The organism is Corynebacterium otitidis ATCC 51513, from assembly GCF_000296405.1.
Lineage (GTDB): Bacteria > Actinomycetota > Actinomycetes > Mycobacteriales > Mycobacteriaceae > Corynebacterium > Corynebacterium otitidis.
On record NZ_JH815192.1, the window covers coordinates 111,700 to 159,122 of the forward strand.

Annotated in this window: 44 protein-coding genes and 1 pseudogene; 16 read left to right on the plus strand and 29 right to left on the minus strand. The window is 71.7% G+C overall.

Annotation, left to right across the window (positions count from 1 at the left end):
- From HMPREF9719_RS00530 to rimP, 4 genes are all read right to left on the minus strand, one after another.
- On the minus strand, window positions 1-580 hold a 580-nt coding region (locus HMPREF9719_RS00530; protein ID WP_004599994.1), incomplete at its 3' end, for a translation initiation factor IF-2 N-terminal domain-containing protein.
- Between the two features lie 192 nt (window positions 581-772).
- Window positions 773-1,066, minus strand: a complete 294-nt coding sequence (locus tag HMPREF9719_RS00535) for a YlxR family protein (protein WP_004599995.1) — start codon at window positions 1,064-1,066, stop codon at window positions 773-775.
- Between the two features lie 222 nt (window positions 1,067-1,288).
- Window positions 1,289-2,314 (minus strand): transcription termination factor NusA, encoded by a 1,026-nt coding sequence (nusA, locus tag HMPREF9719_RS00540; RefSeq protein ID WP_004599996.1) that lies wholly within the window; start codon window positions 2,312-2,314, stop codon window positions 1,289-1,291.
- A complete protein-coding gene (rimP, locus tag HMPREF9719_RS00545) occupies window positions 2,315-2,947 on the minus strand; it encodes a ribosome maturation factor RimP (protein WP_004599997.1) in 633 nt (210 codons plus the stop codon).
- Window positions 2,948-2,987: 40 nt separating this feature from the next.
- Between rimP and HMPREF9719_RS00550 the strand changes: the two genes are divergently transcribed.
- On the plus strand, window positions 2,988-3,911 hold the full coding sequence (locus HMPREF9719_RS00550; RefSeq protein ID WP_004599998.1) for a hypothetical protein: 924 nt from the start codon (window positions 2,988-2,990) through the stop codon (window positions 3,909-3,911).
- A 91-nt stretch (window positions 3,912-4,002) separates the two neighbouring features.
- Here HMPREF9719_RS00550 and HMPREF9719_RS00555 read toward each other — a convergent pair whose 3' ends face one another.
- Window positions 4,003-5,796, minus strand: coding sequence for a proline--tRNA ligase (locus HMPREF9719_RS00555; RefSeq protein ID WP_004599999.1), 1,794 nt, complete (start codon window positions 5,794-5,796; stop codon window positions 4,003-4,005).
- Window positions 5,797-5,830: 34 nt separating this feature from the next.
- On the opposite strand from HMPREF9719_RS00555, the gene HMPREF9719_RS00560 reads away from it, so the two are divergent.
- The gene (locus HMPREF9719_RS00560) at window positions 5,831-6,574 is read left to right on the plus strand and encodes a YaaA family protein (RefSeq protein WP_004600000.1); all 744 of its coding nucleotides are present in this window, start codon (window positions 5,831-5,833) and stop codon (window positions 6,572-6,574) included.
- Here the strand turns inward: HMPREF9719_RS00560 and cobA are convergent.
- Both cobA and mqo read right to left on the minus strand, forming a co-directional pair.
- Complete coding sequence (cobA, locus tag HMPREF9719_RS00565) at window positions 6,571-7,347, minus strand: uroporphyrinogen-III C-methyltransferase (protein ID WP_004600001.1); 777 nt, start codon at window positions 7,345-7,347, stop codon at window positions 6,571-6,573. The two genes, HMPREF9719_RS00560 and cobA, sit on opposite strands and share 4 nt — an antisense overlap.
- A 29-nt stretch (window positions 7,348-7,376) precedes the next feature.
- Window positions 7,377-8,867 (minus strand): malate dehydrogenase (quinone), encoded by a 1,491-nt coding sequence (gene mqo / locus HMPREF9719_RS00570; RefSeq protein WP_004600002.1) that lies wholly within the window; start codon window positions 8,865-8,867, stop codon window positions 7,377-7,379.
- A 195-nt stretch (window positions 8,868-9,062) separates the two neighbouring features.
- Between mqo and HMPREF9719_RS00575 the strand changes: the two genes are divergently transcribed.
- Window positions 9,063-10,130, plus strand: a complete 1,068-nt coding sequence (locus HMPREF9719_RS00575) for an alpha/beta hydrolase (protein ID WP_004600003.1) — start codon at window positions 9,063-9,065, stop codon at window positions 10,128-10,130.
- Window positions 10,131-10,354: 224 nt separating this feature from the next.
- A complete protein-coding gene (gene mtr / locus HMPREF9719_RS00580) occupies window positions 10,355-11,773 on the plus strand; it encodes a mycothione reductase (RefSeq protein WP_004600004.1) in 1,419 nt (472 codons plus the stop codon).
- A 154-nt stretch (window positions 11,774-11,927) separates the two neighbouring features.
- On the opposite strand, the gene map is transcribed toward mtr, so the two are convergent.
- From map to dxr, 4 genes and pseudogenes are all read right to left on the minus strand, one after another.
- Complete coding sequence (map, locus tag HMPREF9719_RS00585; RefSeq protein WP_004600005.1) at window positions 11,928-12,812, minus strand: type I methionyl aminopeptidase; 885 nt, start codon at window positions 12,810-12,812, stop codon at window positions 11,928-11,930.
- 87 nt (window positions 12,813-12,899) lie between these two features.
- On the minus strand, window positions 12,900-14,072 hold the full coding sequence (gene ispG, locus HMPREF9719_RS00590) for a flavodoxin-dependent (E)-4-hydroxy-3-methylbut-2-enyl-diphosphate synthase (protein ID WP_174269516.1): 1,173 nt from the start codon (window positions 14,070-14,072) through the stop codon (window positions 12,900-12,902).
- Window positions 14,073-14,188: 116 nt separating this feature from the next.
- A pseudogene (locus tag HMPREF9719_RS00595) lies at window positions 14,189-15,354 on the minus strand (M50 family metallopeptidase).
- Between the two features lie 47 nt (window positions 15,355-15,401).
- A complete protein-coding gene (dxr, locus tag HMPREF9719_RS00600; RefSeq protein ID WP_004600008.1) occupies window positions 15,402-16,589 on the minus strand; it encodes a 1-deoxy-D-xylulose-5-phosphate reductoisomerase in 1,188 nt (395 codons plus the stop codon).
- 179 nt (window positions 16,590-16,768) lie between these two features.
- Between dxr and HMPREF9719_RS00605 the strand changes: the two genes are divergently transcribed.
- Window positions 16,769-17,191, plus strand: a complete 423-nt coding sequence (locus tag HMPREF9719_RS00605; RefSeq protein ID WP_004600009.1) for a DUF2631 domain-containing protein — start codon at window positions 16,769-16,771, stop codon at window positions 17,189-17,191.
- Between the two features lie 400 nt (window positions 17,192-17,591).
- Here HMPREF9719_RS00605 and HMPREF9719_RS00610 read toward each other — a convergent pair whose 3' ends face one another.
- The 8 genes from HMPREF9719_RS00610 to rpsB form a co-directional block, all read right to left on the minus strand.
- Entirely contained in the window at window positions 17,592-19,223 is a 1,632-nt protein-coding gene (locus HMPREF9719_RS00610; protein WP_004600010.1) for a hypothetical protein, read from the minus strand.
- Complete coding sequence (locus tag HMPREF9719_RS00615) at window positions 19,216-19,995, minus strand: ABC transporter ATP-binding protein (protein WP_004600011.1); 780 nt, start codon at window positions 19,993-19,995, stop codon at window positions 19,216-19,218. The genes HMPREF9719_RS00610 and HMPREF9719_RS00615 overlap by 8 nt, the downstream gene beginning before the upstream one ends.
- Before the next feature lie 105 nt (window positions 19,996-20,100).
- Window positions 20,101-21,207 (minus strand): 23S rRNA (adenine(2503)-C(2))-methyltransferase RlmN, encoded by a 1,107-nt coding sequence (rlmN, locus tag HMPREF9719_RS00620; protein WP_004600012.1) that lies wholly within the window; start codon window positions 21,205-21,207, stop codon window positions 20,101-20,103.
- A gap of 73 nt (window positions 21,208-21,280) precedes the next feature.
- Window positions 21,281-22,141, minus strand: coding sequence for a phosphatidate cytidylyltransferase (locus tag HMPREF9719_RS00625; protein WP_004600013.1), 861 nt, complete (start codon window positions 22,139-22,141; stop codon window positions 21,281-21,283).
- Between the two features lie 146 nt (window positions 22,142-22,287).
- Window positions 22,288-22,845, minus strand: a complete 558-nt coding sequence (gene frr / locus HMPREF9719_RS00630; protein ID WP_004601811.1) for a ribosome recycling factor — start codon at window positions 22,843-22,845, stop codon at window positions 22,288-22,290.
- 139 nt (window positions 22,846-22,984) lie between these two features.
- Window positions 22,985-23,743, minus strand: coding sequence for a UMP kinase (gene pyrH / locus HMPREF9719_RS00635; protein WP_004601810.1), 759 nt, complete (start codon window positions 23,741-23,743; stop codon window positions 22,985-22,987).
- Between the two features lie 259 nt (window positions 23,744-24,002).
- Window positions 24,003-24,827: a translation elongation factor Ts gene (gene tsf, locus HMPREF9719_RS00640; protein WP_004600016.1), complete on the minus strand. Its 825-nt coding sequence runs from the start codon at window positions 24,825-24,827 to the stop codon at window positions 24,003-24,005.
- 130 nt (window positions 24,828-24,957) lie between these two features.
- Complete coding sequence (gene rpsB / locus HMPREF9719_RS00645) at window positions 24,958-25,797, minus strand: 30S ribosomal protein S2 (protein WP_004600017.1); 840 nt, start codon at window positions 25,795-25,797, stop codon at window positions 24,958-24,960.
- A gap of 472 nt (window positions 25,798-26,269) precedes the next feature.
- Here rpsB and HMPREF9719_RS00650 point away from each other — a divergent pair, with 472 nt between their 5' ends.
- Window positions 26,270-26,854 carry a murein hydrolase activator EnvC family protein gene (locus HMPREF9719_RS00650; RefSeq protein ID WP_244848167.1) on the plus strand — a complete coding sequence of 195 codons (585 nt, stop codon included), beginning with the start codon at window positions 26,270-26,272 and terminating at the stop codon, window positions 26,852-26,854.
- On the opposite strand, the gene HMPREF9719_RS00655 is transcribed toward HMPREF9719_RS00650, so the two are convergent.
- From HMPREF9719_RS00655 to rplS, 7 genes are all read right to left on the minus strand, one after another.
- The gene (locus tag HMPREF9719_RS00655) at window positions 26,851-27,852 is read right to left on the minus strand and encodes a tyrosine recombinase XerC (protein ID WP_004600019.1); all 1,002 of its coding nucleotides are present in this window, start codon (window positions 27,850-27,852) and stop codon (window positions 26,851-26,853) included. The genes HMPREF9719_RS00650 and HMPREF9719_RS00655 overlap by 4 nt on opposite strands.
- Window positions 27,853-27,863: 11 nt before the next feature.
- Complete coding sequence (locus tag HMPREF9719_RS00660; protein ID WP_004600020.1) at window positions 27,864-29,036, minus strand: DNA-processing protein DprA; 1,173 nt, start codon at window positions 29,034-29,036, stop codon at window positions 27,864-27,866.
- Complete coding sequence (locus HMPREF9719_RS00665) at window positions 29,029-29,475, minus strand: hypothetical protein (protein WP_004600021.1); 447 nt, start codon at window positions 29,473-29,475, stop codon at window positions 29,029-29,031. The genes HMPREF9719_RS00660 and HMPREF9719_RS00665 overlap by 8 nt, the downstream gene beginning before the upstream one ends.
- 215 nt (window positions 29,476-29,690) lie before the next feature.
- Entirely contained in the window at window positions 29,691-29,996 is a 306-nt protein-coding gene (locus HMPREF9719_RS00670; protein WP_004600022.1) for a DUF2469 domain-containing protein, read from the minus strand.
- Window positions 29,997-30,005: 9 nt separating this feature from the next.
- The gene (locus HMPREF9719_RS00675) at window positions 30,006-30,701 is read right to left on the minus strand and encodes a ribonuclease HII (protein ID WP_004600023.1); all 696 of its coding nucleotides are present in this window, start codon (window positions 30,699-30,701) and stop codon (window positions 30,006-30,008) included.
- A 4-nt stretch (window positions 30,702-30,705) separates the two neighbouring features.
- Window positions 30,706-31,458, minus strand: coding sequence for a signal peptidase I (gene lepB / locus HMPREF9719_RS00680; RefSeq protein ID WP_004600024.1), 753 nt, complete (start codon window positions 31,456-31,458; stop codon window positions 30,706-30,708).
- Window positions 31,459-31,653: 195 nt separating this feature from the next.
- The gene (gene rplS, locus HMPREF9719_RS00685) at window positions 31,654-31,998 is read right to left on the minus strand and encodes a 50S ribosomal protein L19 (RefSeq protein ID WP_004600025.1); all 345 of its coding nucleotides are present in this window, start codon (window positions 31,996-31,998) and stop codon (window positions 31,654-31,656) included.
- A gap of 481 nt (window positions 31,999-32,479) precedes the next feature.
- Here rplS and thiC point away from each other — a divergent pair, with 481 nt between their 5' ends.
- The 5 genes from thiC (at window position 32,480) to HMPREF9719_RS00710 (ending at window position 37,282) form a co-directional block, all read left to right on the plus strand.
- Window positions 32,480-34,279, plus strand: a complete 1,800-nt coding sequence (gene thiC / locus HMPREF9719_RS00690) for a phosphomethylpyrimidine synthase ThiC (protein WP_004600026.1) — start codon at window positions 32,480-32,482, stop codon at window positions 34,277-34,279.
- Window positions 34,266-34,931 (plus strand): thiamine phosphate synthase, encoded by a 666-nt coding sequence (locus tag HMPREF9719_RS00695; RefSeq protein WP_004600027.1) that lies wholly within the window; start codon window positions 34,266-34,268, stop codon window positions 34,929-34,931. The genes thiC and HMPREF9719_RS00695 overlap by 14 nt, the downstream gene beginning before the upstream one ends.
- Window positions 34,932-36,065: a glycine oxidase ThiO gene (thiO, locus tag HMPREF9719_RS00700; RefSeq protein ID WP_004600028.1), complete on the plus strand. Its 1,134-nt coding sequence runs from the start codon at window positions 34,932-34,934 to the stop codon at window positions 36,063-36,065.
- Between the two features lie 151 nt (window positions 36,066-36,216).
- The gene (thiS, locus tag HMPREF9719_RS00705) at window positions 36,217-36,432 is read left to right on the plus strand and encodes a sulfur carrier protein ThiS (protein WP_004600029.1); all 216 of its coding nucleotides are present in this window, start codon (window positions 36,217-36,219) and stop codon (window positions 36,430-36,432) included.
- A gap of 64 nt (window positions 36,433-36,496) precedes the next feature.
- Window positions 36,497-37,282 carry a thiazole synthase gene (locus HMPREF9719_RS00710; RefSeq protein WP_004600030.1) on the plus strand — a complete coding sequence of 262 codons (786 nt, stop codon included), beginning with the start codon at window positions 36,497-36,499 and terminating at the stop codon, window positions 37,280-37,282.
- Window positions 37,283-37,385: 103 nt separating this feature from the next.
- Here the strand turns inward: HMPREF9719_RS00710 and HMPREF9719_RS00715 are convergent, their stop codons facing one another.
- Both HMPREF9719_RS00715 and HMPREF9719_RS00720 read right to left on the minus strand, forming a co-directional pair.
- Window positions 37,386-38,066, minus strand: coding sequence for an ABC transporter ATP-binding protein (locus HMPREF9719_RS00715; protein WP_004600031.1), 681 nt, complete (start codon window positions 38,064-38,066; stop codon window positions 37,386-37,388).
- Complete coding sequence (locus HMPREF9719_RS00720; protein WP_004600032.1) at window positions 38,063-39,136, minus strand: ABC transporter permease; 1,074 nt, start codon at window positions 39,134-39,136, stop codon at window positions 38,063-38,065. The genes HMPREF9719_RS00715 and HMPREF9719_RS00720 overlap by 4 nt, the downstream gene beginning before the upstream one ends.
- 204 nt (window positions 39,137-39,340) lie before the next feature.
- Between HMPREF9719_RS00720 and HMPREF9719_RS00725 the strand changes: the two genes are divergently transcribed.
- The 5 genes from HMPREF9719_RS00725 (at window position 39,341) to HMPREF9719_RS00745 (ending at window position 44,175) form a co-directional block, all read left to right on the plus strand.
- Window positions 39,341-40,534, plus strand: a complete 1,194-nt coding sequence (locus tag HMPREF9719_RS00725; protein ID WP_004600033.1) for a sensor histidine kinase — start codon at window positions 39,341-39,343, stop codon at window positions 40,532-40,534.
- Between the two features lie 126 nt (window positions 40,535-40,660).
- Window positions 40,661-41,284: a response regulator transcription factor gene (locus HMPREF9719_RS00730; protein ID WP_004600034.1), complete on the plus strand. Its 624-nt coding sequence runs from the start codon at window positions 40,661-40,663 to the stop codon at window positions 41,282-41,284.
- Window positions 41,285-41,499: 215 nt separating this feature from the next.
- Window positions 41,500-41,691, plus strand: a complete 192-nt coding sequence (locus tag HMPREF9719_RS00735) for a hypothetical protein (RefSeq protein ID WP_004600035.1) — start codon at window positions 41,500-41,502, stop codon at window positions 41,689-41,691.
- Window positions 41,692-41,992: 301 nt separating this feature from the next.
- Window positions 41,993-42,874 carry a 3-hydroxyacyl-CoA dehydrogenase gene (locus tag HMPREF9719_RS00740; RefSeq protein ID WP_004600036.1) on the plus strand — a complete coding sequence of 294 codons (882 nt, stop codon included), beginning with the start codon at window positions 41,993-41,995 and terminating at the stop codon, window positions 42,872-42,874.
- 182 nt (window positions 42,875-43,056) lie between these two features.
- A complete protein-coding gene (locus HMPREF9719_RS00745) occupies window positions 43,057-44,175 on the plus strand; it encodes a ThiF family adenylyltransferase (RefSeq protein ID WP_004600037.1) in 1,119 nt (372 codons plus the stop codon).
- Between the two features lie 1,232 nt (window positions 44,176-45,407).
- Here HMPREF9719_RS00745 and putP read toward each other — a convergent pair.
- The gene (gene putP, locus HMPREF9719_RS00750) at window positions 45,408-47,054 is read right to left on the minus strand and encodes a sodium/proline symporter PutP (RefSeq protein ID WP_004600038.1); all 1,647 of its coding nucleotides are present in this window, start codon (window positions 47,052-47,054) and stop codon (window positions 45,408-45,410) included.
- Window positions 47,055-47,423: the final 369 nt, after the last annotated feature.

A 47,423-nucleotide genomic window follows, 5' to 3' on the forward strand; every position in this document is an offset into this window, starting at 1 on the left:
GCTGCGCGCCGCGGGTGCCGCCCGGTCGCGGCGCCGGCCGCTCGCTCGTGCCCGAGGAGAACGGGTTGTTCGCCACGCGCGGCGCCTTGCCGCCCGGCCGCGGGCCCGGCTTGGGCATGGCGGCGGGGCTCGGGCGCTTCTCGCCCGGCTTCGGGGTGGGCTTCTTCGTCGCCGCCTGCTCCTGGCGCTGGCGCTGCGCCTCCGCGCGGGCGGCCGCCTGCCGGCGGTAGCGCGGCGGGCGCTGCACCGGTTTCTTCGGGTTCTTCGCCTCGGCGGCGTGCTCCGCCTGCTTCTGGGCGGTCATCGGGGTGGGCCGCTTGCCGCCCGGCTTCGGGGCGGCGGGGCCCGGCTTCGGGGCAGCCTTCTTCGCCCCCGGCTTCGGGGCGGAGTCGTTGCCGCCCTCGGCGGGGGTGCCGTTCTTCTCGGCGTAGTAGGCGCGCATCTTCTTCACCACCGGGGGCTCGATGGTCGAGGATGCGGTCTTAACGAACTCGCCCTGCTCCTTGAGCGTGGCGAGGAGTTCCTTGCTCGTCACGTCCAGCTGCTTGGCGAGCTGGTGGACGCGTAGCTTGCCGGCCACTTCTCTCCTTTTCCGTCGTCGTCGGAGGACCAACGGAGGCGGCCGGCTTCCCTGACCCCTGCGGAGGCCCGCCCCTTAGCGGGGCGCCCGGGCTTCCTTGCCTTTACAGGGGCCGCGCTAGCGGTGCGGCCGCGTTCGCTGGCTCCGACTCGTGTCGTTGCCGTTCATCGCTGATGCTTCATCGTGTGCTCATCAGTCTTCGGTCGTCCTTATCCTTCTTTCGGGTGCATGCTCGCGGTCGCGCGCGGCGATCGCGGATTCGACATGACTCGTGTCCAGAGGACCGGACACCCTGAGCGCGCGCGGGAACGCGCGCCGCTTCTCCGCCTGTCTCAGGGCCTCGAGGCTCGGGGTGAGCCACGCGCCCCGGCCGGGCAGCGCCCGGTTCGGGTCGGCGAGCACGCGGCCCGGATCCTTCGGGTCGAGGGCGACGCGCATCAGCTCGCCGGCGGGCCGCGTGCGGCGCGTGGCGATGCACGTGCGCATCGGCTCGGCTCGACCCATCTGGCTCCCCTCGTGCTCGGACGGTGCCCTCAAATATCGGCGGACAGCTTCAGAACGCGGCCTTTCGGATAGTCGCTATCAAAAGGCCACAGAAAATTTTAGCACCGCCGCGCGGGCGCCGGGAATCGCCGCGGTGAGCACTTTGGGGCAGCCCGGGGCGCGCCGCCCGGCGCGGGGCTCAGCGGCCGGGGCCTGAGGGGTCGCCTACTGCTCGGCGTCGGAGTGGATGTCGATCTTCCAGCCGGTGAGCCGGGCCGCGAGCCTCGCGTTCTGGCCCTCCCGGCCGATGGCGAGGGAGAGCTGGTAGTCGGGGACGATGGCGCGGGCCTCGCGGTTCTCCGCGTCGACGACCTCGGCGCGCACGACCTTCGCGGGTGCGAGCGCGTTCGCGACGAAGGTGGCGGGGTCGTCCGAATAGTCGATGATGTCGAGCTTCTCCCCGCCGAGCTCGTCCATGATGCTGCGCACGCGCTGCCCGCGCGGGCCGATGCACGCGCCCTTCGCGTTGAGGCCCTTCGCCCGCGCCGCGACGGCGACCTTCGAGCGGTGGCCCGCCTCGCGGGCGATGCCGAGGATCTCGACGGTGCCCTCGGCGATCTCCGGGACCTCGAGCTCGAAGAGCCCGCGGATGAGCTCGGGGTGGGTGCGCGAGACGTTGATCTGCACGCGCCGATCCCCGCGCCCCACGGAGACGACGTAGGCTTTGATGCGGTCGCCGTGGGAGAGCTTCTCGCCGGGGATCTGCTCGGCGGGCAGGAGGATCGCGTCCTGCGAGTCGTGCTCGGTGCCGAGCTCGACGACCTGGATGCCGCGCTGGTTGGCCTTCGAGTCGCGCTGCACCACCCCGGAGACGACGGTGCGCTCGAGGTCGCGGTACTCCTCGAAGACGACGCCGGTCTCCTGCTCGCGCAGCTTGCGCAGGATCGCCTCGCGCACGACCCGCGAGCCGAGCCTCGAGAAGTTCACCGGCGTGTCGTCGAACTCGTGCGGCTCGCCGCCGTCCTCGCCGCCGGCCCGCACCTTGACCGAGACCTCCCCGGTCTCGGTGTCGATCTCGACGCGGGCCCGCTCGCCCTCCTCGCGGCGGCGCCCCGCGCCCACCGAGGCCTCCTCCTCGCGCATGTCGCGATAGGCGTGCAGCAGGGCCCCGGCGATGGTCTCGACCATGTCCTCGACCGGGATGCCGCGCTCGGCCTCGATCGTCTCGAGGCCGCCAAGGTCGATATTCACTTATTCCTCCGAGTCGTTGACTGTGTCTGCAAAGCTCCGCTCCGTCGCGGCGAGCTCGCCCTTCGGCGGGGCGGAGAACTCAATTTGTACCACCGCGCGCGGAGCGCCCAGCAACCGCAGCGCCCGCGCCTCGACGCCGGCCTTCGTGCCGCGCACGAGCGCGACCTTCTCGCCCGCCTCGTCGAGCGCCCCGATGCGCCACCGGTAGCCCTTGGCTCCGGGCTTCTTCTTGCCGCCCTTCTTCTTGCCCTTCGCCTCCGCCTGCTGGGCCTCGGCGTCGGCGCCCTCGGGGGCGAAGGGATCGGCGTCGAAGGCGACGAGCCGGCCGCGGTTGCGCCTCCAGTGGCGCGGCTTGGTGAGCGGCTCGTCGACGCCGGGGGTGGTGACCTCAAGCGTGTAGCCCGCGCCCAGCGACACGACGCCGCCCTCCTCGGCCTCGTCGAGCGCCTCGGAGGCGGCCTGGGAGACCGGCTCGAGCTCGTCGAGGCCGAGGTCGTTGTCGCTGTCGACGACGAGCACGACCGTGGACTTCGCGCCCGCCGGGCGGGTCTCGACCCGCTCGGCGACCACGCCGAGCCGGTCCGCGACGGGCTTGAGGATCTCTAAGAGCTTCTCGTTGGAGGGGAAAGCCATGGCATCCCACCCTAGCGGGGCGGGCCTATAATCCCCTCTCGTGACTCTTCGCCGACCCATCCTTGCCCTCACCGCCGGGCTCGCGGCGCTCCCCGTCGCGGGCTGCAGCTATCTCGCCGGCCCCACCCCCGACGAGGGGCTCGTCGCGCTCGGCCAGTCGCTGCGCGACGCCGCCGGCCAGGCCGCCGACTCCGGCGAGGCCGAGCTGCTCTCCTCGCACGCCGACGAGGTCTTCGACGAGGTCATCCGGCTCTGCGGCACGACCGAGCAGGGCGCGCTGCCGCGCGGCTGCGACGTCGACCTCGAGACCCTAGAGGTCGACGTCGACTCCCCCGGCGAGAACGGCACCTCGCCGGTCGAGGAGACCATCGAGAGCCTCGGGGGCCTAGGCGCCCCGCCGGAGCTCCTCGAGGCGGTGCGCGACACGCTCGCCGCCGCGGTGAGCGCTCCCGAGGAGTCCCGCGACCTGCTCGGCCGCCAGCTCGTCGACCTGCTCGCCGCGATCAACCCCGGCGTCGAGCAGGCCGCCGCAGCGATCTCCGCGACGTCGCTCACCGACCTGCCCGCCGGCGACGCCGCCCCCGACCAGGCCTTAGAGGAGGCGCCCGACACGATCGCCGCGCGGGACCTCGCCGGCTGGGAGGACGCGATCGTCTTCGGGCTGAGCTCCGCGCAGGCCTGGGACTCCGGCGACGGCCTCGAGGAGGACCTCGACACCCACCGGCTGTTGCACTCGGCGCTGACCACCGCGCTCGACGACGCCGGCGGCGCGCCCGCGCCCGCCGCGTCCTACGACTACGACGACTCCACCGCCCCGAGCGACCAGGCCAGCGCCGAGGAGTTCCGCGAGCAGGCCGCCGAGGCCGCCCGCGGGCGCTGGCTCCAGGCCGCCGGCGACGCCGAGGAGCCCGACTGGCAGCTCGCCGCCGCGCTCACCGCCGCGGCGCTCGGCGCCGGGGCCTAAAGCGACCGCGCCCGCAGGGCCCGCCGCGGACGCGCGACAGCCCGGCGGCCCCTCGGTGGGGGCCGCCGGGCTGTCGGTGTCTCTCGCCGGGCTAGTCGCGGCGGGCCTGCTCGACGAGCTCGAGGAGCCGGTCGACGGCCTCCTCCGCGGGCACCTCGCCGGCCTCGCCGCCGCGGACCCGAAGCTCGAGCTTCCCGTCGGCAAAACCCCGGCCCACGACCAGCGAGAAGGGCATGCCCAGAAGCTCCGCGTCCTTGAAGCGCACCCCCGGGCTTACCTTCGGCCGATCGTCGAGCAGCACGTCGAGCCCCTCGTCGGAAAGCTCCCCGGCGAGCCGCTCGGCCTCGGCGAGCGCCTCCTCGCCCTTCGCGGCGGCGATGACGTGCACGTGGTACGGCGCGACCGCCACCGGCCACGAGAGCCCCTGCTCGTCGTGGGACTGCTCGGCGATGACGGCGAGCACGCGGGAGACGCCGATGCCGTAGGAGCCCATCGTCGGGGTGACGGGCTTGCCGTCCTCGCCCTGCACCGCGACCTCGAAGGCCTCGGTGTACTTGCGGCCCAGCTGGAAGATGTGGCCGATCTCGATGCCGCGCGCGAGCTCGAGCACGCCCTGCCCGTCCGGGGCGGGGTCGCCCTCGCGCACCTCGGCCGCCTCGATCGAGCGGGTCGGGTGAAAGTCGCGGCCCGCCACCGCGCTGAGCACGTGGCGGTCGGGCTCGTCGCCCCCGACGAGCCAGGAGCTGCCCTCCGCGACCCGGGGGTCGGCCCACACCTCGAGGCCGTGGTCCTCGAGCGCGCGCGGGCCGACGAAGCCCTTGACGAGGAACGGGTGGGCGGCGAAGTCCGCCTCCTCGGCGAGCTCCACGGCGGCGGGCTCGACCGCCGCCTCGAGGCGCTTCAAATCCACCTCGCGGTCGCCGGGCACCGCCACGCCCACGAGCCGGACGTCCTCGCCCGCGCCCTCGCCGTCCTCCGCGGCGACCGGCGTGGTGACCTTGACGACGACGGTCTTGAGCACGTCCTCCGCGTCGACCGGGTGGCCGTCGATCGTCGCATCGTTGTCGTGCGCCCAGGAAAGCAGCGACTCGATGGTCGTCGCGCCGGGGGTCTCCACGACAGCGGCCTCGGGCTGGCCCTCAATCGGGCGGGGCTCGCCCGGCTTCGTGACGACCGCCTCGACATTGGCGGCGTAGTCGCCCTCCGTGGCGCGCACGAAGGTGTCCTCGCCGCTCGGGCTCACCGCGAGGAACTCCTCGGAGGCGGAGCCGCCCATCGCGCCCGACGTCGCGCGGCAGATGACGTAGTCGATGCCCAGCCGGTCGAAGATCCGCCGGTAGGCCGCCCGGTGGCGGGCGTAGGCCTCGGCGAGCCCCTCGTCGTCGAGGTCGAAGGAGTAGGAGTCCTTCATGACGAACTCGCGGCCGCGCAGCACGCCCGCGCGGGGGCGCTCCTCGTCGCGGTACTTGTTCTGGATCTGGTAGAGCGTCGTCGGGAAGTCCTTGTACGAGGAGAACATGTCCTTCACCGTCTGGGTGAAGAGCTCCTCGTGGGTCGGCCCGAGCAGCAGGTCCGCGCCCTTGCGGTCCTTGAGACGCAGAAGGGCGTCGCCATACTCGGTCCACCGGCCGGTCACCTCGTAGAGGTCGCGCGGCACGAGCACGGGGAACTGCAGCTCCTGGGCGCCGATGGCGTCCATCTCCTCGCGCACGACGGCCTCCACCTTGCGCAGGGCCCTCAAGCCCAGCGGAAGCCAGGAGTACACCCCCGGCGCGACGCGGCGGATGTACCCCGCCCGAACCATGAGTTTGTGGCTCGGGACCTCGGCGTCGGCCGGGTCCTCGCGCAGGGTGCGCACGAAGAGCTTGGAGAGGCGTTCGATCATGGGCACTTAGCCTACCCGGTAGGCTTGTGGGCCGATGCTAGTAGTCTTACCGCCCTCCGAGACCAAGGCGCCCGGCGGTGCGGGCGCGCCGCTCGACCTCGGGAAGCTGGGCTTTCCGGGGCTCAACCCGGCCCGCGAGGAGATCGCCCGCGACCTCGTCTCGCTGTGCGCGAAAACCCCCGACGAGGCGCTGGAGGTCCTGGGGATCAGCGGGCGCAAGGCCGACGAGGTGGCACTTACCGCCGAGCTTTTCGACTCCCCGACCGCGCCCGCCCTGGAGCGCTACACCGGGGTGCTCTTCGACGCCCTCGACCAGGAGAGCCTCCCGGAGTCGGCGAAGGGGCGGCTCGCGGTGGGCTCGGCGCTCTTCGGGCTCGAGCGGGGGCTCGACCCCATCCCCTTCTTCCGGCTCTCCGGGCAGACGAAGCTGCCCAAGCCCGACGGCTCGCGCCCGACGATGCGGGCCCGCTTCGGGACGCTGATCAGCGAGGAGCTCGCCCGCGCCGCCGAGGAGGGGCTCGTCGTCGACCTGCGCTCGGGGACCTACCGGCAGCTGGGCCGAGCTCGTGAGGCGGTGACCGTGCGCGTCGAGACCGAGCGCGACGGGGCGCGCAAGGTCGTCAGCCACGACAACAAGCGCCACAAGGGGCTACTCGCCCGGGCGCTGGCGCTCGCCCCGGAGGAGCCGGCCGACGCCGCCGGCGTTGCTGACATCGCCCGCCAGGCGGGCTTTAGCGTCGAGGGGCCCGACGGCTCGGAGGTCACCCTCGTCGTCTAGCCCTCGGGGCCCGCCTCCCCCGGCTCGAGGCCGGCGACCGCGCCGACGACGTAGACCGCAGGCGAGCGGAAGCCCTGCCCCTCGATGGTGTCGGCGAGCGTTCCGAGCTCGCAGCGCGCAACCCGTTCGCGGGCTGTGGAGCCCTCCTGGATGATCGCGGCGGGCGTGGCCGGGTCGAGGCCGCCGGCGGCGAGTTCGTCGGCGATGGCGCGGGCGTTGCGCATGCCCATGATCACCGCGATCGTCGCGCCGCTCTTCGCGAGCGCGCGCCAGTCGACGAGGCTCGACTCGTGTCCCGGCGGCACGTGGCCCGAGACCACCGTCGCGGCGTGGACGACGCCGCGTTGCGTGATCGGGATGCCCGCGAGCCCCGGCACGGCGATGGGGCTGCTGATCCCGGGGATGACCTCGCAGGGGATCCCTGCCTTGGCGCACACGGCGAGCTCCTCGAAGCCGCGGCCGAAGACGAACGGGTCCCCGCCCTTCAGGCGGGCGACCTCCTTGCCCGCGCGGGCGTTCTCGACGAGCAGCTCGTTGATGCGCTCCTGGGCGACGCGGCGCCCGTAGGGCAGCTTCGCGACGTCGATGACCTCCTTGGCGGTGACGTCGACCAGCCGGTCAAGCTCCTCGGCGGGGCCTAAGTGGTCGGTGAGGATGACGTCGGCGCGCTCTAAGGCGCGGGCGCCGCGCAGGGTGATGAGGTCGACGGCGCCGGGCCCGCCCCCGATGAGCGTGACCCGGCCCGGCTTGTGGGCGGTGCTCGAGCTAGACATGGCTGTCTAGGCTACTCGCACCACCCGGTCTAGTCGCGCTCGAGGTTGAGCGCCTTCTGGCTGCGCTCCCACTGCTCCTCGAAGAGGTCGTGGTTGTCGGCGAGCTTGAGCCCGTAGGAGGGGATCATCTCCTTGATCTTGTCGCCCCAGGCGATCATCCGGTCACCGAAGCAGCGCTCGAGGAGCTCGAGGAGCGCGGCCGGCGCGATGGACGCGCCCGGCGACGCGCCGAGCAGGCCGGCGATGGTGCCCTCGGCGTTGTTGACCAGAGCGGTGCCGAACTCGAGGCTCCCGAAGCGCGGCGCGCGGGTCGGCTTGATGACCTGGACGCGCTGGCCAGCGACGACGGTCTCCCAGTCCTTGCCCTCGGCGCTGGGAACGTACCCGCGCAGCGCCTCGATGCGCTGGTCGAAGTTCTTGAGCAGCTCGGTGACGAGGTACTTGGTGAGCCCGAACTCCTGGGCGGCGACGCCGAGGTAGGAGGGGATATTGTCCGGCCTAATCGAGCGGAACAGGTCGAGGTAGGAGCCGAACTTCAAGAACTTCGGGGTCCAGCCGGCAAAAGGCCCGAAGAGCAGGCCCTTCTTCCCGTCGATGACGCGGGTGTCGAGGTGGGGCACGGACATCGGCGGCGCGCCGATCTGCGCCTTGCCGTAGACCTTCGCGGCGTGGCTATCGACGAGCTCGTCGTTGGTGCAGCGCAGCCACATGCCGGAGACCGGGAAGCCCGCAAAGCCCTTGACCTCCGGGATCCCGGAGCTGCGCAGCAGGTCGAGCGCGTAGCCGCCCGCGCCGACGAACACGAAGCGCGCCTTGACGACCTTCGTGTCCCCGGTGTGGCGGTTCTTGTGGTAGACCTTCCAGCCCGCACCGTCCGCGCGGATCTTCAAGACCTCGTGGCCGTAGCGCACGACCGTGCCGTTGCGCTGCGCGTTGTCGATGTACTTACGCGTCAGCGCGCCGTAGTTGATGTCGGTGCCGGCGTCCGTCCACGAGATCGCGACCTTCTCCTTGGGGTCGCGGCCGCGCCCCATGAGCGGGAGCTTCTCGATGAACTCCTCGCGGTCGTCGGTGATGCGCATGTTGGGAAACAGCGGGTGGGGGCTGAGAGCCTCGAAGCGGCGGTGGAGGTAGTCCACCTGGTCCTCGCCGCGCCCGAAGGACACGTGCGGCACCGGGTTGATGAAGTCCTCCGGGTTGTCGATCTGCCCGCTCTCGACGAGGTGGCTCCAGAACTGCCGGGAGACCTGGAACTTCTCGTTGGTGTTCACGGCCTTCGTGATGTCGATGCGGCCGTTCTTCTCCGGGGTGTAGTTGAGCTCGCAGAGCGCGGAGTGGCCCGTGCCGGCGTTGTTCCACGCCGAGGACGACTCCTGGGCCGGCGCGTCGAGCCGCTCGATGATCATCTGGCTCCACGACGGCTCGAGCTCCTTGAGCATCGTCGAGAGCGTAGCGCTAATGACACCCGCGCCGATGAGCGCGACGTCGACCTCGTCGCTCGCTGCGGTCTTCGAAGACACTGTTTTCCATTCCTCCACGGTGGACGGTCTCTCACTGGCTTGCGCCGCCCAGCGCCGGAGCCGCGGTATCGGGGATCCGGCGGGCGCGCGGCGCGCCCCGGAAAGACCCCGGGCGGCGCGCCGAAAGCTGTGGCACAGTTTACGCTGCGTCGTTCCCGCCCCGGCACGCCACCCGCCCGCGCTAGGATGGCCGCCATGACCACCCCGCAGCACGGCCGCCCGGACGCCACCTCCCCCGCCGCCCCCGGGGCGACGGTCCGCCCCGGTCAGCGCCCCGATCAGTGGCGCCGCGACCTGCTCGGCGCGGGCTTCCAGGCCGTCGACATCGAGCTCGGCGCGGACCCCCAGGGCGAGGGGGACGTCAAGGCGACCGTGGTGCGCTACCTGCCCGACCCCACAAACCCCCCGGCCGGCTTCGACGAGCGCACCGCCGTTGTGTGGGTGCACGGCATGACCGACTACTTCTTCCAGGAGCACGTCGCGCGCCGCCTGCACGCCGAGGGCTATGCCTTCTACGCGGTTGACCTGCGCAAGTGCGGCCGCGCCCACCGGCCCGGCCAGTCGCGCCACGACGCGCGCGACATGGCCGACTACGAGTCCGACCTCGACGCCGCCGCCTCCCTCGTGCTCGCCCGGCACCCGAGGCTCGTGCCGCTCGCCCACTCGACCGGCGGGCTCATCGTCCCGCTGTGGCTCCGTTCCTTAACCGACCGCGACCCGGGCCTCGCCGCGCGGGTCGCGGGGCTCGTCCTCAACAGCCCGTGGCTGGACATCCAGTTCCCCGAACCCACCCGCAGCGCCGCCCGCGCGCTGGCGAAGGGCGCGGGCCGCCTGAGGCCCGAGCTCGCCCTGCCGATGAAGGAGAGCTCCTGCTACGCGGACACGCTGCACGTCTCCCGGCACGGCGAGTGGGACTACTCGCTTGAGCTCAAGCCGCCGGGCGGGGTGACGAAGCGCGCCGGCTGGCTGCGCGCCGTCGTCGAGGGCCACGACCGGGTCCACGAGGGTTTAGGCCTTAAGGTGCCGATCCTCACGCTGTGCTCGGACCGCTCGATCCTGCGTAAGCCCTACTCCGCCGACTCGCACGAGGCCGACACCGTCCTCGACGTCGAGCAGATCACCGCCGCCGCGCCCAAGCTCGGCCCCCACTCCGCGATCAGGCGCATCCCCGGGGCGCTGCACGACGTGTTCCTCTCGAAGGAGCCCGCCCGCGAGGAGGCCCTCGAGGCGACGCTGGAGTTCCTCGCCCGGCTCGGCGACTAGCCCGGGCGGCGATCGCGCCTCGCCTCCCGGCGAGCTTCGCAGCCGGCTCGGCCCGGCCGGCGCCGCCGGGCGCGCGGCGCGCCTAGGGTGGGAGGGCACCGCGCCCGCCCCTTCTAACCCCGGCGGGCGCCGCCCCGGGCGATCGCCGCGCCGAGCACCTCGTGCGGCGGGCAGACTTCGGGGCGAGTGACGCTCATCGACATGGCGGGAGGCCTTAGATCTTCATGGCTGCTGGCGACGTGGACGCCCACTACGACCTCATCATCCTGGGCACCGGCTCGGGCAACTCCATCCCGGGCGAGGAGTTCGACGACCACTCCATCGCGATCGTCGAGGAGGACCGCTTCGGCGGCACGTGCCTCAACTACGGCTGCATCCCGACGAAGATGTTCGTCCGGGTCGCGGACCTCGCCTACGAGGCGCGCACCTCGTCCCACCTGGGCATCGACGCGAGCGTGGACCAGGTGCGCTGGAACGACATCCAGCACCGCGTCTTTAACGACCGGGTCGACGAGATCGCCCGCGGCGGCGAGGAGTACCGCCGCGGCGACGAGACCCCGAACATCGACGTCTACGACGGCCACGCCGTCTTCGTCGCGCCCCGCACCCTCAAGACCGCGCAGGGCGGCGTGGAGAAGACCATCTCCGCCGACCAGGTCGTCGTCGCCGCCGGCTCCCACACCGTCGTGCCGCCGGCGATCGCGAACTCCGGGGTGCGCTACCGCACCAACAAGCACGTCATGCGCCTCGAGACGCTCCCCGAACGCCTCGTCATCGTCGGCGGCGGCTATATCGCCATGGAGTTCGCCCACGTCTTCGACGCGCTGGGCACGGAGGTCACCCTGCTGGTGCGCTCGAACCGGGTGCTGCGCCACCTCGACGAGGAGATCTCGAAGCGGATCACCGACATCGCCGCGGAGCGCTACGACGTGCGCTTCGGCACCCAGGTTGCCGGCCTCGAGGAGGCGGGCGACGGGGTGCGCGTCCTTCTCGAGGGCGGCGATGCCATCGAGGCCGACGAGGTGCTCGTTGCGACCGGGCGCCGCTCGAACGCGGAGAATCTCCACCTGGACGCCGCCGGCATCGAGGTCACCGACGACGGGCGCCTGGCGGTCGACGAGTACGGCCGCAGCACGAGCGCGGACGGGGTGTGGGCGCTCGGCGACGTGTCGTCGCCGCACCTGCTCAAGCACGTCGCCAACGCCGAGCAGCGCGCCGTGACCCACAACCTCCTCCACCCCGACGACCTCGAGAAGCTGCCGCACGAGCTCGTGCCGGCGGCGGTGTTCACCCACCCGCAGATCGCGACCGTGGGCCTCACCGAAAAGGAGGCGATCGACAAGGGCCACGACGTCACGGTCAAGGTGCAGAACTACGGGGACGTCGCCTACGGCTGGGCGCTCGACGACCACACCGGCGTCGTCAAGCTCGTCGCGGACAAGAAGACCGGGCGGCTGCTCGGCGCGCACCTCCTCGGCCCCGAGGCTGCCACCCTCATCCACCAGCTCATCACCGCGATGGCCTTCGACGTCCCCGCGAGCAAGCTCGCACGCGGCCAGTACTGGATCCACCCGGCCTTAAGCGAGGTCATCGAGAACGCCCTGCTCGGCCTCGAGTTCGACGAGGGCGCCGGCGAGGACTAACGCCGACACCGCTCCCCCGCCATCCCTCGGCGTGGCTTCGGCCCGGCCACGCCGCGCGGCCGGGTAGGCCGGGGCCGACACGACGACGCCGCCCGCGCCCCAGAACATGAGGGGCGCGGGCGGCGCTTCGCGTCGACCGGGAATGCGCGGGCGCTTAGGGCTCCTCGCCGTCGGCGACGGTGAGGATGTCGTTGCCGCCCTCGCGGATGACGAAGGTGTGCTCGAACTGGGCGGAGTAGCCGCCGTCGCGGTTCTGCACGGTCCAGCCGTCGTCCCAGATGTCGTAGGCGAGCCCGCCGATGTTGATCATCGGCTCGACCGTCAGCGTCATGCCCTCCTCGAGGACGTCGTCGTAGGCGTCCGAGTCGTAGTGGAGGACGACGAGACCGTTGTGGAACGTCGGGCCGACGCCGTGGCCGGTGAAGTCGCGCACGACGTTGTAGCCGAAGCGCTTCGCGTACGACTCGATGACCCGGCCGATGACGTTGATCTCCCGGCCGGGCTTCGCGGCGCGGATGCCGCGCATCATCGCCTCGTGGGTGCGCTCGACAAGAAGGCGGTGCTCCTCGGAGACGTCGCCCGCGAAGAACGTGCGGTTCGTGTCGCCGTGCACGCCGTTCTTGTAGGCGGTGACGTCGATGTTGACGATATCGCCGTCCTCGATGACGGTCGTGTCGGGGATGCCGTGGCAGACGATCTCGTTCAGCGAGACGCAGCAGGACTTTTCGAAGCCCCGGTAGCCCAGCGTCGAGGGGTAGGCGCCGTGGTCGCACATGTACTCGTGCGCGACGCGGTCGATCTCGTCGGTGGTGACCCCGGGGCGCACCGCCGCGCCCGCCGCGGCGAGGGCGTTCGCCGCGATGCGGGAGGACTCGCGCATCTTCTCGATGGTCTCCTCGGTCTGCACCCACGGCTCGCCCTCGTCCTCGTGGACGGTGTTCTGCCACGCGTACTCGGGGCGCTCGATGCTCTTGGGCACGTGCCTAATCGGGGTGGGGGCCTGCTTGGTGAGCTTGCCGCCCTGTCGTTGCGAAGTCATAGCCCCCAACCGTAGTACCGCCTTAGTCGAAGCGGGGCGCCGGGCCGATGAAGACCCGCCGCCCCGCGGCCGCCGCGCCCGGTAGAGCTAGCCGGTGATCTGGACGTCCGCGCCCGAGCCGCCCTGGCGGGCCGCCTCGAGCTCCGCGGGGTCCATGTCCTCGACGATGCGGTTCGCCTCGTCCAAGAGGGTCTCGACGATCTTCGCCTCCGGCACGGTCTTGACGACCTCGCCCTTGACGAAGATCTGGCCCTTGCCGTTGCCCGAGGCCACGCCGAGGTCCGCGTCGCGGGCCTCGCCGGGGCCGTTGACGACGCAGCCCATGACCGCGACGCGCAGCGGCACGTCCAGGCCCTCGAGGCCGGCGGTGACCTCCTCGGCGAGGCTGTAGACGTCGACCTGCGCGCGGCCGCACGACGGGCAGGAGACGATCTCCAGGCCGCGGGGGCGCAGGTTGAGCGACTGGAGGATCTGGTCGCCGACCTTGATCTCTTCGACCGGGTCCGCAGACAGCGACACGCGGATCGTGTCGCCGATGCCCTCGGCGAGCAGCGCGCCGAACGCGACCGCCGACTTGATCGTGCCCTGGAAGGCGGGGCCGGCCTCGGTGACGCCGAGGTGGAGCGGGTAGTCGGTCTTCGCGGCGAGCTGCCGGTAGGCCTCGACCATGACGACCGGGTCGTTGTGCTTCACCGAGATCGCGATGTCGCCGAAGCCGTGCTCCTCGAAGAGGCCGGCCTCCCACACCGCGGACTCGACGAGCGCCTCCGGGGTGGCCTTGCCGTACTTCTCGAGCATGCGCTTGTCCAGCGAGCCGGCGTTGATGCCGATGCGGATGGGCACGTTCGCAGCACCCGCGGCCTGCGCGACCTCCTTGACGCGGCCGTCGAACTCGCGGATGTTGCCCGGGTTGACGCGCACCGCCGCGCAGCCCGCGTCGATCGCGGCGAAGATGTACTTCGGCTGGAAGTGGATGTCCGCGATCACGGGGATCGGCGACTTCTTCGCGATGATCGGCAGCGCCTCGGCGTCGACCGGCTTCGGGCAGGCGACGCGCACGATATCGCAGCCCGACGCGGTGAGCTGAGCGATCTGCTGGAGCGTGGCGTTGATGTCGTGCGTCTTCGTCGTCGTCATCGACTGCACCGGGATCGGGTAGTCCGAGCCCACGCCCACGTCGCCGACCATGAGCTGACGCGTCTTGCGCCGGGGGGCGAGGGTAGGCGGCGGGCCCTGCGGCATTCCTAGTCCGACGGGCATCGACACAGTGGCATTCTCCTTTAGGAGTCGGCTCGGTCTTCGCCAGTACATCCTACACCGCCGGGGCAACTCCACCGGCCCCCAAAACCGCCTCTGGGCAGCCTGTCCTTCCAGCCCTAGGGCAGGAGGCGCACCGGGTTGACGAGGTCCGCGACGATGACGAGCACGCCCACCCCGAGCAGTACGAACGCGGCCGCGGCGGTGACCGGCATGAGCACCCGGTAGTCGATCGGGCCCTTCGGCTTAAGGCCGCGGGCGCGGCGCACCCGGTCGCGGATCCGCTCCGCGATGACGACCGCGACGTGCCCGCCGTCGAAGGGCGGCAGCGGGATGAGGTTAAACAGCGCGAGGAAGAAGTTGAGGTTCGCGAGCATGAGGAAAACGCGTCCCACGCGCGGTACTCGACGAGCTCGCCGCCCACCCGCGAAGCACCCACCACGCTCATCGGGCTGTCCGGGGCGCGCTCCGCGCCGACGATGGCGGCGGCCACCCCGGGGATCGTCTCGGGCAGGCGGGCCACCGCGTCGACGGTGGCGACCATCGTCTGCCCCACGAGCTTGACCGTCGCGGGCACCGCCTCGATCGGACCGTAGCTCGCCACCGGCTCGGCGATCGGCGCGGAGACCACCCCGAGCGCCGCCGACCCGCCGGAGCTCTCGGCGAGGGTGACGGGAAGTTCCAGCGTCTGCCCACCGCGCTCGACGCGGAGGGCGACCTCCGCGCCCGGCTCGTGGCGCGCGAGCCGCGACTGCAGCTCCGGGAAGGTCGCCACCCTCCTACTGTCGAGCGCGACGATCCGGTCGCCCGGCTCGACGCCGGCGGCCTCGGCGGGGCCCGTGCAGTCCTCCCCCTCGGTAGTGCAGACCGTCTCGCCGACCCGCGCGGAGCGGTCCGCGTCCGGGTTAGGCACCTGGCCGAGAACCGCGACGAGGTAGATGATCACCGTGCCGAGCACGAGGTTCACCGCGATGCCCGCGAGCATCACCGCGATCCTCTTTAAGGCGCCCTGCCGGCACATCGCGCGGGGTTCCTCGTCCGGGGTGAGCGGGTCGTTGGGCGTCATGCCGGCGATCTCGCAGAAGCCGCCGAAGGGGATGGCGCGCAGCCCGTACTCGGTGTGCCCGCGGCGAAAGGAGAAGATTCTCGGCCCGAAGCCTACGAAGTACTGGCGCACCCGCATCCCGCACGAGCGCGCGGCGATGAGGTGCCCCGCCTCGTGCAGCGCGATGGTCAGCGCGATGCCAAGCGCGAAGAGAACGACGCCGATGAGAAAGCTGGCCACGAAACCCGATTCCCCTGCCCTATGGGACCTATCTCTCCGCGGGCCCTCTAGCCCCGGCCCCCGGAAGGAGCGGGCGCGTCGCGCAGCAGCCGCCGCGCCAGCGAGCGGGCCTCGCCCTCGATGGCGAGGACCTCCTCGACGCTGCCGGCCTTGCCCACCGAGCCGGAGAGCTCGTCGAGCGCCGCGGCGACGGTGTCAACGATCGCGGGGAACGCGATCCTACCCGCGAGGAACGCGGCGGCGGCCTCCTCGTTGGCGGCGTTGTACACCGCCGGCAGGCTCGTGCCCGAGGCCACGGCCTGGCGGGCGAGCTCCACGGCGGGGAACGTCTCGTCGTCGACCGGGCCGAAGCTCCACTCGGTCGCGCGTGTGAAGTCGAGCGGCGCGCACGCCCCGGGCAGGCGCTCCGGCCAGCCGAGCGCCACCGCGATGGGCAGCCGCATCGTCGCGGGCGAGGCCTGCGCGATCGTCGAGCCGTCCCGGTAGGTCACCGCCGAGTGCACGACGGACTGCGGGTGGACGGTCACCTCGATGCGGGCGGGGTCGACGCCGAAGAGGTAGGACGTCTCGATGAGCTCGAGGCCCTTGTTTACGAGGGTGGCGGAGTTGAGGGTGTTCATCTCCCCCATCCGCCACGTCGGGTGCGCGGCCGCCTGCTCGGGCGTCACCGACCACAGCTCGTCTCGGGTCCTGCCCCGGAACGGCCCGCCGGAGGCGGTGAGCACGAGCCGGTCGACCTCGTCTGCGCGGCCCGAGCGCAGCGCCTGCGCCATGGCGGAGTGCTCGGAGTCGACGGGCACGAGCTGGCCCGGGGCGGCCGCGTCGAGAACGAGGCGCCCGCCGGCGACGAGCGACTCCTTGTTCGCCAGCGCCAGCCGCGCGCCCGAGGAGAGAGCCTGCAGCGTGGCCTTCAGACCCCGGGAGCCGACCATCGCGTTGAGCACGATGTCGCCCGGCCCCGCGAGCCGGGAGACGAGCTCCGCGGCGGCGTCCGGCCCGGCGGCAACGCCCTCGCCGAACTCCCCGGCGAGCTGGCTCGCGGCCCGCTCGTCGGCGGCGGCGAGCGCCTCGCCCGGAAGGCCGAGGCCGCGGGCCTGCGCGGCGAGCTCGTCGACCCGGCCGCCGCCCGCGGCGAGCCCGGCGACGTCGAAGCGGTCGCGGTGCTCCGCGATCACCTCGAGGGCCTGGGTGCCGATCGATCCGGTGGAGCCGAGGACAATAACGCGCGCAGTCACGGCTCCCTATTGTGACCGACCGCCGGGCGGGCGCGGAAACCGGCCGCCGCCCCGCGGGGGCCTGGTGGGTGCTTCCCGCCCACGCTGTGGCAGAATGATCACTGTCAAGGACCCCCGCGCCCCGCCCGCACGGCGGGGCGGCCCGGCCCGCCATCGACCCAGGAGAGTTGAGGTAACCCATGTCCGCGCACGAGCCCGCCCCCGAGATCCACAACGGCGTGTCCACCGCCGACGAGCCCTCGGCCGCGTGGGGCTGGCACGGGATCAGCTTCCGCGGCGTGCAGATCGCCGGCTGGGTGTCGGTCTTCGTGCTCCTGGCCTACAACTTCGGTAACCACCGCGGCCACGTGGAGACGATCTACCTGTTCACCTTCGCGATCCTCATCGCGGTGGGCCTCATCATCCACGCCTTCCGCCCGAAGCTGAAGGCCCGCCGCACGCTCACCGCGCGCAACAAGCCGGAGGGCCACCAGGAGCCGGAGTGGACCTACCTGCAGGCGACGCTCTCCGGGCCGTACGCGGAGCTCACCGACGACCAGCTGCGCGCCCTCAACATCGAGCCCGACCGCGTTCAGCACCTGCGCAGCCTCCCGCAGAACTAGGCCGTTAAAGGGCCGCCGGGCCGGATCCGCTAGGAAGCCCCCTCGCCGCACGAGCGGCGCGGGGGCTTTTCTCGTGCCCGGTCTACGGCTCGGGCAGGCGCGACAAAGGAAGGTGCGGGACTCAGTCGCCGCTCCCCTGCCGGGCGCCGACGCGTCGGCCCGCCCGGCAACGCGCCGCCGAGGCGCCGCGCGGCGGCGACAGCTTCCCCCGGGAGGCCGGCCACCGTCCGTTCGTAGCACCCCGCTCGGGGCGTCCCCAGTCCGCTCCCGGCCCTCGCCGTTCGACGCGACGTGGGCGAGGCGAACGGGACGTAGCTCGCCCGGATACGGCGGACGCCCGCCGCCGCCCCGCGGGTAGCGGCGACGGCGACGGGCGCGGCACGCGTGTCGCCGAGAGCGGTCAGCCGACCCAGCTGCGCACCTTGCCGAAGATCTCCGGCCAGGCGCGCTCCACGCGCCAGCTCGCGATCGTCGCGGCAATCACGTAGAAGACCAGCGGCAGCGCGACGAGGAGCACGAGCCCCGTGTCGTGTAGCCCACCGGAGCCGAGCACGGCGACAAGGAGGCCGGGAAGGATCGGCAGCCAGCCCACGAGCATGAAGACGAACGTCGCGATCCACGCCCCGGCGGGCATAGAGTTCCCGCCGCCGGTGAGCATCTTCGCCCCGGGCGCGGTCGTCGGGTACGGCACAAGCGCGGTGAGCAGCAGGGAGGTCCCCAATAGCGAGATGGCCACGCCGAAGATGGCCAAAAGGACCGTGGTGTTGAGCGTCGCGGGCGAGACGACCGCGATGCCGGCGAGGACGATCCCGCCGCTGGCCAGCACCGTGATGACACCGAACAGGTGGCGGCCGAGCAGGGCCGTGCGGCCGCGCACCCCGCTGACGAGCAGCGACCAGCCGCCGGGCCCGTCCATGCCAAAGTCGTCGACGAACCCGAGCCCCGCGATGAACACGGCGAGGAAGAGCACCATGATCACCTGGCCCACGTCGATCGGCCCGTCGGATTGGTAGGCAAAGAACGCGAGCAGTCCCAGGCCGATCACCGGCGCTGCGAGGAGCTCCGCGGTGCGGTTGTCGCGCGGCGCGTAGCGCACCGCCCGGGAGAACACCGCCGCGAACGGCGCGGACGGCAGCCCCGGCAACAGCAACTTCGAGGCGACCGTTTGGCCGTGCGCGGCCGAGGCGCGCACCCCCGGCCGCTTCCTGGGACTGAGCTCCGCGGCGACGGTCGCGCGCAGCGCGACGGCGGCGAGCACCACGGTGACGATCGCGACGAGCGCGCGCCCACCTGCGATCCCCCAGTCCCCGCCGAGGGCGGCGGCGACCGCCCCGCCGGGCGCGCCGAGTGGGGTCCACGCGACGATCGCGCCGAGCTGCCCGAGGCCCGCTATCGCCCCGGTCTGCACGCCCACCAGGCCGAGCCCCGCGACGGTGAGGACCGCGAGAAGGCCCAGCGTCTTCACCACCAAGGTGCGCGAGGCGATCGACACGAGCCCGGTGAGCACCTCGCCGAGGACGAGGCTAATCGCCAGCCCAAGCGGCGCCATCGCCAGCGCCAGGATCCCTGCCCCGGCCGAGCCGGTGGCGAGCGGCGTGATAGTAAGGGCGAGCCCCGTGACGACGGAGCAGATAACGCACGCCAGCCCGAAGATCCTTAATCCCGCCGAGGCCGCGAGCGCGGGGGCGACCTGGCGGGAGGTGAGCGGCAGCGTGCCGAGGATGCCGGGGTTGAGGTGGCGGTCGGTGTCGCCGAAGTACCACATGCCCAGCACGTAGGCGAGCGTCCCGCCGCCGGTGAAAAGAGGGATGAGCTCGGGGTCGAGGACGCCGCTCGCCGCGGCGATCATCGGCAGCACCGCGCCGACGAGGCCTAAGACGAGGTAGATGCCCAGCACGATGAGGGTGAAGATCTTCGCGGCGTTGCCCTTGAGCTCCCGCCACCACAACAGCGCGTGGAGCTTGAGTAGCGTGCCGGTGACCCGCGCCTCGCCGGGCGCGGCGGAGAGCGTGGCGCCCGCGGGGCTACTCATCGTCGCCCCTGCCCAGCCAGCTCAGCGAGCCGGAGGCAATCTCCCCGCCAACGGCCTCGACGAAGACGTCCGCTAGGCTACGGCCGGCGGCGACCTCCTCGACGGTGCCGGCGGCGTGTACGCGGCCGTCGACGATGATCGCGACGTGGCTGCACAGCCCCTCGACGATCTCCATGACGTGGGAGGAGATGACCACGGTGCCGCCGGCGGCGGCGTACTCGCGCAGGATCTGCTGGATCTGCCGCCCGGAGACCGGGTCCACCGCCTCGAGCGGCTCGTCGAGGATGAGGACCTCGGGGTTGTGGATGAGGCTGCCGGCTAAGAGGATCTTCTTGGTCATGCCGGCGGAGTAGTCGACGATGCGCCGCCCGGCGGCCTCGCTCAGGCCGAGCACGCCGAGCAGCTCCTGGGCGCGCCGGTCGATGGTGTCCTTGTCCATGCCGCGCAGCGCGCCGAGGAAGCCCAGGTATTCCGCGCCGGTGAGCCGGTCGAAGACGGGCAGCCCGTCGGCGAGCAGCCCGAGCCTGGTCTTCATCTCTAAGGGGTCTTGCCACGAGTCGACGCCGGCGACGGACACCTCCCCGTCGTCGGGGCGCAACAGACCCACGGCCATCTCGATCGTCGTGGTTTTGCCGGCGCCGTTGGGTCCGACGACGCCGTAGATCACCCCGCGGGGGATCTCTAGGTCGATGCTGTCGACGGCGACGTTGTCGCCGAAGGTCTTGCGCAGGCCCCGCGCGCGAAGCGCGGGGCCGCCGTGGGCGGGGCTCATCCGGGGTAGCTCCTCGGGTTTTAGATATCGGGCAGTGTGGCGCGTATCGCGCCACACCCCGAGGCTACCCGATCCCCCCCTGCCGCCGCGGCAGCCGCCGGGCGGCTAGACCTGCTCGACCTCCTCGGCCTTGAGCTGCCCGCAGGCCGCGGCGATCTCGGAGCCCTTGGTGTCGCGGATGGTGCAGGTGACCCCCTGGGCCTGGATGCGGCGCTGGAACTCGTCCTGCCGGTCCTTCGGGGAGGCGTCCCACTCCGAGCCCGGCGTGGGGTTGAGCGGGATGAGGTTGACGTGCGCCTTCGAGCCGAGCTTCTTGTGCAGCTTCTTGCCCAGCAGGTCGGCGCGCCAGTTTTGGTCGTTCTTGTCGCGCACGAGCGCGTACTCGATGGACACGCGCCGCTTGGAGCGCTCCGCGTAGTAGCGGCCGGCCTCCAAGACCTCGTCGACGTCCCAGCGGTTATTCACCGGCACGAGCGTGTCACGCAGCTCGTCGTCCGGGGTGTGCAGGGAGATCGCCAGCGTCACCGAGAGGTCCTCGTCGGCGAGCTTCCTGATCGCCGGGGCGAGCCCCACCGTGGAGACGGTGACGTTGCGCATGGAGATCCCGAAGCCCTCGGGCTGCGGGGCGGTGATCTGCTTGACCGCGGAGACGACCCGCTTGTAGTTCGCGAGCGGCTCGCCCATGCCCATGAACACGACGTTGCTTAACCGCCCGCCCTCGGCGGCCATCGTCTTCGCGGCGATGCGCACCTGCTCGAGGATCTCCGCGGTGGAGAGGTTGCGGTCGAGCCCGCCCTGGCCGGTCGCGCAGAACGGGCAGTTCATGCCGCAGCCGGCCTGCGAGGAGATGCACAGCGTCGCCCGGCCCGGGTAGCGCATGAGCACCGACTCCAGCAGCGTGCCGTCGTGGAGGCGCCACAGGGTCTTGCGGGTCTCCCCGTCGTCGGTCGCGGAGAAGTTGATCTCCCCCATGAGCGTCGGGAAGAGCTCCTCCTTGAGCCTCGCCCGCGCGGAGGCGGGCAGGTCGGTCATCTCGTCGGGGTCGTTGACGTAGTGCTCGAAGTAGTGCTTGGCGATCTGCCGGGCGCGGAACTTCGGCAGGCCCAGCTCGGCGACGCGCTCCTCGCGCTCACTGGGCGTGAGGTCCGCGAAGTGGCGCGGCGGCATGCCGCGCTTCGGGGCGGCGAACTGAAGCTTGACTGGGGTACTCATAGGGACACCATCCTTACAAGAAGCGGCCGCGACGTCGAATCGAGCGGCGCGGGAAACGATCCCGCCCGGGTGTCTAGGCGATCACGGGCAGCGCCCAGAGGAACAACCAGGTCGCCGCGCCCGCGGGCAGGATCCCGTCGACGCGGTCCATGAGCCCGCCGTGGCCGGGGATGAGCCTCGACATGTCCTTAATGCCCAGGGTGCGCTTGAACTGGCTCTCCACGAGGTCGCCGAGGGTCGCGCACACGGCGAGCACCGGGCCGAAGACGAGCCCGAAGCCCCAATGCGAGTCGACGAGCAGCGCCATGGCGAGCGCGCCGACCACGGCGCTGGCGATCACGGAGCCGGCGAAGCCCTCCCAGGACTTCTTCGGGCTGATCGCCGGCACCATGGGGTGGCGGCCGAACGCGACGCCGGCGGCAAACCCCCCGACGTCGGAGGCGATGACGCACAGCAGGAAGGCCACGACAATCAGGCTGCCGTTGAGACCCTCGTAGCCGAGCGTCGCGACCATCGCGGAGAGGCTCGCGAGCACGGGGATCCAGAAGTAGACGAACAGCGCGTTAGAGGCGTGGGCGAGGAAGTCGCCCTCGGCCCGAAAGAGGCTGAAGAGGAAGATCGCCAGGCCGCTCAGCGCGCCGAGCGCGGCGAGGCCCTCAGGCCCGAAGAACCAGGAGGCCCAGATCGTGGCCTGGCCGAGCACGAGGAGAAGGATGAGCGGCACGCCGCGGCCGGCCTCGTCCATGCGGCGGGCGACCTCGGCGGTGCCGATGACGACGGCCGCGGCGACGAGCAGGTACCAGCCGATGGGTCCGATGAGCAGCGAGGCAATAACGAGCGCGGCGAGCACGAGCCCGGAGGCGATCGCCGCGGGGAGGTTGCGGCCGGTGCGCCCGCCCGAGCGGAGCTTCTCGCCGGTGCCGGATCGTGCCACGCTAGATACTCGCCTTCCTCAGTTGCGCCGCGGGCTACCCGCCCGCCGGCTCCCGGCCCGGGGCCCGGTTACCCGCGGCGGCACTAGCGGCCGCGGTACCCGGGCGGCCGCGCGGGCCGTCGTCTCTCCCCTTTGTTTGTCGGGAGCTAAACCTCCATGAGCTCGTTCTCCTTGGCGGAGACGAGCTTGTCGATATTCTCGACGTAGGTGGCGGTGGTCTTCTCGAGCTCGCCCTCGGAGGCCTTGACCTCGTCCTCGCCGGCGTCGCCGTCCTTCTGGAGCTTCTTGAGCTGCTCCATGCCCTTGCGGCGGATGTTGCGCACCGCGATCTTGCCGTCCTCGCCCTTGGATCGGGCGAGCTTGACCATCTCCTTGCGGCGCTCCTCGGTGAGCTGCGGGACGGTGACGCGCAGGACGTGGCCGTCGTTGGTGGGGTTCACCCCGAGGTCCGAGTTGCGGATCGCGGTCTCGATCGCGTCCATGATCGAGGGCTCGTAGGGCTTGATGAGCAGCATGCGCGGCTCGGGCACGGAGATCGACGCCATCTGCGTAATGGGGGTCTCGGCGCCGTAGTACTCGGCGGTCACGCCGTTGAACATCGCCGGGTTCGCGCGCCCCGTGCGGATCGTCGTGAGGTCCTCGCGGGTGTGCTCCACGGTGTTCGACATGCGCTCCTCGCAGTCGAGCAGAATCTCGTCCATCATTGCTGCTACCTCTTAGGTCCTTTCCTCGCTCCTCGGCGGGCGCCCGGGCGCCCGCCCCGGCTCGAAGCGCGGCCGGGGTGATGCTCGCTTGCCTGAGTTTGTCGCCCCGCCGGCACGCGCGGCCGGCGGGGACTGGGTTTTAGGACTCGACCAGCGTGCCGATGTTCTCGCCCTTGACGGCCCGGGCAATGTTACCGTCTTCGAGCAGGTTGAACACGATGATGGGCATGTCGTTGTCCATGCACAGGGAGAAGGCCGTCGCGTCGGCGACCTTGAGGCCCTTCTCGATGACCTCCCTAGGGGTGATGCGCTTGAACTGCTCGGCCTCGGGGTGGGACTTCGGGTCGGCGGAGAACACCCCGTCGACGGCCTTGGCCATGAGCAGCACCTCGCAGCCGATCTCCAGGGCGCGCTGCGCGGCCGTGGTGTCCGTGGAGAAGTACGGCATGCCCATGCCCGCGCCGAAGATGACGACGCGGCCCTTCTCCAGGTGGCGGCGCGCGCGCAGCGGCAGGTAGGGCTCGGCGACCTGCGCCATGTTGATGGAGGTCTGCACGCGGCACTCGACGCCCTCCTGGAGGAGGAAGTCCTGCAGCGCGAGGCAGTTCATCACCGTGCCGAGCATGCCCATGTAGTCCGAGCGGGAGCGATCCAACCCCCGCTGCTGCAGCTGCGCGCCGCGGAAGAAGTTGCCGCCGCCGATGACGACGGCGACCTCGGTGCCCTCGCGGGCGATCTCGGCGATCTGGCGGGCGACGTTCTGCACGACGTCGGGGTCGATGCCCACGCTGCCGCCGCCGAACATCTCGCCGCCGAGCTTGAGCATCACCCGGTGGTAGCCGGCGCTGCGCTTCTGCGGGTCGCTCTCGCTATCGGCGGGCTCCGAGGGGGTGGACATGGCTGGCACTCACGCTCCTTGGTTCGGCGGCGGCAGGACTGCCTGGTTAGGTCTTCCTCACGCGCCCGCCCCGGGCCCCAGGTGCGGGCCGCGGGGCGGGCGTTACCGCCGACCCATCCTAGCCGGCCGCCCCGGGCTGCGCCATTTCCCGCCCGCGTGCCCGCCCGCCGGCGGCGCGCGGGGCGAGATAGACGAAGGCGGCCCGCCCGGGGATCCCGGCGGGCCGCCTCAATCAAGGTTTGTTCCTTGATTGTTGACCTTACTGGCCGACCTCGAAGCGCTCGAAGCCGGTGAGCGTGATGCCCGCCTCGTCGACGAGCTGCTGGACGGTCTTCTTGTTGTCCTCGACCGAAGGCTGGTCGAGGAGGACGACGTCCTTGAAGAAGCCCTTGAGGCGGCCCTCGACGATCTTCGGGATGGCCTTCTCGGGCTTGCCCTCCTGGCGGGTGATCTGCTCGGCGATCTCCCGCTCCTTGGCGACGACGTCCTCGGGCACGTCGTCCTCGGTGAGATACTTCGCCTTGAGCGCGGCGACCTGCATGGCCACGGCGTGGGCGGCGGCCTCGGCCTTCTCGCCGGAGCCGGTGTAGGCGACGAGCACGCCGACGGCCGGCGGCAGGTCGGAGGCGCGCTGGTGCAGGTAGGTCGAGACGTTCTCGCCCTCGACGGTCGCGGTGCGGCGCAGCTCGAGCTTCTCGCCGATCTTCGCGGAGAGCTGCTGGAGGAGCTCGGAGGCCTTGGTGCCGTCGACGTCGACGTCGGCGAGCTCCTCGGCGGAGTTCGCCTTCGCCGCGGCTGCGGCGTCGGCGATCTTCTGGGCGGTCTCCTTGAACTCGGCGTTCTTCGCGACGAAGTCGGTCTCCGAGTTCACCTCGATGAGCGTGTTGCCGGACGCGGCGATGAGGCCCTCGAGCGCGTTACGCTCGGCGCGCTTGCCGACGTCCTTCGCGCCCTTGATGCGCAGCGCCTCGACGGCCTTGTCGAAGTCGCCGTCGGAGTCGGCCAGCGCGTTCTTGCAGGCGGTCATCCCGGAGCCGGTGAGCTCGCGGAGTTTCTTCACGTCCGCTGCGGTGTAGTTCGCCATGGGTGGGCGATCCTCCTTGAGGTTCGAATCCTAACTTGAGGGGAACGAGGGGCTTGGGCCCCGGCGGGGCTGGCCCGCCGAGAACCGGGCCGCGCCCGACTCTAGGCGGTCGCGGCCCGAAAGGCGCGGCCTACTTGTCGGCGGCCTCGGCCTTCTTCTCCTCGGCGCTGCCCTCGGAGCCGGCCTGCGCGGCGTCCTGCTCCGCGGCCTTCTCCTGGTCCTCGGCCTGCTTGGCCTCGGTGTCGCCGGCGGCGTCCTGGTCGGCGGCGCGCTTGCGCTCCTCGCGCTCCTTCTTACCCTCGATCGCGGCCTCCGCGATGATCTTGGTGAGGAGGTTGACGGAGCGGATCGCGTCGTCGTTGCCCGGAACCGGGTAGGCGACCTCGTCGGGGTCGCAGTTGGTGTCGAGGATCGCGACGACCGGGATGTTGAGCTTGTTCGCCTCGCTGACGGCGATCTGCTCCTTGGTGGTGTCGACGACCCAGAGGGCGGACGGGGTGCGGGTCATGTCCGCGATGCCGCCGAGCACCCGCTCGAGCTTCACGCGCTCGCGGGTGAGGGTGAGGATCTCCTTCTTGGTGCGGCCGCGGTAGCCGTCCTCGGCCTCCTCCATGGCCTGGAGCTCCTTCATGCGGCCCAGGCGCTTGGAGACGGTCTGGAAGTTGGTGAGCATGCCGCCGAGCCAGCGGTGGTTGACGTACGGCATGCCGGCGCGCTCAGCCTCGGTCTGGACGGCCTCCTGCGCCTGCTTCTTCGTGCCGACGAAGAGGATGTTGCCGCCGTGGGCGACGGTCTCCTTGACGAAGTTGTAGGCCTCATCGATGTAGGTCAGCGTCTGCTGCAGGTCGATGATGTAGATGCCGTTGCGGTCGGTGAAGATGAAGCGGCGCATCTTCGGGTTCCAGCGGCGCGTCTGGTGGCCGAAGTGGACACCCGCGTCGAGAAGCTCACGCATGGTCACGACTGCCATGGTGGTTCCTCCTTGAAGTTCTCGTCTTTTGGTTTCTGGCCCGCGCCGCGGGGGCCTAAAGCCCGCGGCGCCGCACGGATTTTGTCCCCCGCCCTGCCGGGTCCCCGGCGGGTGAAAGGGCATTGCCCGCGCCCTGGCGGCCGTCCTCGCGAGGGCCACACCCGGGAGGCGATCCCCGGGACCAAGTGTCCCCCGGTACCCCGCGCGCCCCTGCTGGGGCTCGCGGCGGCGACGGTCGCGCGTAGTCAGCGCCTCGATCGCCCGGACCCGCAGGCGTCTACCTGCGGGGACGATCGGCACACTGCGAGCGGTAATGCTACCCCCGCGCACCCCCGCGCCGCCAACCGGGTACCCCCGGGAGTTTCCACAGGTCACACACCCCGCGCCCCACTAATCACACCCGTCACACCGTCCCCGCGCGGTAGGCCCCGCTCCCCCGCCGCGGCGCTCGGGTTGCGGTTGGCTCGCGCTCGTGGTTACCCGACCAGCCCGCCGCCGCCCCGGGGCCGCCATCGCCGCGGCGCTTCTCGCCTGGCTGCTGCTCGCCGCCCCGGGCCCGCCGGCCCGTGCCATCGAGCCGCCCGCCCCGGCACCACCCGTGGCCTACTCGGACCCGGTCTCGGGGCTGCGCTCGGCGAGCCCGGTGCTGCGCGCCTTCGACCCGCCCGAGCGCGACTGGCTGCCCGGGCACCGCGGCGTGGACCTCGAGGCGGCGCCCGGCCGGCCGATCCTCGCCGCCGGCGACGGGATAGTCGCGTTCGCCGGGCCGGTCGCCGGTGTCGGGGTCGTCTCCATCGACCACTCAGACGGGCTGCGCACCACCTACCAGCCGGTCGTCCCGGCGGTCGCCGCCGGCGAGCAGGTGTCCCGCGGGCAACGCATCGGGGTCTTAGGCGGCCCGGTGCGCGGCGAGCCGGGCCTGCACTGGGGCCTGCGTCCCACCGCCGACCCGGTCGGCTACCTCAACCCGCTGAGCCTCTTAGAGCCGCCGCGCATCCGCCTCAAGCCTTCCGCGGGCCTGCCCGCCGGCCGGGCCAGCGCAGGGCGTTACGGCTAGGCGCGCGGGTGGGCCTGGCGGTAGACCTCGGCGAGCCTGGCCGCGGAGACGTGCGTGTAGATCTGCGTCGTGGCGAGCGACTCGTGGCCGAGCACCTCCTGCACGACGCGCAGGTCCGCGCCCCCGTCGAGCAGGTGGGTCGCGGCGCTGTGGCGCAGCCCGTGCGGGCCGACGCCCTCCCCGGACTCCCCGGCGGTCGCGTCCTTGACGACGCGGCGGGCCTGGCGCTGGTCGAGGCGCCCTCCGCGCGCCCCGAGGAACACCGCCCCGGCCGGGCCGTCGGGCCTAGCGAGCACCGGCCTGCCCTCCTCGAGCCAGGCCCGAAGCGCCCGGGCGCAGGGCCTGCCGAAGGGCACGACGCGCTGCTTGTTTCCCTTACCGAGAACGCTCATCCGCCGACCCGCGAGGTCGACGTCGTCGACGTCGAGGCCGCACAGCTCGGAGACGCGGATGCCGGTGGCGTAGAGCGCCTCGAGGATCGCGGCGTCGCGCAGCCGGACGGCGCGCTCCCGGGGGCTGGGCGGCTCCCCGCCGTCCGCCGCGGCCTCGCCCTCGGCGTCGCCGCCACGCCCGGCCTGGGGCTTGGCTCCCGCGGCGCGTTCCGCCTCGTCGAGCACGCCCGCGACCCGCGCCTCGCCCAAGACCTCGGGGAGGTGCCGCCCCGGCGCCGGCGAGCGCAGCCTCGCTGCCACGTCGTCGTCGAGGTGCCCCTCGGCGACCGCCCACGAGGAGAACGCCTTCGCCGCGGCGACGCGGCGCGCGATCGTCGCGCGGCTTAAGCCCCGCTCGGCGGCGTCGGCGAGCCAGACGCGCAGCGCCTCGAGCGTGAAGGACGCGAAGTTGGGCGCGACCTCGGAGAGGCCGAGGAGGTCGGAGCGGTAGCCGCGCGCCGTGGCCCGGGAGCGGCCCTTGACGAGCACGAGGTGTTCGCAGAAGTCCTCGACCGCCGCGGCCAGCTGCCCCGCGGGGCGCCCGTCGTCGTGCTCGCCGCCCGTCATGAGGATCCAGCCTAGCGCCCCAGGGAGGGCAGCGCGCCCGCGCGCCGCCAGCCCTCGGGCTCGGGGCAGACGAGCCCGCGCCTGGTGAGAGACACCAGCGCGCTCGCGGCGAGGCGCTCCGGCAGGCCCGCGCAGGCCGCGACGCGGCGTGTCCCGAGCCGACCCGTGGGGTGGAGCGCGTCGAAGACGCGCAGCTCGGTGCGGCTGAGCCGAGGCGCCCCGCCGGGCCCGTCGGCGACCGGGGCGCCGCCGTCGATCGCGCCGACGAGGCAGCGCACGTCGTCGGCGTCGACGACGAGCTGCGCCTCCCCGGCCGCGACCTTCTCGTGGCCGCCGCGGAAGCCCGGCTCGGTGAGCGGGCCGGGCGCGACCATCGGCACCCGTCCCAGGCCCGCGGCCCAGGTGAGCACGTTGATCGCCCCGCTGCGCGGCGCCGCCTCGACGGCGACGACGCCCGGGGCGAGCGCCGCGATGAGCCGGTTCCTCGTGAGAAAGCGGTGGCGCTGCGGCGGGGAACCTGGCGGGTATTCGCTCACCACCGCCCCGCCCCGGGCGGCGACCTCGTCCAGGAGCCGGCGATGGTGAGCGGGGTGCGCCCGGTCGACGCCGCAGGCGAGCACCGCGACCGTCGCGCCGCCGGCGCTGAGCGCGGAGCGGTGGGCGATGGCGTCGATGCCGCTCGCCCCGCCGGAGACCACAGCCAGCCCCCGCGCCGCGAGAGATCGGGCGAGGTGGGCGGCCGCCTGGTTGCCGTAGCGGCCAGGCCGCCTCGCGCCGACGAGCGCGACGCTCCTGGCGCTGAGCCGGTCGAGGCGCGCGCCGCGCACCCACAGGGCGTGCGGGGCGGCGGCGTCCTCCTCGTAGGAGCGCAGGTGGGGGCTGATCCCCCGCGCGGCGAAGCCGAAGGCCTGGTCGAGCCGCGCGGCCGGCCACTCGTCGTGGCCGGGGTAGATGAGCCGCGCGCCCACGGCGCGCGCGGCGGCGAGGTCGTCGCGCTCGGCGTCGTAGTCGTGGCGCGCCTCCGTCTCCGAGAGCAGCGCGCCGAGCCACGGGGCGCGGCGGCGAACGGCCTCGGCGATCTCGACGAGGTCGCGGCCGGCGTCGAGGTGGCGCTGCAGCGCCCGGGAGGGCCCCTCGACGACGTGGCCAAGGTACGCGGCGGCGAGCTCCTCCGGGCTAGACACGGGCCCGCCGCCGGCAGCCGACCGCTCCTACGGGCCCACGCAGCGACGGGCGCGCCTCACCCACGGCGAGCTCCGCATCGAAGAAGAGGTGGACCACCCCGCCGGGGCCGTGGAACCGGTCGACGACCGCGAGGGAGAGGACGTCGACGCGCCACGGGGCGCGCGGCGCGCCGGCGAGCCACGCGCGGGCCGCGGCGACGGCCTCCGGGGCGGCGACGGGAAGGCCAGCCCCGGCCGGCAGCGCGTCCCGGTGGAGGCGCACGTCGACGGCGACGTAGCACTCCCCCTCGAGCGCGACGAGCGGCGCAGGGCCCGCCGGCTCGAGGCTGAGGATGCGGGCGCCGCGGTCGCGGTAGTAGCAGGCGGCGAACGAGCGGGCCTGGCGGGCCTCGAGCTCGGTATCGGTGGGGCGGGTGCGGGCGGCATCAACGGCGCTCATGGCTCCTCCACGGCGGGTTCTCGGGCGATCGGTCTCGCGCCGCCGTGGGGCTCGCCCTGCGGCGATGCCCGCCTCGCGGCGCGGGCTCGATCCTCCCGCGCCCGTGGCCGCGCCGCGCGGCGCCGGGGCGCCCGCGCTGTGGGCAAGCCGGAGCGGGTCCGCGGTTGTCCACAGCCGCGGCGCCGCCGCCCGCGCCCGGCCGCCGAAGAGGCGTTTTAGTCGGGGACGACGAACTCGGGCTTGTCGAGCTCCTCGATGTTGACGTCCTTGTAGGTGATGACCCGCACGTAGCGCACGAAGCGCGCGGGCCGGTACATGTCCCACACCCACGCGTCCGACATGCGCACCTCGTGGTAGGTGTCGGGGCCCGAGCTGTGCGGGATGAGCTCGACGGCGTTGGCGAGGTAGAAGCGCCGCTCGGTCTCGACGACGTAGCTGAACTGGGAGACGACGTCCCGGTACTCCCGGTAGAGGGAGAGCTCCGCGTCGGCCTCGTAGTTATCCAGCTCTTCAGCGCTCATCGTGCTCCTTTAAGCGGAATCGGTGGTTGGTGCCTCCCCGGCGCCGGCGGCGCCGGGGGCCTGATCGGCCCGCCACGCCTCGGTGGCGGCGGCGACGTTCGAGTAAGTGTAGCGGTGGATCGGGGTCGGGCCGTGCAGGCGCACCGCGGCGGCGTGCTGCGCGGTGCCGTAGCCCTTGTGGCGCTCGAGACCGTAGCCGGGAAACACCCCGCCGAGCGCGGCCATGGTGCGGTCGCGGGAGACCTTGGCGATAACACTCGCCGCGGCGATGCAGCGCACCCTCGCGTCGCCCTTCGTCACCGCCAGGCTCGGGGCGGGAAGGTCGGGGACGCGAAACCCGTCGGTGAGGACGAAGCCCGGGGCGAGATCCAGGCGCTCGACGGCGCGGCGCATGCCCTCGAGGTTCGCGACGTGCACCCCGACCCGGTCGATGACTCCCGCGGGGACCATCACCACAGACCACGCGAGCGCCGCCTCGAGGATCTTGGGGTAGAGCGCCTCGCGGCGCGCGGGGGTGAGCTTCTTCGAGTCGTCGAGCCCGGAAAGCTCCGGGAGATCCTCGTCGGGCAGCGCGCACGCGGCGATCGTCATGGGGCCGGCGCACGCGCCCCGGCCGGCCTCGTCGACGCCGGCCACCGGCCCGAGGCCCTCGGCATAGAGCTCCCGCTCGAGGCGGCGCAGGTCGTGGCCCTTCTCCTCCGCCACGAGGCTAGCGCTGCGGCTGGAGGTCGACGTGCTCGACGCCGCCGATGCGCGAGGGCGGCCACACCTTCGCCACGACGCGGCCCTTGATGTTGTCGATGGGCACGGTGCCCTGGAACTCGTCGCCCAGGTGCGCCCTCGAGTCCGCCGAGCCGGTGCGGTTGTCGCCCATGACGAACACGTTGCCCTCGGGCACCTGCACGGGCCCGAAGTACTCCCCGCCGCACGCGTTCGACCCGCCCGAGGAGCCGGCGGCGTACTGCGGCGGGTCGAGCACGAACGACTGGTCGGTGGGCTCCCCGTCGACCATGACCGCGGGGTCGCCGGCCTGGCAGGACACGACCTGGCCGGGCCCCGCGACGACGCGCTTGACGAGGTTGTTCTCGTCCGGGTCCGCGAAGCCGAGCACGGAGCCCACGGTCTGCAGCGCGGAGACCACCGCGTTGTCCGAGCGGTGGGAGACCCACTGCCCGTTCCACGACTCAGGCCCGCGGAAGACGACGACGTCGCCGGGCTCCGGGTCGGAGAAGTAGTAGCTGACGTTCTCGACGAAGATGCGGTCGCCCGTGCAGCCCTCGCAGCCGTGCAGCGTGGGCTCCATCGACGCGCTGGGGATGACGTAGAGCCGCCCCACGACGTTCTGGAACACCGACAGGATGATGCAGGTGAGCAGGATGATCGCGGGGATCTCCACCCACCAGGGCGTGGGCTTGGGCCCCGGCTCGGCGGCGTCCTCGGCCCGCTCGTTCGGCTTGGTCACCTCGCCGATGCTAGCAGCGCGCCCGTTTAAGTCCGGAAGCCGCGCCCCGCGGCGCGGCCGCCGCCCGGCCCGGGGGCGCGGCGTCGCGCGGCGCCCGCCGTGGGAAAGAAAAAGACCCCGGCCGCTCGGCGCGGGGCTCGCGTCGAGGGCCGGGGCCTGCTGCCCGCCCGCGCGGGGCGCGGGGCGGGCTGGGGGCTACTTGCGCTCCTTGATGCGCGCGGCCTTGCCGCGGAGGTTGCGCAGGTAGTACAGCTTCGCGCGGCGCACCTTGCCGCGGCGGGTCACCTTGATCGAGGCGATGTTCGGGGAGTGCACCGGGAAGGTGCGCTCCACGGCGATGCCGAAGGAGATCTTGCGGACGGTGAAGGTCTCGCGGATGCCGGAGCCCTGGCGGCGGATGACGACGCCGGTGAAGAGCTGGGTGCGCTCGTTGCTGCCCTCGATGACCTTGACGTCGACGGCGACGGTGTCGCCGGGGCGGAAGTCGGGGATGTCGTCGCGCAGCTGGGCGGCGTCCACGCGGTCGAGAATGTGGTTCATGTAAGTCTCGTATTCCTTACTTGTGGTTTCCGGGACAGAGGACCCTGGCGGCACTTCCCCACCGCCCGCGGCCTCCCAAGGGGGCCGCCGGCGTTTATCGGGGCGCTCGGCCGGTTCGTATCCGTTCCAACGCAAAACCCGGCGGGCGCGCGAGATCGTGCGCGGCGTCGGGTTCGACCGATCTATCCTGCCACATCCCGCCCCGCGGGCCAAGCCGGCGCCAACTCCCCGCCCGCGGTTCCGTTAAGTCGTCCGAGACTGCCCGCCAATCTTTTGGCGTGGGTCACACAGGCGCGCTAGTCTGCAGGCGTCCCACACGGGCGCCCGAGGCATCGGGCTGAGATCGCGCTGCCGCGCCGCCGGTCGTTTCCTTCTCTTTTCTTCATGTTTTCGGCCGGGCGGGCGCGGGGAGCCGCGCGAGCACCGTTCGAACCTGTCCGGTTAGTACCGGCGTAGGAAGAAGAGGAGCGCTTCACTAGCCATGCCCATCTCCGATCGCGACGAGAACCTCGACCAGGCGACCGAGATCCACCCGAAGCACCGCTACAGCCCGATCCGCCGAGGCGGGCTCGAGGTCCCGGAGACCGAGATCACCCTCGACGACTCCCCGACCGGGCCGAACGAGCCGTTCTACACCTACCGCACCCGCGGGCCGGAGTGCGACGTCACCGAGGGCCTTGCGGGCCTGCGCAGCGAGTGGATCGAGGAGCGCGGCGACACCGAGACCTACGAGGGCCGCGCCGAGCACCCGCTCGACGACGGGCGCCCGCGGCTCCAGGCGAGCCCCGAGTCGCGGTGGCGCGGCACGAACCGCCCGCCGCGCCGCGCGACCGAGGGCCGCCGGGTCACCCAGATGCACTACGCGCGCCGCGGGATCGTCACCAAGGAGATGGAGTTCGTCGCGCTGCGCGAGCACACCACCCCCGAGCACGTCCGCTCCGAGGTCGCGAAAGGCCGGGCGATCATCCCCAATAACGTCAACCACCCCGAGAGCGAGCCGATGATCATCGGCCGGAAGTTCCTCACGAAGATCAACGCGAACATCGGGAACTCGGCGGTGACGTCCTCCATCGAGGAGGAGGTCTCGAAGCTTCGGTGGGCGACCCGCTGGGGCGCGGACACGGTCATGGACCTCTCGACGGGCAAGGACATCCACACCACCCGCGAGTGGATCCTGCGCAACTCGCCCGTGCCCATCGGCACCGTGCCCATCTACCAGGCGCTCGAGAAGGTCGGCGGCGAGGCGGAGAAGCTCACCTGGGAGATCTTCCGCGACACGGTCATCGAGCAGTGCGAGCAGGGCGTGGACTACATGACCATCCACGCGGGGGTTAGGCTGCCGTTCGTGCCGCTGACCACCAAGCGCGTCACGGGCATCGTCTCGCGCGGCGGGTCGATCATGGCCGGCTGGTGCCTCGCCCACCACAAGGAGTCCTTCCTCTACGAGAACTTCGACGAGCTCTGCGAGATTTTCGCCCGCTACGACGTGGCGTTCTCGCTGGGCGACGGGCTGCGGCCGGGCTGCCTCGCCGACGCGAACGACGCCGCCCAGTTCGCGGAGCTCAAAACCATCGGGGAGCTCACCCACCGGGCGTGGGAGCACGACGTGCAGGTCATGGTCGAGGGCCCCGGCCACGTGCCGCTGGACAAGGTGCAGGTCAACAACGAAAAGGAGCAGGAGTGGTGCGGCGACGCGCCGTTCTACACGCTCGGGCCCCTGGCCACGGACATCGCTCCCGGCTACGACCACATCACCTCCGCGATCGGCGCCGCGACCATCGCGATGGGCGGCACGGCGATGCTCTGCTACGTCACCCCGAAGGAGCACCTGGGCCTGCCCAACCGCGACGACGTGAAGACCGGGGTGATCACCTACAAGATCGCCGCGCACGCCGCGGACGTCGCCAAGGGGCACCCCGGGGCACGCGCCTGGGACGACGCGATGAGCAAGGCGCGCTTCGAGTTCCGGTGGAACGACCAGTTCGCGCTCTCCTTGGACCCGGAGACCGCGCAGGCCTACCACGACGAGACGCTGCCCGCGGAGCCGGCGAAGACCGCGCACTTCTGCTCGATGTGCGGGCCGAAGTTCTGCTCGATGCGTATCTCCCAGGACATTCGAGATACATTCACGGAGACCCTCGGCATGCCCGGCATCGTCCCCGACGAGGTCGCCCGCGTAGCGGAGCCCGCCGACGCGGAGGCCGGGATGGCGAGGAAGTCCCGCGAGTTCCGCGAGCGGGGCTCGAACATCTACCTCCGGGAGGACCATGGCGACAACTAGGCGCCTCGACCTGCGCTGCTACCTCGTCACCGGCCCCGGCGAGCCGGCAAAGATCGCGCGCATCGCGGCGGCCGCCGCGGCCGGCGGCGCGGGCGTCGTGCAGGTGCGCAGCAAGCCGATCGCCGCGCGCGACCTCTATGAACTAGCCCGGCGGGTCGCCCGCTCGGTCGCGGACGCGAACCCGAAAACCCGCGTGCTCGTCGACGACCGCGCGGACGTCGCCGCCGCGCTCATCGCCGAGGGGGAGAACGTCCACGGCGTGCACCTCGGCCAGGACGACCTGCCGCCGAAGGCGGCGCGCCGCCTGCTCGGGGGCGAGGCGATCGTCGGGCTGACGACCGGGACGCTCGAGCTCGTGCGCGGAGCGAACGAGGTCGCCGAGCACATCGACTACATCGGCGCCGGGCCCTTCCGCCCCACCCCCACCAAGGACTCCGGCCGCGAGCCGCTAGGGATCGACGGCTACCCGCCGCTCGCCCGGGAGAGCGCCGTGCCGGTCGTCGCGATCGGCGACGTCACCCCGCGCGATGCCGAGCCGCTCGCGGGCACGGGTATTGCGGGCGTGGCGCTCAGCCGCGCGCTCATGCGCGCCGCCGACCCGGAGGCCGCCGCACGCGAGGTGCTCGCGGGCTTCGAGCGGGGGCGGTCCTAGGTGCGCGCCATCGTCATCGGCGCCGGGGCCGTGGGGCTCGCCTGCGCCTTCGAGCTCACCGAGCGGGGCCTCGACGTCGAGGTCGTCGACCCCGACCCCGCCGGCGGGGCGACGCACTTCGCCGGCGGCATGCTCGCCCCCGTCGCGGAGGTGCAGTACCGCCAGGAGCCGCTCTACCCCATGATGCTCGAGGCGGCCGAGCTCTACCCGTCGTTTATTGAACGGCTCTCGGGCGCGACGGACCTGCCGACCGGCTACGACACGGCTGGCACGCTCGTCGTCGCCGCGGACCGCGCTGACGCGCGCCACCTCGCGGAGCTCGCAGAGCACCAGGGCCGCTTCGCCCGCGCGCCTAAGCGTCTCACCGTGCGCGAGGCGAGGCGCCTGGAGCCGGGGCTTTCCCCCGGGCTCGCGGGCGCAGTGTCCATCGAGGGCGACCACCAGGTCTTCCCCCGCGCGCTCGCCGAGGCGCTCCTCGACGCCTTAAAGAACCGCGGCGCGCGACTCGTCCGCGAGAGCGCCACGCGGCTTCGCACCGCCGCCGGCCCCGGCTCCCCCGTCACCGCCGTGGAGACCACCGCGGGCGAGATCGACGCCGACGGCGCGGTCGTCGTCCTCGCCAACGGGCTCGGCGCGCACCAGGTAGGCGGCTGGTTCGAGGGGCCCTCCCCGCTGAAGCTTCGGCCCGTCTTCGGCGACATCCTTATTGCCGAGTCCCCCGCCGGGGAGCCGCCGCTCGTGAAGCGGGTGATCCGCGGCTTCGTCAACGACCGGCCGATCTACCTCATCCCCCGCGGGCGGCGCCTCGCGATCGGCGCGACATCCAGGGAGGACGAGCGCGACCGCCCGCCGCTCGGCGCTATCTACGGGCTGCTGCGCGACGCGGTCCGCGTCTGCCCCGGTATTGAGGAGCTCGGCCTCGTCGAGGCCGGCACGGGCGCCCGCCCCGGCACTCCCGACGACCTGCCCTACCTCGGCAAGGTCGCCGAGAACCTCGTGATCTCGACGGGGTACTTCCGCCACGGGATCCTGCTCGCGCCGCTCGCCGCGGCGCTCGCGACCGGGGAGACCGGCGGGCGCCTCGCCGAGGTCGCCGCGCCCGCCGACCCCCTGCGCCACGCCGGGCGCGGATAAACACAGAGCGGGCGGCCCCGCGGCGCGCGGCGCCGAGTTCCGAGAACAACGCGCGGCCGCGCCCGCCCGCGGGGCCCGCCCGCGCCCCTAGGCTGGGCACCAACACCTACGCGCCGCCGCCAACGACCAGGAAGGACGATCGAGAAGAGCCATGAGCACACCGACCACGGTCAGCTTCACCGTCAACGACGAGCCCGCCACCGGGGCGGGCGTCACGGTCGGCGCGCTCGTCGACGAGCGCGCCGAGTCCCGCAAGGGCGTGGCCGTCGCCGTCGACGGCGACGTCGTGCCGCGCTCCGAGTGGGACGAGCGCGTCGTCGCCGACGGCGAGGCCGTCGACATCCTCACCGCCGTGCAGGGCGGCTAAGCAGAAGCCGCCGCAACCGCACCGCCTCGGGACCGAACAACTAGAGGGGAAGGTCTTGTCAACCATGCTCACCATCGGGGAGACGTCCTATAGCTCCCACCTCATCATGGGCACCGGCGGGGCGACCTCCCAGTCGATCCTCGAGGACGCCCTCGTCGCCTCCGGCACGGAGCTCACCACCGTCGCGATGCGCCGCCACCAGGCCCAAGCCAAGGGTTCGGGCGAGTCGGTCTTCGCGCTGCTTGAGCGGCTCGGCATCGCGCCGCTGCCCAACACGGCCGGCTGCCGCACCGCGAGGGACGCGGTGCTCACCGCGCGGCTCGCGAGGGAGGCGCTCGGCACGGAGCTGATCAAGGTGGAGGTCATCCACGACGAGGACACGCTGCTTCCCGACACCACGGAGCTCGTCGACGCCTGCGAGCTGCTCGTCGGCGAGGGCTTCACGGTGCTCGCCTACACCAACGACGACCCGGTCGCCGCCGCCCGGCTCGAGGAGGTCGGCGCCGCGGCGATCATGCCCGGCGGCGCGCCGATCGGCACGGGGCTGGGCGTGCTCAACCCGCACAACATCGAGCTCATCTGCTCGAGGGCGAACATCCCGGTGATCCTCGACGCGGGCGTGGGCACCGCCTCGGACGCGGCGCTGGCCATGGAGCTCGGCTGCGACGGGGTGCTGCTCGCCAGCGCGATCAACCGCTGCCAGGACCCGGTGGCGATGGCCTCGGCGATGCGCCACGCCGTGGAGGCCGGCCGGCTCGCCGCGCAGGCGGGCCGGATCCCCACCCGCCGCCACGCGGAGGCCTCCTCGACGTTCGAGGGCCTGGCCAGCTGGCCCGACCAGGTGCTCTAGAACGACCCGGGCCGAGCGAATCCCGCGCGGCCGCCGCGACCGCCACGACAAAAGGCCCTCGCCCCGGCTTGGGGCGCGGGCCGTTTCTCGTGCGCGGCGGGGTCTAGCCCGCGGCGGGGACGACCTCGCGGGCGCGGCCGTCGGCCATGGTCACCGCCCGGTCGACGACGTCGAGCTGCGAGCGGTCGTGGGTGACCATGACGGTCGCGACGCCCAGCTCGTCGGTGAGCCCGCGCAGCAGCTCCACGACGCGGCGGGAGAGCTCGTGGTCGAGCGCGGAGGTCGGCTCGTCGGCGAGCAGCAGCTTCGGCTCCCCCATGAGCGCGCGGGCGATGTTCACCCGCTGGCGCTGCCCGCCGGAGAGCTCATGCGTGCGCCGCGAGCCGAGGCCCTCAAGCCCCACGCGGGCGAGCAGCTCGTCGGCGCGGCCCCTCCGCGGCTTGATGCCGCGCAGGTGATCGGCGATGAGCAGCTGCTCGCGGGCGGTCAAGGAACCCAACAGGTTGGGCTGCTGGAAAACCACGCCGATCTCCTCGCGGCGCACCCTCGCGCGCTCGTTCTCCTCGCCGGGGTCGAGCCGGCGGCCGGCGACGGAGACCCCGCCGGAGTCGGGGGCGATGAGCCCCGCCGCCACGGAGAGCAGCGTCGACTTCCCCGAGCCGGACTCCCCGACGATCGCGACGAGCTCGCCCGCGTCGGCGTTCATGGACACCCCGTCGAGGGCGCGCAGCGTGCGGTCCCCGTCCGGGAAGGTGATGGTGGCGTCTTGGATGTCGAGGATCATGCGGCGGCTCCTAGGGCCTCGTTGGGGTCGATGGACACGACGCGGCGCGTCGCGACGAACGCGCCGACGGCGCCGAGCGCGGCGACGCCGAGCGCCGGGACGATGACGGTGGCGGCGGTGAGCTCAAACGGCACGGCCGTGGCGGCAAGGGCGCCGAGCCCCGCGCCGGCCGCGGAGCCAACGCCCGCTCCCGCGGCGAGCACGATGCCGGCCTGGGCGAGCGCGTCGCGCAGCACGTAGCCCTTCGACGCGCCGAGCGCGCGGAGCACCGCGAGGTCCCTGGTGCGCTGGATCGTCCACACGCTCAAAAACGCGAGCACGACGAGCGCGGAGATGCCGTAGAGCAGCGCCTGGATGCTAAGCAGAGAGCCGCGCTCCGAGGCGTAGGCCGGAAGCCCCATGAGCGCCTCGCTCGTGGACGCGGCGACGGTGCCGGCCGGCGGGTTGTCCGCGGCGTCCTGCGCGCCCTCCCCGCTCGCGAGAAGCACGGTGGGGCGCTCGGCGTGGGCGATGTCGTACCAGCGATCGATCGGCACCCACGCGACCGGCTGGTGCGAGTACCACTCGGTCGCGGCCTCCCCCGCGACGGGAAGCTCCGTGCCGCCGAGCAGCACCGCGCCGGGGGCGTCGCCCTCGAGGAGCTCGTCGGGCAGCAGCACCCCGTCGCCTGGCACCTCCCCGCCGCCGGGCAGCGGGGTGCCGGCGGGAAGCCCCATGACCGCGAGCGGCTCGGTGGCACCCGCGCCGGGCTCGCCGACGGGCACCTCGAGGCGGGTCTGGGCCACGCCCAGCTCGGTGACCTCCACCCCGGGAAGCGAGTCCCACTCGCTTTGCGCCTCAGGGGAGACGACCGAGTCGGTGAACGACACCTCCGCCTCGTTGGACGCGCCGGGCGCGCCGAAGACGAACCGGTCGGGGCCCAGCGCCTCGAGCGCGGAGGTGTTCTGCTTGCCGAGGCCCGCGGTGAGCCCGGTGAGCATGACGATGAGCAGCGTGATGAGCGCGACGACGCCGGAGACGAGCCCGAAGCGGCCCGCGGCGGCGCGGATATCGCGCACGGCGAGATACATGTCGAGAAGCCTTCCTACCTGCGAAACGTTTGTGGTCCGACGCGGCCTTCCCCGCCGGCCTGGTGGCCTGCGGGGCGCCCCGCCGGGCGACGTCATCCATGCTTCTCCGTGAGCGGCCTCGGGTAATCGGCTCGCCGCCCGATTTCCCGATCAACCACCTGGTTGATTGCCCGGGGCGGTCGGGCGCGGCTAGCGTCCGGGGTCGTGACGCGCCCCGCCCCGCTCGAAGCGATCCTCTCCACCCTCCGCGGCGCCGTGCACGCCGTGCTCGCCGCGCTGCTCGTCGTCGCCGCTTTAAGCTTCCTCGCCGAGAACCCCGCGGGCGGCAGGACGGCCCTCGGCCTGGGGCTCGCCGGCGTCCTCGGCGCCGCCTACCTCCTAGGGGTGCTCGCCGCGCCCCTCGGGCCGCCGCGCTGGGCGGGCATCGCGTGGCTCGCGGCGCTCGTCGCGCTCTGGGCCGCGCTCGTCGTCGTGAGCGACTCCTTCGTGTGGCTGCTCTTCCCCCTCGTCTTCGTCGTGCTCTCCCAGCTCCCGCCCGCCGCGGGCGCGGCGGCCCTCGCCGCGATGTGGGCGCTCGCCGCCCTCGTGCCCTACCGCGACAACGGCGTCGCCGGCGTCGTCGGCCCCGCCTTCGGGGTGCTCGTCGCCGCCGGCGCCTACTGGGGCTACCGGGCCCTAAGCGCCGAGGCACAGCAATTTCGGCGCCTCGCCGAGGAGCTCCGCGAGGCACGCGGCCGCCTCCTCGAGGCGGAGAACGCCGCGGGACGCCTCGCAGAACGCCAGCGCCTCTCGGCGGAGATCCACGACACCCTCGCCCAGGGCTTCAACTCCATCGTCCTGCTCTCCCGCGCCGCGCGCGGCCAGCTCGCCGGCATCGACGCCCCGGGCGAGCAGGCGGCAAAGCTCCGCTCCCACGTCGCCGCCATCGAGGACACCGCCTCGGACAATCTCGCCGAGGCGCGCCGCCTCGTCGCCGGGCGCGCCGCCCCCGCCCGGCCCCTGTCCGAGGCGCTCCGCGAGCTCGCCGCGAAGGCCCGGCGCCGCGAGAGGGATCTCGGCCGCGACGTCCTCATCGAGGTCGACGCCCCCGAGGCCGGCCCGCTGCCCGACAGCGCCGCCGCGGCGCTCTACCGCATCGCCGCCGAGGCGCTCGCCAACGCGCTGCGCCACGGCGAACCCAGCCGCGTGCGCCTCACCCTCAACCACTTCGGCGACGAGGTCGCCCTCGACGTCTTCGACGACGGCCGAGGCTTCGACCCCGACGCCGTCGAAACCACCGCCGAGCACGGCTTCGGGATCGCCGGCATGCGCCGCCGCGCGGCCGCCGCCGGCGGGGAACTCACCGTCGACTCCGAGCCCGGCGCCACCGTCGTCGCCGCGACGATCCCGCTGCGCTAGGCTTCGCGGGCAGAACCCCTCCCCTCCCCCGGCGGGGCCGCCCCTCTCCCAAGCGCGAGGCGCACCCCGCGGCGGCCACTTTCGCGGGGGCCGGACAAGGCGGAAAGGAGCCCGAGACACAGCCACATGATCAGGGTCATGCTCGTCGACGACCACCCCGTCGTGCGCGCCGGGCTGCGCGCCATCCTCGATTCCTTTAACGACGTCACCGTCGCCGCGCAGGCCGACAACGGCGCCGAGGCGCTCGCGCGGGCCACCGACCCCGACGCCGAACCCATCGACGTCGTCGTCATGGGCGTCCAGATGCCGAAGATGGGAGGGATCGAGGCGACAAAGCGGATCAAGGAGGCCGGCGGGCCGCCGGTGCTGGTGCTCACGACTTACGACGCGGAGGCCGACATCGTCGAGGCACTCGCCGCGGGGGCGCTGGGCTACCTGCTCAAGGACGCGCCCGAGGAAGAGCTCCACGAGGCGGTGCGCGCCGTCGCGCGCGGCGAGCGCCCGATGTCCTCCCGCGTGGCGGGGGTGCTCGCCGAGCGGGTCACCCGCCCCGAGGTGGCGCTCTCCTCCCGGGAGATCGAGATCCTCCGCGCCCTCGAGTCGGGTGCGAACAACCGGGAGCTCGCCAAGCAGCTGTTCATCTCGCCGGCAACGGTGAAGACGCACCTCGTGCACATCTTCCAGAAGCTCGGCGTCGACAACCGCACCTCCGCCGTCGTGGAAGCCCGGCGGCGGCGCATCATCGGCTAGTTTTCCGCCGCCGGAGGTGGCCACGGTCGGTCGCCATCGTCCGTGCCCATAATCCATGCCGAACGTCATCCGCTAATCGGCACATCGGCACGTTCTCATCGTTCGGAATTCTCCTCCCGAAAAACCGAATCGTATCCCTCCCTCAGTCGCGCCGAATAGGCTGCGTCGCATACATGACCCCGGCATCGCCGCCGACGCGAGCCGGCGAGGACAGGATGAGTACGGAGCTGGAAGTGACGGTCACCGCGATCATGGATACGGGTTTTAGCGTCGTTCGCCAGGGCGTCTGCCTGGCTCTGCTCGGCGGCATGATCGCCGCGATCGTGTCGTGGGGCCCCGCGGCCGAGGACGCCGCCGGCCCGATCGGCAACGGTCTCGAGACAGTCGCGGAGACCGCCGAACACTAGGCCGGCGCCGACGTCGGCGGGAGCGTCATAGAGCAATTCCTCGCTGCGGTTTTCGGCCGCCCACCCTTCCTCCCTCGACCGGGGGAATATCCCACCGTTCGGTGATAAAGAACACTATTCGCAGGTGAGAAGGCACTTCCCACGAGTTTCGCCTGCGCTCGCCCAACCCGGGCGCCGATTCGCGCTTAGCATGGTGGGCGTACGCGTTCGCCGAGGCCGGCCGCCGGGTTCCTCTGGTCTGGGTCGGTTGCCGCCCGGCGAGAGCTTCACCGCAATCGACTTATTTGGGGATGGTTTTTCTATGACCGACATTAAGAACGTCACCGTGCTCGGCGCCGGCGTGCTCGGCGCGCAGATCGCCTACCAGGCCGCCTTCGCTGGCAAGCACGTCGTCAGCTACGACATCAACGACGACGCGCTCAAGGCCGCGAAGGAGCGCTTCGACAAGCTCGACAAGACCTACGCCAATGGCCTCGAGGAGGCCAGCGAGGAGCGCATCAAGGAGACTCGCGAGCGCCTCTCGCAATCGAGCGACCTCGCGGAGGCCGTCTCGGACGCGGACCTGGTCATCGAGGCCGTGCCCGAGAAGGTCGAGCTGAAGAAGGACATCTGGTCCACCGTGGGCAAGGCCGCCCCGGAGAAGACCATCTTCACCACCAACACCTCGACGCTGCGCCCGTCGGACTTCAGCGAGGCGACGGGGCGCGAGGACCGCTTCCTCGCCATGCACTTCGCCAACGAGCTGTGGCACTACCGCACCGCGGAGATCATGCCGACGACCAAGACCGACGAGGAGGTCCGCAAGACCGTCGTCGAGTACGCCCGCGAGATGGAGATGATCCCCGTCGAGATCAAGCGCGAGCACCCCGGCTACATCCTCAACAGCCTGCTCGTGCCGTTCCTCGAGGCCGCGCAGCGCCTCTGGGATTCGGACATCGCCGACCCCGCCGAGGTCGACCGCGACTGGCGGGAGTCCACCGGCTCCCCGATCGGGCCCTTCCAGGAGATGGACGTCGTCGGGCTGCGCACCGTCTCGACCATCGGGCAGAACAACGAGGACGAGGAGATGGCCCGCATCGCGAAGCGGATCGAGGAAGAGTACGTCAAGAAGGGCAAGACCGGCGTCGAGGCCGGCGAGGGCTTCCTGACCTACGACGAGGATGGCAACCTCAAGGAGCGCTAAACACCGCTCAGGGGCGTGCGTCGCGGTTTCGCGCGGCGCCGCCTCGGGTGCGACGACGGGGCGTGGCTGGCCCGGGGGCCGGCCGCGCCCCTATCCTTTTCTCACACCCACTCGGGCCCGACCGGGGGTAGTTGTCGCGCGGCAGCCGGGCCCGGGAGACATCCACGATCGTCGAGGTGACAGTGGCGAATCTAGACAAGCAGGAACTCACCAGGGTCGCCAGGCAGCTCGCGCTGCCGGGCTACGACCTCGACGAGCAGGAGCGCCTCGCCGACGCGCGCGTGCTCGTCATCGGCGCCGGTGGGCTGGGCTGCCCGCTCATGCAGTCGCTGGCGGCCGCCGGCGTCGGGCACGTCGAGGTCATCGACGACGACACCGTCGACATCAGCAATATCCACCGCCAGATCCTCTTCGGCGCGTCCGACCAGGGCCGCCTCAAGGTCGAAGTCGTCGCCGAGCGCCTCAAGGCCCTCCAGCCGGGCATCGAGGTCACCGCCAGGCGCGGGCGGCTCTCCGCCGACAACGCCGTGGCGCTCACCCGCGATGTGGACCTCCTCATCGACGGCTCGGACAGCTTCGCGACGAAGTTCTTGAGCGCCGACGCCGCGGAGATCACCGGTACCCCGCTCGTGTGGGGCACGGTGCTGCGCTTCGACGGGCAGGCCGCGCTGTGGCACTGCGGGCCTACCGAGCGCGGCGTGGGGCTGCGCGACCTCTTCCCCGAGCAGCCCGACGCCTCGGCCGCGCCGGACTGCGCGACCGCCGGAGTGCTCGGCGTGACGACCGCGGTGATCGGCAACCTCATGGCCACCGAGGCGATCAAGTACCTCGCCGGCATCGGCGAGTCGGTCCCGGGGCGGGTCATGGCCTACGACGCGCTGCGCGGCAGCCTCCGCTCGTTCACGGTGCGCGCCGACCCCGCCCGCGAGCCGGTGACCGCGCTCCAGGAGACCTACGCCGACGTGTGCGGCGCGCCCGACCCGGGCCCCGACCCCGAGGAGCTCGTCGCCGCCGCGGAGCGCGGCGAGGCGCTCGCGCTCGACATCCGCGAGCCCCACGAGAAGCTGCTCGCCGACCTGCCGGAGTCGACCAACCCCAGGCGCCTGCCGCTGAGCGAGATCTCCTCGCCCGCGGACGTCGAGGCCGCGCTCGACGGCGCGGGCCGCGTCGTCGTCTACTGCGCCTCTGGGCGGCGCAGCTCGAACTTCGTCGAGGACTACGGGGAACTCGCCCGCGGTGTCGGCGCCGAGCTCGTGAACTTCCCCGGCGGGGCGAACGGCTGGGTTAAGGAGCACGGCTAGCGAAACCCCATCTGCCGATAACGACGCGGCCCCGGGCCCTGCACACCTGTACATGGGGCCGGGGCCGCTCGGCTACGCGACTGGCACCACTGCGGCGGGCAGGCCAATCAGCACGGAAGCCTAGCGGGGAGGCTCGAGTCTCCTGCCCGCCACGAGCATGGCAAAGCGTGCCGCAGGGATGCACGAGTTGAAACTGACTACATCCTTCCAGGCTCGGAGCTCGAGGGGGTTGCCTGATGAGAACGGTGTACTGCACGTTGCCGCGGCCGGCGCACGCACATGGCTAACGCGACCGGGAGCTACGCGAATGATCGAGTCAGCTTTTACACCACGACACGGTCCTCGACCCTCCGCGACGATCCCTCATCCACGCACCCAGGCCTGCCGCATCGGACTTGCGGGACGATAAACCCGACGACCACAATGATAATGTAGATCACATGTTGACTTAGCGGGTCAGGCAGCCTAACACGTGAGTTGTACTAGGAACTTAGACCTCTACGATATTACCGTCACCGTTCCTACCCCACAGGAGGAATTCATGCATACGTCTATGAATGAATTTCTCTCCACGAGAGGGGCAATCAACATCGGAATCAAGGGATCGCGAGCCACAGTGGAAGTCGCACCGTCGAATTATCATATCACAAACTCTCACTCACGGTTTCCCTGAACAATCTGTAGCGAGGATGATACATGACCTCCACGCAACTCTCCCGCACTTCGGCACCCAAGTGGTTCGTCGTCACCGGATTGGCACTTGGAGTTATCAGTCTATTTACAGTCGCATTCTTCCCCCTGATCGGTCTTCTATCTGGAGTTGCTTCTATAGTTTTGGAAACATGCTCCCTAGTTGCGCCGCGGGCCTCAGACCCGAGCGCCCCCAGTCGAACAATTGCCATCGCAGCGATCGCCCTGGGCGGCGTGACGGTGTTGTTATTCGCACTACTAGCATTGAATCTCGTCCCGTTCGCTCAAACACCCTAGCCAAGGGCCGTTTCTGATGCCCGGTCGGAGTGGTAACTCCACACAATCGCGGGGCAGCCTTCCTTTGTTATCGTTACCGCCGTGTTTAACGACGCCTCGATAGGCGACGATCACAAGCAGCCGGAAGCTTGCAGCTAGCGATACCCCACCAGTTGACAACGACGCGGCCCCGGGCCTGTATATAGGTCCGGGACCGATCGGCTACGTGGCCGGCCGCAGCGGGACCGACAAAACTGCGCGTCAGGCTAGCGGGAGGCTCGCTTCTCCTGCCCGCCGCCGAAACGGGGGTCGACCTTCTCGCGGATCTCGCTGAATGGCGCCTTCTTGTCCGCGAAGGACTCCTTGACGAGCGCCTCGGCGTGCTCGAACTCGCGCTGCACCTCGTCGCTCGGCTCGGCGGTGAGCTTGGAGACCACGTAGGTGACAATCAGCGAGGTGAGGAAGCCGGGCAGCGCCTCGTAGACGTGGTCGGTGAGCACGTCGATGGAGCCCCACACGAAGGACACGAGCGCACCGCTGACCATGCCGGAGACCGCGCCGGCGGTGTTGAGCTTCTTCCAGTAGAGCGCGTAGATCATCAGCGGCCCGAAGGCGGAGCCGAAGCCGGCCCACGCGAAGCTCACGAGGTCGAGGATGGAGTCCTGCGGGTTCCACGCGAACGCCCCGGCGAGCAGCGCGACGACGAGCACCGCGCCGCGCGAGGCGGCGACGAGGAACGTCTGGCTGGGCCGCGTCTTCGCGACGATGCGGTAGAGGTCCTCGATGAGCGAGGAGGCCACGACCAAGAGCTGCGAGCTCATGGTCGACATGATCGCCGCGAGCACCGCGGTGAGCAGCAGGCCGGCAATGAGCGGGTGGAAGAGGGTGCGGCCCATGTCGAGGAAGACGGTCTCGTAGTTCACCTGATCGGTGACCGTGAGCCCGGGGTTTTGCCCGAAGAACGTCGCGCCGACGATCGCCGTGGCCATGGCGCCGCCCATGCACAACACCACCCAGGTCACGCCGTAGGCGCGGGCCTCCCTCGCCTGGCTGGGCTTCTTGAGCGCCATGTAGCGCACGATGATGTGGGGCTGGCCGAAGTACCCGAAGCCCCAGGCGAGCTGCCCGATGATGTAGAGGATGACGACGAGGGACAGCTCGGGGATGGGGTTGAAGAAGTCGGGGTTGCCGATCCCCTCCTGCTCGATGGTGGCCGCCCAGTCGTTCTGGGTCGGGAAGCTGAAGATATCCGACGGGTCGTCGAGCGCGAAGAGCGCCATGACGGGCACGATGAGCAGCCCGACGAACATGATCGAGCCCTGCACGACGTCGGTATACGACACCGCGAGGAAGCCGCCGAAGAAGGTGTAGGCGACGGTGATCGCGCCGATGATGAGCAGCCCCAGGTGGAAGTCGCTTAAGCCACCGACCTCGAAGGCGCCGCCGAAGGTCGCCTCGTAGTAGCGGCCGCCCGCCACCATCCCGGAGGCCACGTAGATCCCGAAGAAGACGATGATGATGATCGCCGCGATGACGCGCAGCGAGCGGGAGCGGTCGTGGAGCCGGTTCTCAAAGAAGCTCGGCAGGGTCACGGAGTTGCCGGCGAGCTCCGAGTAGGCACGCAGTCTCGGCGCGACGAACGTCCACGACAGGAAGCAGCCGATCGCCAGGCCGAGCGGCTGCCAGATCTCCGCGAGCCCGGAGATGAACACGATGCCCGGCAGGCCCATGATGACCCAGCCGGACAGGTCGGACGCGCCCGCGGAGAGCGCCGCAGCGAACGGGTGGAGGCCGCGGTCGGCGAGCACGTAGTCGTCGTAGCTCGACGTGCGTCGGTAGCTCCACAGCCCGATCGCGATCATGATCGCCAGGTAGATCACCATGGCGATGAGGAACCAGGTACTTTCCGCCATCGCAGAACCCTTCACATGGTTACTTTGTGCTTGGAAACACCTTAGAGCCTACATCGCGAGCTAGATCACCCCTAGTGGCCCGTCGCGGACCGCCGCACATAGTGGGGATCTCCTCAGGGTGAGGAGAACCCTTCGCCGCTGAACAGAGCTGTCTGTATACGTTGGGTGATCCGCCGGCCGGCCTTGCGGCCGGTCCCCTGCCGCCGCCCCGCGGCCACCGGCGCCGCCGACGCCGCTGCCTTAAGGGGCGCTGGAACCGAAAGGAGTCACTCGAGCCGATGACGCTTGGTGCCAAGACCCAACCCGCCGGGCCCAGCTCGGGCGCCGCGGGCTCCAACGCCCCGGCCGCCCGGCCCCGCGGCGGCCGCG

Coding starts and splice junctions, on each gene's coding strand:
- HMPREF9719_RS00610 (WP_004600010.1), bottom strand. CDS start 19,223: ATGAGTAGCCCCGCGGGCGCCACGCTCTCCGCCGCGCCCGGCGAGGCG.
- HMPREF9719_RS00730 (WP_004600034.1), top strand. CDS start 40,661: ATGATCAGGGTCATGCTCGTCGACGACCACCCCGTCGTGCGCGCCGGG.
- rimP (WP_004599997.1), bottom strand. CDS start 2,947: ATGGCTTTCCCCTCCAACGAGAAGCTCTTAGAGATCCTCAAGCCCGTC.
- HMPREF9719_RS00535 (WP_004599995.1), bottom strand. CDS start 1,066: ATGCGCACGTGCATCGCCACGCGCCGCACGCGGCCCGCCGGCGAGCTG.
- mtr (WP_004600004.1), top strand. CDS start 10,355: ATGGCTGCTGGCGACGTGGACGCCCACTACGACCTCATCATCCTGGGC.
- HMPREF9719_RS00665 (WP_004600021.1), bottom strand. CDS start 29,475: ATGAGCGCCGTTGATGCCGCCCGCACCCGCCCCACCGATACCGAGCTC.
- rplS (WP_004600025.1), bottom strand. CDS start 31,998: ATGAACCACATTCTCGACCGCGTGGACGCCGCCCAGCTGCGCGACGAC.
- HMPREF9719_RS00615 (WP_004600011.1), bottom strand. CDS start 19,995: ATGAGCCCCGCCCACGGCGGCCCCGCGCTTCGCGCGCGGGGCCTGCGC.
- map (WP_004600005.1), bottom strand. CDS start 12,812: ATGACTTCGCAACGACAGGGCGGCAAGCTCACCAAGCAGGCCCCCACC.
- HMPREF9719_RS00575 (WP_004600003.1), top strand. CDS start 9,063: ATGACCACCCCGCAGCACGGCCGCCCGGACGCCACCTCCCCCGCCGCC.
- HMPREF9719_RS00710 (WP_004600030.1), top strand. CDS start 36,497: ATGCTCACCATCGGGGAGACGTCCTATAGCTCCCACCTCATCATGGGC.
- HMPREF9719_RS00740 (WP_004600036.1), top strand. CDS start 41,993: ATGACCGACATTAAGAACGTCACCGTGCTCGGCGCCGGCGTGCTCGGC.
- putP (WP_004600038.1), bottom strand. CDS start 47,054: ATGGCGGAAAGTACCTGGTTCCTCATCGCCATGGTGATCTACCTGGCG.
- ispG (WP_174269516.1), bottom strand. CDS start 14,072: ATGCCCGTCGGACTAGGAATGCCGCAGGGCCCGCCGCCTACCCTCGCC.
- HMPREF9719_RS00720 (WP_004600032.1), bottom strand. CDS start 39,136: ATGTATCTCGCCGTGCGCGATATCCGCGCCGCCGCGGGCCGCTTCGGG.
- HMPREF9719_RS00560 (WP_004600000.1), top strand. CDS start 5,831: ATGCTAGTAGTCTTACCGCCCTCCGAGACCAAGGCGCCCGGCGGTGCG.
- HMPREF9719_RS00605 (WP_004600009.1), top strand. CDS start 16,769: ATGTCCGCGCACGAGCCCGCCCCCGAGATCCACAACGGCGTGTCCACC.
- rlmN (WP_004600012.1), bottom strand. CDS start 21,207: ATGAGTACCCCAGTCAAGCTTCAGTTCGCCGCCCCGAAGCGCGGCATG.
- HMPREF9719_RS00735 (WP_004600035.1), top strand. CDS start 41,500: ATGAGTACGGAGCTGGAAGTGACGGTCACCGCGATCATGGATACGGGT.
- frr (WP_004601811.1), bottom strand. CDS start 22,845: ATGATGGACGAGATTCTGCTCGACTGCGAGGAGCGCATGTCGAACACC.
- pyrH (WP_004601810.1), bottom strand. CDS start 23,743: ATGTCCACCCCCTCGGAGCCCGCCGATAGCGAGAGCGACCCGCAGAAG.
- thiC (WP_004600026.1), top strand. CDS start 32,480: ATGCCCATCTCCGATCGCGACGAGAACCTCGACCAGGCGACCGAGATC.
- tsf (WP_004600016.1), bottom strand. CDS start 24,827: ATGGCGAACTACACCGCAGCGGACGTGAAGAAACTCCGCGAGCTCACC.
- cobA (WP_004600001.1), bottom strand. CDS start 7,347: ATGTCTAGCTCGAGCACCGCCCACAAGCCGGGCCGGGTCACGCTCATC.
- HMPREF9719_RS00555 (WP_004599999.1), bottom strand. CDS start 5,796: ATGATCGAACGCCTCTCCAAGCTCTTCGTGCGCACCCTGCGCGAGGAC.
- rpsB (WP_004600017.1), bottom strand. CDS start 25,797: ATGGCAGTCGTGACCATGCGTGAGCTTCTCGACGCGGGTGTCCACTTC.
- thiS (WP_004600029.1), top strand. CDS start 36,217: ATGAGCACACCGACCACGGTCAGCTTCACCGTCAACGACGAGCCCGCC.
- HMPREF9719_RS00715 (WP_004600031.1), bottom strand. CDS start 38,066: ATGATCCTCGACATCCAAGACGCCACCATCACCTTCCCGGACGGGGAC.
- HMPREF9719_RS00695 (WP_004600027.1), top strand. CDS start 34,266: ATGGCGACAACTAGGCGCCTCGACCTGCGCTGCTACCTCGTCACCGGC.
- HMPREF9719_RS00655 (WP_004600019.1), bottom strand. CDS start 27,852: ATGACGGGCGGCGAGCACGACGACGGGCGCCCCGCGGGGCAGCTGGCC.
- HMPREF9719_RS00670 (WP_004600022.1), bottom strand. CDS start 29,996: ATGAGCGCTGAAGAGCTGGATAACTACGAGGCCGACGCGGAGCTCTCC.